Genomic DNA, 57,671 nt, shown 5'->3' with positions numbered 1-57,671 from the left:
AAACGGCTTGGCCCCGGAACCGAAGAGCGGGGCAAACTGCGTCGGATCGATGGTGCTGTCGAGCTTGGCCTTGAACGTCTCCTGTCCGTCGTAGAACAACTCCAGATCGGCCCGCCCCCGGCTCCCCCGCAAGGTCAGCCCGGGCACCATGATCCGCTTGCCATCGAACGACAGCGGCAGGTACAACGACTCAAAATACGCGTCCTTGACGGTGAAGTCCCGCCAGTTGGCCCGCCCGACAATCAGGTAGCGCAATCCCTCGCTCCAATCGAGATCGACCGTGCCCTCCAGACCCGGCAGGGTGCGGAAGCGCACATCCTTCAGCCATTCCCCCACCCCCCCGGGAAAGGCCGGCGCCATCAAGGACACATCGGCGTCGGCATCAAATGAAACCCGCGCCTGTTTCTGCCCCTGCGACCACGCCCCCTCGACACGAACCCCACCACGCAGGAATGCCGTCTCGAATTCAACCTGCGCCAGCCGGTTCTCATACCGGATGTCGGCCAGAATGCGCTCGCAGATCACCCCCCGCCATTCCTGCCGTTTTCCGTCCAGGACGATCCGCGCCGTGCAATCATCCATCCGGGCCAGGTTGATCCGGGCCTCGATGTCCAAATTCATCGGCCGCTCGCCCCCGAATTCGCCCAGAATTTTTTCCACCGACCGCCAGGCCGCGGCCCGGGCCCGGATCTTTTCCGCCGTCAGCGGCGCCCCCGGCTGGAACCCGGCATAATCCAACGTTCCACTGGCGTGGAGATTCAGGTTGAGCAGGCGGGCCCGGAAATCCCGCACCACCAGCTGCCCGGGCTTGAAACGCACGTCCGCATTGACCGCTTCCAACCGCACCGAGGTCTCCCCGTCCAAGGGCACCTCCAGATCCGCGCCGCTCATCGATGCCGCTTCCAGGAACGGCTCTCCCCGCCACCACGAAATCCAGTTGAATGAAAACCTCAGCTTCTCCACCAGCAAGTTCTGCGACATGTCGCGCTCCTGACGCCGGACCTGCAGGTCCTCCGCCACCACCCGCCCGAACGGGTCCAGATAGAGACGCCGGAAATCCACCGCCAGCCCCTTCTTGGCCAGTTCGTCCCGCAACCGCACCCCGATCGCTTCCGGCAGACCGTAGTACCGGAACCCCATCAACACCACCAGGACCAGCAACAACACCGCCAAAAGGCCGTAGGAGAAGAACCGCGGCCACGTCCAATGCCGGCGGCGTCCCCCAGCCTCCGCTTTCGCACCCGTCCCGCGTTTGGAAATTTCTGTGTTCATTCCGCCGAGCGCAGGCTATCGTCCAACCTTTTCAAATCGAGGAAATAGCATGGCCGAGCACCCCATCATGGAGAAAATCACCGCCCTTTGCAAACGGCGCGGCTTCATTTTTCAATCTTCCGAAATCTACGGAGGCCTCAACGGCTTCTTCGACTTCGGCCCCCTCGGCACCGAACTCAAACGCAATCTCCGCAACGCCTGGTGGACCGACATGGTCCAGCGCCGCGACGACGTCGTCGGCCTCGAATCCTCCATCATCATGCACCCCAATGTTTGGAAAGCCTCCGGCCACGTCGACGGCTTCTCCGACCCCATGGTCGATTGCAAGGTCTCCAAACAACGCTTCCGCGCCGACCAGATCTTCTTCGCCCCCGTCATCATCGACGGCACCACCCACGGCTACGTCTCCCTCCTCGAAAACGAACGCGTGCAGGAGGACCTCCAAGCCGCCGCCGAAACCTACAAACGCAAGAAAGCCCTCCAAGGCACCCTCGCCCCCGTCCAAGTCCGTTGCTTCACCGAGGCCACCGCCGACGAAATCCCCCTCATCCCCTCCCCCGCCACCGGTGAGCCCGGTTCCCTCACCCCGCCCAGAGATTTCAATCTCATGTTCGAAACCCAGGTCGGCGCCCTCAAAGACGAATCCTCCACCGCCTACCTCCGCCCCGAAACCGCCCAGGGCATGTTCGTCGACTTCAAACCCGTCGTCGACACCGGCCGCGTCAAACTCCCGTTCGGCATCGCCCAGATCGGCAAAAGCTTCCGCAACGAGATCACCCCCCGCAACTTCATCTTCCGTTCCCGCGAGTTCGAACAAATGGAGATGGAATACTTCATCCATCCCGAAGCCGACTGGAAGAAAATCCACCGCGAGTGGATCGACTGGTGCAAAAACTGGCTCATTTCCATCGGCATCCCCGCCGACTTCCTGAGCGAATACGACCACCCCAAGGAAAAACTCGCCTTCTACTCCCGCGGCACCACCGACATCATGTTCCGTTACCCCTTCGGTATCCAGGAACTCTGGGGCATCGCCGCCCGCGGCGACTACGACCTCGGCCAGCACGCCAAGCACAGCGGCAAACCCCTGGAATACTTCGACGAAGCCACCAAGCAGAAATTCCTCCCCCACGTCATCGAGCCCGCCGTCGGCGTCGACCGCATCCTGCTTGCCGTCCTCGTTGCCGCCTACGCCGAAGAAACCGTCACCGACGATAAAGGCCAGAGCGAAGTCCGCACCGTCCTCCGCTTCCACCCCCGCATCGCGCCGGTCAAGGTTGGCATCTTCCCTCTCCTCAAGAACAAACCGGAACTCGTCGCCCAGGCCCGTGAAATCGAGACCACCCTGCGCCGCCACATGGCCGTCTTCTACGACGAATCCGGAGCCATCGGCCGCCGCTACCGCCGCCAGGACGAGATCGGCACCCCCTTCGGCATCACCGTGGACTTCGAAACCTTGGAAGGCGCCAAGGAAGGTCCCTATGCCGGCCAGACCGGGACCGTGACCCTGCGCCACCGCGACAGCATGAAGCAGGAACGCATCCCCATCGCCGACCTCCCCGGATACCTCCTTCCACAAATAGCCTAACCTAAATAGGGTTCGGTCTTTAACTTCCACCTTGTAGACGGGGAATCCTTTCCCTTTCCCCGTTTGCCCTTGGCTCATGACCGTCGGCTATCAGCTGTCAGCTCTTAGCTCAAAATTCTCCGCTCCCGAAGCCGGAATCCTTCTCGTTTCAGGTTTCAGGTTTATTCCGCCCTCCGCCCTCTGCCTTACACGGCACTCAATGGGAGCATGGCTTGTAAAGCAGGCAAAATCCTTTAACATAGCGATCAGGGCACCGGGCTCCCCTCATCCCAATGAACTTAACGTCTCTAAACCCTCTTTTCTTGGTGGCGATCCTTCTCATTGCCCCGGGCACCACCAGTTGGGGGCAGTTGACCCGCATCCCCAACAACACGCTCAGCATGCCCCTCGCACCCCCCCCTGTCGGATCCTACTACTGCCAGGATGCCTATACCGGCTTCACGCTGCCCATCGCCCTGGCCAGCCCTCCCGGAGAAACCGACCGCCTCTTCGTCGTCGAACGGAACAAGGGCATCCAAGTCCTCGATCTCTCCTCCGACCCGGCCAGCAGACAGCTTTTTCTCGATTGCAATGCCTTGATGGGCCCCGGCGAATCCCTCGCCACCGATGGGGAATGCGGCCTGCTAGGCTTGGCTTTTCATCCCGAGTTCGCCAGCAACCGCACGTTTTTCATCTTCTACAGCTTTTTCCGCGATGGGAAGCGCTACCAGCGCGTCGCACGGCTCCAAGCCTCCGCGTCAAACCCGAATACCGCCGACCCGGCCACGCTCGCCCCCGTCCTGACCCAACTCGACGAGGCCAGCAACCACAACGGCGGGGATCTGCACTTCGGCCCGGATGGATTCCTCTACATCTCCCTGGGTGACGAGGGAGGGCAGAACGACCAGCTCGACAACAGCCGGTGGATCGACCGGGATTTTTTCTGCGGAATCCTCCGCATCGACGTCGACCGCAGGAATGTGGGCCTTATTGGCGGCAGTGTTGAACCCAACGCCCATCCGTCGATCAACCTCGATTCCAACAACAAGGCCCGTTACGCCATCCCTTCCGACAATCCCTTCCTTCCCGGTGCCACCGGAGCCATCTCCAATCCCCTCGGGAACGGCGCCTATCCCAAGAAGGGCGCGATCAGTGCCTCCAAGATCCGGACGGAGTTCTGGGCGGTGGGCTTCCGCAACCCCTGGCGTTTCAGCTTCGATCCTGACACGGGACGACTCCTGGCCGGCGATGTCGGCAGCAACAGCCGGGAGGAAATCGACCTCGTCGCCCGTGGCGGCAATTACGGCTGGCCCTTCCGCGAGGGCCTGATCGCTGGCCCCCGTTCCAATCCGCCCGCAAACCCAGGTAGTCCCCGGATCAACCCGGTCTTCGACTACGACCGCAGCCTAGGATACAGCGTCACCGGTGGAAGGGTCTACCGCGGCACCAACCTCCCGGAACTCTACGGTTCCTACATCTTCGCCGACTTTGGATCCGGCCGTGTCTTTGCCCTGACCGATGCGGGAAACGCCACCTGGACATCACGGCAGTTGATGAATACCGAAACCGGCACGGTGGCTTTTGGCACCGACCCCGGCAACGGCGATCTCCTGCTGGTCAACATCAACGCCGGAAAAATCCGCCGCCTGATGGCCACACAGACCGGGGGCAGTCCCCTGCCCGTCCGGCTCTCGGACACCGGTGCCTTCCGCGACCTCGCCACCCTGGACGTCCAACCGGGCATCGTGGGTTACACCCCGAAAGTTCCATTCTGGTCCGACTACGCTATCAAGACGCGCTGGTTCTCCATCCCTTCGCCATCCCCAACCTTCGGCTTCAATCCGGACAGCGCATGGTCCCTGCCCTCTGGGAGCGTCTGGATCAAACACTTTGAAATCGAAACCACGCGCGGCAACCCCGCCACCCGGCGGCGCTTGGAGACCCGCTTCCTGGTCAAGAATGACTCCGGAGCCTACGGTGTTACCTACCGCTGGCGCCCAGACCAGAGCGACGCAGACCTGGTGCCCGACTCCGGCCAGACGGAATTCCTCGATATTGATGTGGACGGAACGGTCCAAACGCAAAAGTGGCGCTACCCGGCACGGAACGAGTGCATGCAGTGCCACACCCCGCAGGGCGGCTACGCCCTGGGATTCAACACGCGCCAGTTGAACACGCCCCACGCGTATCCAGAGGGAACCGCGAACCAGATCGAGGCCCTCCGCGACGCGGGCTACCTGGCCGGTGCCCCCACATCCGTGGAGGACCTGCCCACACTGGCCCAGCCGGACGATGAGGCCCGGAGCGTTGAATTCCGTGCACGTTCCGCCCTCCAGGTCAATTGCGCCCAGTGCCACCAACCCGGCGGCCCAGCCCCCACCAACTGGGATGCCCGGATCTCCACCCCGCTGGCCGACGCGGGCATCCTCAACGGATCACTCTCCAACAATGGCGGCAATCCCAACGCCCGGGTCCTCGTTCCCGGTTCCACGGCCAACTCCATGCTCCTCACCCGCCTCCGGGCCCCCTCCAGTCCCTCACGCATGCCGCCCTTGGGCAGCCACGAACTGGACCGGAGCACCATCGATTTGGTCACGCGCTGGATCAGCGGCGATGCCCAGGGCCGCCTGATCAATCCGATGGAACTTGATGGGGATTACTATCCCTACAATACCACCTACTGCCTGGCGAACAGCATCCTCGAGCCCTTCTCCGCCGGGGGTTACCAAAAACTGACCTACCGCAGCCCGGGCAACATCCGCATCCACTGGAATAATCCCGACGCCGCCGGCTACGGCTTCCCCCACATCAAATGGGGCAACCAGCCCGGACAGTTGCCGGGTGGCGTGCGGGCCCCGGGCATGGGCTTGCCCGCAAACACCAAAAAGCAACTCACCGTCCATTTCTCATGGGCGCAAAATGCCGCCAACGGATGGTATCATTCACTCATCAATATCTGGTGCTTCCCCACTATCGACGAGGATTGGAACGAAAGATACTGCGAGATCATGATCGTGCCCTGGAGCAACATCCCCGGCGATTTCAACAACAGCCTCTGGAAGCGACAGGGCACCTTCTCCACGGCTTCCACCACGTGGACCGTCCTGAAGAACCAGGAGCAGAACACGGTTTGCTATCGGAACGACGGCCCCCAGAAACAGACCACCCAGTTCGACATCATGCCTTTTGTCCGGGACGCGGTGGCCCGGAAATACCTTCCCAAAAAATACTTCGTCTGCGAGATCAACACCGGCTTCGAGATCCAATCCGGCACCGGCGACTTGACCATCGTGAAATACACCGTCACCGGCCCTTGACCATTGGTCAACCACAGAGGACGCAGGGCACACAGAGCGGGCGGATCGTGACAATCCTCCATGCAAAAGTTCACGGGTCCATGGGGCGGATGACTTCGTGTTCTTCTGCTCGAAGGTATCCCCGGTTTTCAGTTCTCAGTTGGCTGAAATAAAAACTGCTCCCCGCCTTGCTTTGTTAGCTTTGTTACCTTCTGTTCAGCACTTCCTGTTTTCAGTTTGCGGTTTTCGGTTTCCAGTTGGCTGAACCAAACCAAAGGCCTTGCTTCGTTACTTCCGTTACAACCACTCGTTGCCCTCACCGTGCAGCGGGGGTCGCCCCTTCCGCCGCCAGATCGGCGCGGAGGCGGGTGGCCAGGTCTTCGGGCTGGGCGCGCGCGGGCAGGTAGCGGATCTTTGCGATTTTCTACGCGGCGCCGTCGGGCTGGAGGTCGAGGACCACCACATCCGGTTCGACTCCGGGCGGATACAGCAGTTCGACCATCACCCGCGTAGTGCCTTTGGCCGCCTTCCCCTCCCTGGGGTTCGTTTCCCCGGCGACGGTGTAGATCCGGTGGCGCTCGGGGGCATCGGGACCGGCCAGGAGCAAGGGGTAATCGGCAAACGGGGGCTTTTCGTCCGGGGCTTTCTTTTCGTGCGCCTTGCGCACCGCCACGGCCTGGCGGATGAGGGCGGCCAGTTCCGGCACGGCCAGCCGCGCGGCCCGCTCGGAGGGATAATGGGCCTCATCGCGCGGGTTGCGGTAGAGCGCGTCGACCCAGGCGGTCGCGGTCAGCGCCGGTTCGGCGGCCAGGCGGTTGCCGAAGGCACCGAGGGTCAGGGTGAGCAGCAGGAGGAGGAGTGCGGGAAGGTGTTTCATGGGAGGATGAAGGGGATTTTTTCAGAAGGCCCAAGAAAGACCAGCGGCAAGTGGGGTGTTCGGGTCGGGGGGAAGGTTTCTGGGTCATATATGACCCAGACGACCGATTGTACTTATGGACTTCAGGGAGCTTGTCCGGGCTGCCTCCTATAATCCAGCCGAGCGCGGGTCATGCGCTCGCGCAGGCCGCCTTTTTGGAAGAAGTCCCGCTCCAAGCGCTGGATCGAAGGAGCGCGGGCGTCCCGCCTGCTGGAGCGGACGTCCCGTCCGGTCCCGATTCTCAAAGGCAGCGGGTTGCGCGGGACGCACAACCCCACAGGCGGGACGCCTGCGCTCCTCCAATCCAATAGGACTTATGCCTTGGTATAGACCTCGGCACCCCGTTCCACAAATTCCTGGGACTTCTGTTCCATCCCGGCCTTCAGGGCCTCTTCTTCAGTCAGGCCCTGCTCGGCGGCGTACTTCCGGACATCCTCACTGATCTTCATACTACAGAAGTGCGGGCCGCACATGCTGCAGAAGTGGGCGCTCTTGGCGCCTTCCTGGGGAAGGGTCTCATCATGGAATTCCCGGGCGGTTTCGGGATCCAATCCGAGATTAAACTGGTCCTCCCAGCGGAACTCGAAGCGCGCCTTGCTGAGGGCGTTGTCGCGGTATTGGGCGCCGGGGTGGCCTTTGGCCAGATCGGCGGCGTGGGCGGCGATCTTGTAAGTGATGACGCCGTCTTTCACATCTTTCTTGTTCGGCAATCCCAGGTGTTCCTTGGGCGTGACGTAGCAGAGCATGGCACATCCATACCAACCGATCATGGCCGCGCCGATGCCCGACGTGATATGATCGTAGCCCGGGGCGATGTCGGTGGTGAGCGGTCCGAGGGTGTAGAACGGGGCCTCGCCACACCATTCCAACTGCTTGGCCATGTTTTCCTCGATCATGTGCATGGGGACGTGGCCGGGGCCTTCGTTCATGACTTGGACGCCCTTGGCCCAGGCGCGCTTGGTCAGCTCGCCCTGCACTTCCAACTCCCCGAACTGGGCCTGGTCGTTGGCATCCGCGATGGAACCGGGACGGAGTCCGTCGCCGATGGAGAAGCTCACGTCATAGGCGGCCATGATGTCGCAGATGTCGTCCCAATGGGTGTAGAGGAAATTCTCCTTGTGATGGGCCAGGCACCACTTGGCCATGATGCTGCCGCCGCGGCTGACGATCCCGGTCATGCGCCGGGCGGTCAGGGGGACGAAGCGGAGGAGCACTCCGGCGTGGATGGTGAAGTAGTCCACGCCCTGTTCGGCCTGCTCGATGAGGGTGTCGCGGAACAATTCCCAGGTCAGGTCCTCGGCCTTGCCGTTCACTTTCTCCAAGGCCTGGTAAATCGGCACGGTGCCGATGGGGACCGGGCTGTTGCGCAGGATCCACTCGCGGGTGGCGTGGATGTTCTTGCCGGTGGAAAGGTCCATGACGGTGTCGGCCCCCCACTTGGTGGCCCAACGCATTTTTTCGACTTCTTCCTCAATGGACGACGCGACGGCGGAGTTGCCGATGTTGGCGTTGATCTTCACGAGGAAATTGCGCCCGATGATCATGGGCTCGAGTTCGGGGTGGTTGATGTTGGACGGGATGATGGCGCGACCGGCGGCCACCTCGCTGCGGACGAATTCCGGGGTGATTTCCTTCGGGATGCGCTGGGGGAAGCGGTTGAAAATACCCGGCGTGTAGGGGCTCTGCCCCAACTGCGAGGACCCGGCGTGCTGTTTGCTCAGATCGTTGCGGACAATATCCTCCGACATCTCGGCGATCCTGGCCCGGCCGAGGTTCTCACGGATGGCGATGAATTCCATTTCCGGCGTGATGATGCCCTGGCGGGCATAGTGCAACTGCGTGACCACCTTGCCGAGCCGGGCCCGCAGGGTGCGGCGGCGACTGGCGGTCAGGCCGGGGAATTCGACCAGGCGGTTCTTTTCCGCCTGGCTGGCGAACTCGGCGTGCTTGCCGGAGAGATAACCATTGTCCTGCGGTTTGACCTCGCGACCCTCGTATTCCTCGACATCCCCCCTCGCCCGGATCCATTCCGCACGCAGCGCAGGAAGGCCTTCCTCGGATGTGCCGCTGAAACCCGGATCACCCCAGGGGCCGGAGCAATCGTAGACCCGGACGGGTTCGTTGGCCTCGATTTCCCCGTTGAAGGATTTGGTCGGCGAAAGGGCGATCTCGCGCATGGGCACGCGGACGGTGGGGTGGAGCGTGCCCTGGACATAGACGCGGGTGCTGTTGGGGAGTTGGGTGCTGCTGTGGGGTTCGGTGTCGGCGGGCTTGGCGATCATGGTGTTTTCTTTCCAACCGATGCGCACCTGCCTCCGTATGAGCGAACGAGCCTCCGGCTCCCTCCCTACGGCGGCATGATCCGCATCAGGTTCGTCGGGTCATCGGGCGGGCGCCCCGAACTCTCAGCCCGCCGCGGCGGACTCCCCTCGCCTTTGAAACTATCCCGGCAGGGAGGGCGTGCAAGAGGCATTTTGGGGCCCGCGAAATACGCGAAAGGACGCGAAATTTACAATTCGGGAGGCAGGGACCTCAATGAAGTCAGGGCCAGGCGTTCGTACTCCACTTTGGGGTGGTGGCCGAAGTTCACCAAAAGCCCCAAAGGAAAGGGACCGGCATGAAGGTAATTTAAAACCTGGGCACGATGCTCATCGCACAGTGCGGAAACCGCTTTCAACTCCACGACCAACTTCCCATAGCACAGCAGATCTGGCTCATAGGATGACTTGAGTGGCCTGCCTTTATAAGACAGCGGCAGCTTGGGTTTGGCGGTAAAGGGCACACGCCGTTCGTGCAGCTCCATTTCCAAGCATTCCTCTTTGAGAATCAGATCCTTCATTTTTTCGCGTCCTTTCGCGTGTTTCGCGGGCTACAAACCGAATTTGCGTTTCAATTCATCGCGGCTGAGAAGGATCATGGTCGGTCGTCCACCGGGACAGGTGTAGGGCAGGTGGCAGCGGTGGAGATCGGCCAACAAACGCTCGACTTCAATCGGCGACAGCTCGGATCGCAGACGTGCGGTGTGCCGGGCCATGACCTCGGCCAGTCGTTCATCGTGGGCATTGCCGGAGCGCGATGCCCGGCCGGTCTGCATGAGGTCGTGGAGAACATCGCGGAAGAAATCCCCCACGTGCTGGGTTTCGACGCTGGCTGGCACCGCATCAATGAGGAACGTGTTGCCACCGAGCGGGGCCAGTCCGAAACCGACCGATTCCAGCGCCGCGCTCTGTTGGCGGGCGCAGGCGGCCTCGGCGGGGGAAAGCTCGAGGGTCTCCGCCACCAACAAGCGCTGGCTGTGGGGGTCTTGGCGGGAAAGACGGTCGGCAATCTCCTCGAAGAGGATGCGTTCACGTGCGGCCTCCTGATCGATCAGGACGATCCCCTGCGGATTTTCCGCCATGATGTAGCGACCGAGCATGATCCCAACCACCCGGAGATCGTGGTTTTTTTCCTCCGGCCCCACTTCCGCAGGAGCAGAGGGGGAAGGAAAAGCGGTCTCCACCGGCAAGCTGTGGACGGACGGAGGTTCCGGCAGCGGGGAGGCGGCGAAAAGGGCGACTTGACGGGCCCGGGGACTGGCGGGTTGGGGTTGTTCCACGGGTCTGTGCAGACCCTGTTCCATTTCCACCGAGGCCGGGGCCGTTCCCGTGCGGTGCAGTACATCGCGAATCGATGTCGCCACAAAATCCTTCACCCTCAGTTCATCACGGAAACGGACCTCGCGCTTGGCCGGGTGGACATTGACATCCAGGGTGGACGGGGGGACTTCGAGGAACAGGACCAGGACGGGGAACCGGCCCCGGACCAGGGCCTGCTGGTAACCTTCGAGCACGGCGAAGTTGATCCCCGGACTGTGGACCGGGCGTCCGTTGACGAAGAGGTGGTGGTCCTGGCGGTTGCTGCGACTGATCCCGGGCTTGCCGATCCACCCGGTGAGCTTCATGCCCCCCTCCTCTGCCACCAACGACAGCAGGTCGCGCATGAACCCGGCACCGAGCAATTGCCGCACCCGTTCCTCCTTGTCTCCAGCAGGAGGCAAACGCAGAACTTCGCGTGAGTCCTGGCGGAGGGTGAAACCGGTTTTCTCATGGGCCAGAGCGGCCAGGCGGACGACCTGCTCGATGTGGGCCCACTCGGTGGCATCGGATTTGAGGAATTTACGCCGACCGGGGACGTGGTGGAAAAGGGCACGCACCTCGATGGAAGTGCCAACGGCACAACCGGCCTCGCGCACTTCCTTGATTTTGCCGCCGTCCACCAACACCTCCGTACCGGCCACATTGCCCGGTTCGCGGGTGAGGAGGCGGAATTTGCAGACCGAAGCGATGCTGGGCAGGGCCTCGCCGCGGAAGCCGAGGGTGGTGACCCCCTGGAGGTCGTCGGCCGATCGCAATTTGCTGGTGGCATGGCGTTCGAGGCAAAGGAGGGCGTCGTCGCGGCCCATGCCGCAACCATCATCCGTGATGCGGACCAGGCTCTTGCCACCGCCCTCGGCATCGATTTCGATGCGGGTGGCCCCGGCATCCAGGCTGTTTTCCAGCAATTCCTTGACCACGGAAGCCGGGCGCTCCACGACCTCGCCCGCCGCGATGCGGTTGGCGGTGATGTCGTCGAGGACGCGGATACGGGGAGGCATGGGGAGCTTTACCGCAAAGTTCGCGAAGAGCGCGAAGCCGTGCAGGTGGAATTATTCCGGACGAACGCCGAATTGGAGAAGGAGGCGGTCGAGATCGGCTTCATTGAAATACTGGATTTCCAGGTGGCCCTTTTTGCCCGAGCCGACGAGCCGGACCTTGGTGCCAAGGGAACGCTGGAGACGGAGTTCGATGTCGCGCCAATCGGCGGCGGCGGGCTTGGTTTTTTTCCCGGAGGACTTGCCCCCGGACTTGAGGAGGGCTCGGACCAGGGCCTCGGTGGCGCGGACGGAGAGGTCGCCCTGGACGACGGATTTGGCGGCGCTGTCCTGGAGGGCCGCCGTGGGCAGACCGAGGAGGACCTTGGCGTGGCCGGAGGAGAGTTTGCCTTCGCCCACCAGGGTGCGGACGGAAGTGCTGAGGTTGCGCAGGCGGAGGGCGTTGGTGACTGCGGTGCGGCTTTTCCCCACGCGCTCGGCGACTTGCTCCTGGGTGAGGTGGTGCGACTCAATCAACCGGGCGTAGCCGTCGGCTTCTTCCATCGGATTGAGGTCGGCGCGGATGAGGTTTTCAATCAGGGCCTCTTCGGCGGCCTCCTGGTCGGTCTTCTGGCGGACGACGACGGGGACTTCCTTCAGGCCGGCCAGGCGGGCGGCGCGCCAGCGACGTTCCCCGGCGATGAGCTCGTGTTTGTTGCCCACACGCCGGACCACGAGGGGCTGGATGATGCCATGTTGTTGGATGCTGGCCGCAAGTTCGTCGAGGTGCTCGGCGGTGAAGGTGCGGCGGGGTTGGAACGGGCTGGGGACGATGGTGTCCAATCCGACCTGTCGGATGGATTCACCGGGTTCGAGGGCGACCGGAGTGACGGCGGCGGCGTTGCCGCCGATGAGGGCGCCCAATCCCTTGCCCAGTGCGTTGCGTGCCATAGCGGGAAATCGTACGGGGTCGGGCCCGATTAGGCAAGGATGGCCACCTGTTAAATCTCCAAAAACTTGGGGGTGCGGGTCAGATTGCGATGGCCGGTCCGGGTCACCGTGACCAGATCCTCGATGCGCACGCCGCCGGTTTCCGGGTAGTAGAGTCCCGGTTCGACCGTCATGACATGCCCGGCCTTGAATTTGCCGGCGGCGAAGCGTGGAGGCTCATGAATTTCCAAGCCGAGGCTGTGCCCGGTGCCATGGAAGAAACCGACCCAGCGGCCTTCCCGTTGCTCGGTCGGGTAGCCTTCTGATGTGAAGAAATCCTTCACCGACTGGTGCAACTTGGCCCCGTCCACACCGGCCTTGATGGCACGGAGGGCCTTCTTCTGGCCGGCGAGCACCGTGGCGTATTGCCGTCGCAAAGCCTCGGAAGCCCGCCCCTTGACCACAGTGCGGGTGAGGTCGCCGAAATAGCCACTGCTCTGGTCACGGGGAAAAATGTCAAGAATGAGGGCTTCATGGGCTCTCAAAGGCCCGTGACCGCGTTCGTGTGGGTCACAACCCTGCAAGCCGCCAGCCACGATGGTATGGCCGGGGATTCCCCCGGCCCGCACCACGGCAGCATCAATCTCACCCCGCAGGATTTCCGAAGTCAGTGCGCGCCCATTCCAGCGCAACAGGCGACGGTTTCCCTCAGAGCAGGCGCGGAGCACTTCGAAGGCCCGGGCCATACCGGCTTCCGCCTGTCGCTGGCCACGGATGATCGCGCGGACTTCTTCTTCGGTTTTGATTTCTCGCCCGGGAAAAAAAGGGCCATCAACGATCTCCACACGTATCTTCTCGCTGCGGAGAAACTCCACCAATCCCGCCTCCGTCCAATAAGGGACCTCGACCGTCCGGATGCGGCGGGAACGCAACAAGGCCGCAATCGAATGGAGAAATCGCCCAGCCGCGGCAGCGGGCGGACGTTTGAGCAGCGCCTCCACCTGGGACTGCTCCATCACTTCATCCAGCCGGGCTTGGCCGCGGGCGCGATCCACTTCCAATGCACTGAAGACTCCCAGGGTCTTGCGACCCGTCTGCAGCCAGACAAAAGGATCGGGAACAAACATGCGGGTGGCGTATAACAAGTCGGCAGAGTGTTCACTGGCACCGATCATCAGTCGGGCGGGGAAGGATTGCGGCATTCCACAAAAATAGACTCGCCCTCCTGCTTGGCAACGACTTCTCAGTGCTTCGGCTTCCTGTTGGGGTTCGTGGCTGCGCTGAGAAAGGTCTTGGACTGGCCGTCCGGCTCCGGTTCAATGATGGCCCATGAGCGCCCAATTGATTGACGGAAAAAAAATAGCCGCCGAGATCCATGCTGAAACCGCCGGGCGCGTGGCGCGTTTGAAGGAACGGGGCATCCAGCCGCACATCCAATTCATGCGCGTGGGCGATGATCCCGCCTCCAAGGCCTATGTGGGCATGAAGGACAAGAAAGCGGCCGAGTTGGGCATCAGGGCCTCGACCCGGCTTTTCCCCGAGGGCACGGGCGAGGACGAATTACTGGCCGCCATCCGCGAAGCCAACGCCAACCCGGCCATTCACGGCATTCTGGTCCAGGCTCCCATTCCGGGGATTTCACAAACGGTCGTCTTTTCCACCCTTTCCCCGGACAAGGACGTCGACGGCTTCCATCCGGTGAATTTTGGCAAGTTGCTCCTGGGTGATCCGGACGGCTTCCGCCCCTGCACGCCAGCGGGGGTACAGGAATTGCTCATCCGCAGCGGCATTAAGACCGCCGGCGCCCATGTCGTCGTGCTCGGACGGGGCAACATCGTCGGCAAACCCATGGCCGCCATCCTTTGCCAAAAGGACAAACACGCCGACGCCACCGTGACCCTGGCCCATTCGCGCACCCGCGACATCGCCAGCCTGGTCAGACAGGCCGATATCATCGTCGCCGCCATGGGTCAGGCGGAATTCGTCAAGGCCTCGATGGTCAAGCCCGGTGCCGTCGTCATGGACGTGGGGGTCAACCGGGTCGAGGACCCATCATCGGCCAAGGGATACAAACTGGTCGGCGACATCGATTTCGCCGGAGTGTGCGAAGTGGCCGGCCATGTCACCCCGAATCCGGGCGGCGTCGGTCCGATGACCATTGCGCTCCTGATGGCCAACACAGTAACGGCGGCCGAGCGCGCCACGCGCTGAGTCTCCCCAGCCCCCTACGGCCCAGGCCAAATGCAGCGGCCGCGCAGGTCAGGGTACCGTTGCTGCCTTTCGGCCCTGGCGGGGTTCGTCCGCCTCCGCGCCGCCACATCTGGTTGCCCCAAATCTAGCCGCCGCTTCCCGCGGAACAAGGTCAAACCGGCTGATAAACCGTGTCGCGCTGCACCGGGACAAAACCGGCCTCGCGGATGGCCTGCTCCAGACTGTGACGGGTCTGGGCGGCGGGAGTCTTGGCCCCGGCCATGTGGAAGATCTTTTCCTCCGCGATGGTTCCGTGCAGGTCGTCCACCCCGTAGCTCAACGCCACCTGGGCCAGTCCCAACCCGGTGCTGATCCAGTAAGCGGTGAGATGGTCGAAGTTGTCCAAGAAGAGGCGGCACATGGCGAGCATGCGCAATTCCTCCAAACCCGAGATACGGCGAAGGTGGGCAAGCTCATTGTTCTCCGGTTCGAATGCGTAGGGCACCAGGGCGGTGAAGCCACCGGTTTCGTCCTGCAAATCGCGCAACAGTGCCAAATGCTGGAAGCGTTGCTCGACGGTTTCCACATGGCCATAGAGCATGGTGCAGGTGCTGCGCTGTCCGAGTTGGTGCCAGGTGCGGTGGACTTCGAGCCATTCCTCCGCCGACTCCTTGCCGCGGCAGATCCGGTCGCGCACACCGGCATCGAAGATCTCCGCCCCTCCACCGGTCAGGGCATCCAAACCGGCCTCGCGCAGAGCTTCCAGGGTTTCACGGATGGATTTTTTGTACACCCGTTCGGCCAGGTGGCGGATTTCAATGGCGGTGAAGGCCTTGAGACTGAGGGCCGGGTCGAGGGCCTTGAGGGCATGCAGCATGCCGGTGTAGTAACTGAACGGGAGGCTGGGATGGAGGCCACCCACGATGTGGATCTCTGTGATGCAGTCAGCCAGCGACTCCCGGGCTTTTTCCACCATTTCCGGGATGGCGAATTCGAAGGCATCCGGGTCGCGCTTGCGGCGGTAAAAGGAACAGAATTGGCAACTGAGGATGCAGACATTGGAATAATTGAGGTAACGGTTGAGCACGTAGCTGGCCCGGTTGCCGTTCTTCTGTTGGCGCACCCGGCTGGCCAGACGTCCCAGTTCCTCGAGCGGGGCGGACTGGTAAAGATGCACGGCCTCGGCAACGGACAGACGTTCCCCCGATTCTGATTTCCGGATGATGTCGTTCAGTTCCATGGTCTGTGGGGTGTCGCGAGGGTCAGAAGAATACATCTAAGGCCGTGCCGGACAAAAGCAAAAGGCCCACCACGGCATTGACGGCGAAAAAGGCACGGTTGATCGAAGTGGGGTCGCCTTGGCGGCTCAGCCGGTGTTCGTAAACCAAGGCAACCACGCAGGCCAGCCAGGCAACAAGGTAGATCCAACCGAAACCCGCCCACCAGCCGAAGACCAAAAAGAGGACTGCCGCCATCCCGTGCAACCCGACCGCCAGCCGGAGGGCAGCGGTCAAGCCGTAGCGCGCCGGGAAGCTGTGCAGGCCCGCCTTGCGGTCGAACTCCATGTCGAGGGTGGCATAGATGAGATCGAAGCCGAAGACCCAGCAGAGCACCCCCATCGCCAGAAGATAGGGCGCCGGGGACCATAACTCACCGCTCACCGCCGCCCAGGCCCCCATGGGGGCGACCGCCAGGGCCAGGCCCAGGAACAGATGAGCGTAGGCAGTGAATCGTTTGCAGAGGGAATAAAAAGAAATGATGCCAATCGCGACCGGTGCCAGCACCAGGCAAAGGAGGTTGAGTTGCCAGGCGCCGAGAACAAATACAGCCACCGAAACCACCCAGGCCGCACGGGCCAGGGGTTTGGGCACGAGGCGGTGACGGTCCTGGGTTCGCGGGTTCAACTGGTCGATGTCCCAATCGGCCAGGCGATTGAACAACATGGCCGCGGTGCGGGCGGATACCATGCAGAGCAGAATCCAACCCACCACGGGCCATGGGGGAAGTCCGCGGGCGGCCACCAGCATCGAGACGAGCGCAAACGGAAGGGCAAACACCGTGTGGGAAAGGCGGATGAAACGTCCGAAGCGCAGCCAAACAGGCTCGGATGGGGCCGCTTCGGCCTCCGCTTGGGCCTGGTTTGACGCATGCATGGGCCAACCAACATACGCGGGAATCGCATCGAGCAAAGCGGATTGTCGTCAGTCCTCCACCCGGGGTTCTTTCCAGCGGGCCACCAAGTCATGTGTTATCCCCAAATGGTCAAGGATGCGTGCCACCACGGTGTCCACCACTTCCTCCACGCTGGAGGGCCGGCCGTAGAAGGAAGGGATGGCGGGCAGAACCAGCGCTCCGGCCTCGAGCACCGTGACAATGTTGCGCGCCTGGATGAGGTTCCACGGCGTCTCGCGCGGAACGAGGATGAGTTTGCGCTTTTCCTTGAGAAACACATCGGCCGCACGGGTGATCGTGCTGTCGGAATAGCCATGGGCGATCCGTCCAACCGTGCCCATCGAACAGGGAACCACCACCATGGCATCGAATCGGGCCGAGCCGCTGACGAAGGGCACCTGCATCGTCCGGTCGGAGTGGACCGTGAATCCTTCCGGAATGGCCAGCCCGCCGGTTTCCGCCTCGGCCACCTCGCGGGCATGGCTGCTCAAACAAACATGGATTTCATGGCCGGCCCCGTCCAACAACGCCAGAAGGCGCTGGGCGTAGAGCGAGCCGCTGGCCCCGGTGATGGCGACGACAATTTTCACAAAGCCAGAATAAGGGCAATCCGCTGCTTGGCCAACCGGCTTTCCAAATGATCAGAACTGCGTCGTGACCAGGAAAGAAATCATGTGTTCCACGAGGGACTCATCCCGGCCGCTTCTGCCATATTGGCTCTCGTCCGCCATGGCGTATTCCGCCGTGAAACGGGTGGAAGGATCGATCTGCACATCCTGTCCCGCGCCAACGAAAACCTTCTCCTGGCCGGAAACCTCGGTTCCATCGGGATCCGTGCGCTCCCACTGCTCCCAGCGCGCGTGAAGGAAGGTGGAGAGATCGGCATCGTGCTTGAGATCGCCCCGCAAGAAAACGCGGCTGTGCCCGCTGTCCCCTCCGGCCTGTTGTTGGCTGTCAAGCGATAGACCCCCGGTGAGCTGGAAGATGGGGTCCGGGGTCCACTTGCCCCGTAATTCGTAGAGCAACCGCTCCTCCTGCCGTATCCATTGCGGGCGATCTTCCTCCTCCCATGCCGTTCCCCCGTAGAGGCTGAAGAGCGGCGTCAACCGCCAGTCCAGCCCCGCCTCCCGCCGGAGGATCTCACGGTCGTCCCATGATCGCTCCTGGTGATCCTGTTGGAGGATCTTCCCTCCGAGCCGCAGTTTGAGATTCGGGGTCCCCAACTGCTGCGAAACCGAAAAGGAAGCGGCATCGGTGCTGATGGCCCGCCGGGGACCCGCAGGCTCCGTGTTGTCGTGCCAGGCCTCCAGGCGCATCTCGGTCATGCGGGTGATCTGCTGGCGGAAAGCCATATGGGCCCGCCAGAACTCGGTCGTCCCCTGGGTGTCGGAGCGTTGTTCCAGCGAGGTGCTTTGGCTCACCACCCATTCCGACTTTTCATTCGGACGGATGATGAAGCGGTTGAGGTATTCCGGCTTCCAAAACGCGTTGACATTCTCGCGTCCCGTGTTGTCCCAGAGACTGGTCCGGGAGACAGCCAGATCCAGACCGCTCTCCCAGACCAACCCGTCCCCGAACCTGCTACGGAGCAGGGTGCGGTACTTCTGATTGACGGAGGGGCGCTTGAAGTTCTTGCCGGAAAAAGACGACTCGCGGGAGGAGAAATCATCCACCTTGAACTCAAGGTCGACCACATCCGCATTGAGCAGACTGCGGGCCTGGACAGCGGGAACATCGTTGACCCTCTGGCGGATGATGTCGTTGGAATAGTTGAGCTCTCCGGCGGCCCGGAGCGGGGCGACCGCCATGAACCACAAGCCCAGCAGCCGTACATGGCTGTTCATCCCCATTTCATAGCCGGTCCGGCGTGCCATGGAAAGCACGATCGGTGCCGCCCACGCATTTAGAGGGGCAATCGGGCGATTTTATCCAACAATTCTCCCGGGTGGGTGCAACGCTTGGGCCAACCCCGGGTGTATCCTTCGCCCGGCAGCTTGGTCGTGGCATCGATACCCATGTGGGTGCCGATGTTCGGCACCGTCGGCGCATGGTCGAGGCTGTCACAAACCCCCTTGGTGAAGATCGTGTCCCGCTCGGGATCGATGTTGGAGCAAAGATGGAAGAGCACGTCGCTGGTGTTGTGCACATCGACATCGGCGTCGACGCAGACAATGATCTTGGAAAACATCATCTGCCCCATGCCCCACAGCCCGTTGATGATCTTGAAAGCTTGATAGGGGTATTGCTTCTTGATGCTGACAAAGACCAGGTTGTGGAAGACCCCCTCGGCCGGAAGGGCGATGTCCACGATCTCGGGAAAATTCATTTTGAACACCGGGAGGAAGATGCGCACGCTTGCGCCGCCGATGTAGAAATCCTCCATCGGGGGTTTTCCCACGACGGTGGCCGGATAGATGGCATCGCTGCGGTGGGTGATGCAGGTGACGTGGAATGCGGGATACTTGTCCACCGGGGTGTAGAAACCGGTGTGGTCGCCGAAGGGACCCTCATCGCGCAGCGGCTCGGTCGGATCGACATATCCCTCGATGACAAAATCACTGTTCGCGGGAACCATCAGATCCGAGGTCTCGCATTTGACCAACGGTACCGCCTTCTTGCGCAGAAAACCCGCCAACAGGAGTTCATCCAGCCCGTCCGGCAGGGGGGCGGTGGCGGAAAAGGTGTACACTGGATCGCCGCCCAGACAGACGGCCACGGGCATGCGTCGGCCGGTTTCGACATAACGGCGACCATGACGCGCGGCCACCTTGTGCACCTGCCAGTGCATCCCGGTGGTCCACCCATCAAACACCTGCATGCGGTACATGCCCACATTCCGCTCGCCGGTGTCGGGATCCTGGGTGTGGACATTGGGCAGGGTGACGAACGGCCCCCCGTCCTCCGGCCAGCATTTCAACACGGGCAGGGCGGCCAGGCCCGGGCCATCGCGGAGGATGACATCCTTGCAGGGGCCGGTGCGGACGGTCCAGGGCTTGGCGTGGACGACATCGATGCCGTTGCGCACCAACTCAAAGGCATCGCCCAACGACTTGGGCGGCTTGGCCTTCATGAGGAATCCAAGTTGGGCGGCGACCTCGTCCACATCGCCCACATTCAGGGCCATGGCCATGCGGCGATGGCTGCCCATGCTGTTGACCAGGAGGGGAAAGCGGGAAAGAGAGCCGTCGGACAACAGCGGCTTTTCCACCAGCAGGGCCTTTCCCCCGCCGGGTTTTTTCATCTCCCGGTCGGCCAGGGCGGCAATCTCCAAATCCACCGAAAGGGGTTCCCGCACCCGCACCAATTCCCCCGCCGCTTCCAGCACAGCGGCAAATTCCTGCATCGAGTCGTAGGCCATGTCCTGAAAATAGTGGACTTTTCCGGCTTCGCCAGAAGACAATCACCACTGCACCAAGCCGATGAATCCCTGGAACGATCTCCTCGAAGGCCGCTTGGCCATTCCCCTTTCACCCCGAGCGGTGTGGAAATTCACCGGCCGCGACCGCGTCCGCTACCTCAACGGCCAGGTGACCAACGACGTGGCCAAGCTCGTCCCGGGCCGCGCCCTCCATGCCGCCGTATGCAATGCCAAAGGGAAAATGGAGGGGGAAGTCTGGATCACCCCCGGCGAGGATTGTCTTTGGGTCGACGCCCCGATGGAACTGCGGGAGTCCCTCGGCGCCCGTTTGGAACGCTACATCATCGCCGACGACGTCACCATGGAGGATGTCTCTGATACCATGACCGGTTTCCATTTTCTCAGAACACCGGAGGGCTCGACTTCTCCAGCAATCGCCTCCTCAAGGTTCGGCTTTGCCGGGAAGGATGTTTGGAACACGGAACCTGGGACCGCACCCTGGCCATTGGCACCGGACCGTTGGGTCGAAGCCTGCCGCATCCACCAGGGGATCCCCGCTTGGGGCCGGGAAATGACCCCCCATACGCTGCCTCCCGAAGCGGCCTTGGATCGTGATGCGATCAGTTACAGCAAAGGCTGCTACATCGGCCAGGAAGTCATCGCCCGGATCAAAAGCAAAGGACACGTGAACAAAAAACTGGCCCGGCTCACAGGAACAGGAAACACCCCGGATTCCCTGCCCCTTCCATTGATCGCCGACGGGAAAGAGGCGGGTACCCTCACCAGTGCCTGCGCCCACCCTCAGGTTGCCGGCTGGATCGGCCTCGGCCTGGTGAAACGGGAACTGGCCGAGGGTGGCGGCCCGGTGGAAATCCGCGGAATCCCCGCTTCTGTCCTGCCGGTCTGATCAATTGTAACGCAGCCACCAACGCCGGAAGCTGTCGTGGATCAAACGGGAATCCACGGAAACACCCAGTGCGGCCGCGGCCAGATCTTCCCTTCCCCCATGCACTGCGGCCAAGGCCCGCATCAGGCTGGCCCGGGGCGCCCGGGACCAGTTCGGCAACACTTCCCGATAACGCAGGCCGTCCCGCACCCGGAGCAGGAATGAACGCAAGCCGCTCCCGCCCGGCACGAGATCGCCCTTCCATTGTGCGTATGCGGCGAGGTCATCCCAACCGTGCCCCAGGCGGACACTTTCCAACCACAGCCAAGTGGAAGCCCACACCCGCTGCAAATCCGCTTGGCTTTGTTCCAACGCTTGCCTTCCAGCGGCTCGGTGCACCGGATGCAACTTGAATTCCACCCCCTCCGCATGCCACGCCAGCATCTGCGGCCAATCGGGTGGCAGATCACCTGTCAGCTCGGCCGCACGTTCACGGCGGACCAGACATGAACGATCATAGCCCCCCCGTGCCGCCAGGACGGCATCGGCCAGGGCCAGCTTCAGCTTGGATTGTACCCGCTCCACGTAGGGCCCCTGCGACCGCTCGGTTTGAAAACGAAGCGCGTGGCCGGCGAAGTACAAGCTGCTGCCACGGTTGAACAACAGACGCGTGGCCTCCAGCAGCGGGATGCGGCCGGGATCAAGGATTTCCGGCGCCAGCTCGGCCAGAATGGCTTCATCGCCCGAAACCAGCACATGGCCCACCGCCAAATCATACGTGAACATGCCCGGAGTGGACTTCCGCCATGCGGACCGCGGCATCACCTTGAATTCCACTTCAATGCCGGTCGCCTCCTCCCCAAGGTGGCTTTCCTGCGCACACCAGGCCCGCGCCCGGTTCACGGCCGGCGCAGGCACCACAAGGTAAAACTCCAGGTCGTTGTAAAGGGAGGGAGGCGACCCCTCAACCCGATGAATCCCGCCTTCCCCGCGACCATACCCTCCGCCGAGCAGGAGAAGGTGATCCGCTCCCGCCCATTCCTGGGCGCGTAGACGGTTTCCCAGAGCCTCAAGATAACCGTCCAACCTGTCCGACAATTCAGGGCAGGTCTCCGGGAAATAACGGTTCTGGGAAATCGTAGTCCTTCCCTCCCGGCTCACCGGATCTCGAAAATCCGGTGCAGGCGCAGCAACTCGATCACCGTGCGCACCTGGGGTCGGACGTTGGTCAGCACCACGCCGCCGGTGGGCAATTTTTTGTAAATACCCAGGATCGCACCTATCCCGGAACTATCCACAAAAGCCACGGCCGCCAGATCGATCACCACCTGGGCCGCCCCGGGCGGCCAGGCCGACTCGACTTCCTGCTTGAAGATGCGCGCTGAGGCGGCGTCCAACCGTTCCGCTTTCACAGAAAGCCGGAGCGACGTGCCCTCGGTTTCCACTGCAACGATGGTTCCCATATCCGGGATATTAGCTTGTCGCGTGGACCGGTAAATATAGAATTGCGTACAAGTTCATGAAACTTCTCTACGTTCATGAAACCTTGGGCAGCCTGGGTGGGGCCGAGGCCAATGTCCACATCACCGCCACCGAATTGAAAAAGGCCGGTTGGGATATCGGGTTGCTGCACCGCCGCCGCAGCGGCAAGTCCGAGGCCGCCTGGGATTCCCTCTTCGCCCCAAACCTCTTTTGCGGGGATCCCGCCGCGGCCCTGGCCTCCTTCCAACCCGATGTCCTCTATGTCCACAAATGGGACGATCTTTCCAGTCTGGAAACCCTGCTCTCTTCCGGCATTCCCGCCGCCCGCATGGTCCACGACCATGACATTTACTGTCTGCGCAGCTACAAATACAACGTCTTCAACCGGAAGATCTGCCGCCGCCCCGCCTCGCCCTGGTGTGTCGTCCCCTGCCTGGCGCCCTTGAAGCGGCAACGCGGAGGGGCACTCCCCTTTTCCTGGCAAAGTTATTCCGCCAAGCTGCGCGAAATCGAAACCAACCGACGTTTTTCCGCCCACTTTGTCGTCACCCAATACATGCGCCACGAGTTGGAAATCAACCGCTTTGATCCCGCGCGCATTGAGATTTTCCCGCCGGTTCCCCGCCCGGCCCCGCCCCTCACCAGCAGCTTCTCCGAGCGCAACCTCCTCGTCTACGCCGGCCAGATCATCCGCGGCAAGGGCGTCGACGTCATGCTCGAATCCCTGGCCCGATTGAAACACCCCTTCGAACTCATCGTCCTCGGCGATGGCCACCACAAGCCCGCCTGCGAAAAACTCACCCGCAAACTGGGCCTCCAGGACCGCGTTCGTTTCGCGGGTTTCATTCCACAGGACGAACTCCGGCAATACTATGCCGAAGCTTCCGCCGTCCTCATTCCCTCGGTCTGGCCCGAGCCCATCGCCACCGTCGGACTGGAGGTCATGCGCTTCGGCCTGCCGGTCGTCGCCTTCGATGCCGGCGGGATTTCCGACTGGTTGACCGATGGGGAAAACGGCCACCTCGTCCCCTGGATGGACCGGGATGCCTTCGCCGCCGCCGTGGACGGAATCCTTGGTGATAAAAACCGGGCCCGCTCCATGGGCGAAAATGGCAGGATCCGGGTCAACCGCGATTACGATTTTGACGACTACATCACCCGACTGGGAAGACGTCTGGCCGAACTGGCCCACAGCGGCAAAGGAGCCCGGACTTGAACTCCGCCCCGCAATCACCCGGCCCGGAAGACCTGGAATCCATGCTGTACTGGGCCCGTGCCTCCGATCCGGCCACGCGTTGGCAGATGCGGTTGCAACTGGCGATCAAAAAAAGGCTCTGGCGCACCGTGGTCGACGGCTCCGGCGCCCTCAAGCGCCTCCTCGATCTCTTCGCCTCCGGTTGTGGACTCCTCGCGCTTTCCCCCCTCTTTCTGGTGGTGGCCCTGATCATCCGCCGCGATGGAGGGCCGGTCTTTTTCTGCCAGCAACGGGTCGGCCGCTTCGGGCGGGCCTTTGGCATGTGGAAATTCCGTTCCATGGTGCCCAACGCCGACGCCCTCAAGGACCAACTCCTGCAACAGAACGAAGTGGCCGGAGGGGTCATTTTCAAGATGAAAGACGATCCCCGCATCACCCCGATCGGACGTTTCATCCGCAAGTACTCCATCGATGAATTGCCGCAATTGTGGAACGTCTTCCGGGGCGACATGTCCCTGGTCGGTCCGCGCCCGCCGGTGCCCCGCGAGGTCGCCCTCTATTCGGTCGAAGAACGCCGCCGCCTGATGGTCCGGCCCGGCCTCACCTGCTTCTGGCAGGTTGGCGGACGGAGCGACATCGACTTCGCCGGACAGGTCCGCCTCGATCTGGAATACATCCGCTCCGAAAGCATCTGGGTGGACTTGAAGCTGCTCTTCCTGACCATCCCGGCCGTCTTGCTGGGCAAGGGGGCCTACTGAAATGAAAGCACCGGTCTGGATCTGTCCCGATTGGGGACACCTCGACACCATCTGGCGCAACCCGTTGCCGTTCATTCTTTGGCCGGTCGGCGATGAACCCCTCTTGTCCCACTGGATGGACCATGCCGTACGCACCGGTGCCGAAAGAATCACCCTGGTCGTGGCCGACCGGCCCTCGGAAATCCGCGCCCACTTCGAGCGCCACCAACGCTGGTCCCGCCCGGTCGAGATCCGGGTGCCAACCGCCAACGAAAAACTGCCGGATCAGGGAATACGCCTGGCCGGGCTTCCCGGTGGTTCGCAGATTGCCGAACCTCGGGACGCCGCCGGCTTGCTGGCCCTGTGGTCCCAATTGAATTTCGAGTGGCTGGCCGGCCGCCAAGCGGGCGAACAACACATCGATGTCTCCCACGGCCATGGCGCATGGATCGGGCCCCGTGTCCGCATCCATCCCGCCGCCCAACTCAGGCCTCCCTACCGTATCGGTGCCGGGTGCGAAATTGACGCCGGGGCGGTCATCGGGCCGGAGGCCCTCATCGGCGACCGCTGCTTCATCGGCCCTCACTCTGAAATCACCCGGAGCATCATCTTGGCCGACACCTGCCTGGGTGAGCGCACCCTTTGGCACCATCGTGCCGCCGATGGCGGGGTCGTGCTCGATCTGGAACGTCACCTCCGCCTGGATCTGCATGACGACCTGGTTTCCGGACGCAACTCGGCCGAGCCGGGAAAAACCGGCCTTCTTGGCCGCGCCTCCGCCGCCCTCCTCTGGCTGCTGCTTTGGCTTCCGGCCCGCCTGTTCTGCCGGGGCACTTCGGTCTGGGACGTGCACCTTCCGGGTTCCAAGAGTACCCGCATTGAGACCGGTTTGTGCGGACCTCTCATCCTTCGCCGCCACGACTGGCTGAGGGAGATCGCCCAAGGACATTTCACCTGGATCGGCACCCTCCCCCGCCGTGCTTCCGATCTGGCGGACGTTCCTGCGGAGACCGCGGAACGCCTGCGCCAGGCCCGGCCCGGGCTGCTCGCCCTGTCCGATCTCCATGGAAGCCACAGCGCCGGGGATCAGCTCGAATGGCCGCACGCCGCCATGCAGCTCTTCGCCGACACCCCCGGCATGCGGGCCATGATCCGCCGCCGCGCGTCCCTGTTATTCTCCACCGGAGACCAGGGATGAAACCGGATTTCGTCCACCATGAAGGCGGTGGCTGCGCTTTCCCCGCACGCTTGGAGGACGTCCGCAAGGCCGTTGCCCTGCTTGTCCGCTTTTGCCGCACCCACGGCATGTCCCCGGACCCTCTCCAAGCCATCGAGCTTGCCGCCACCGAGGCGGCCAACAACGCAGCCGAACACGGGGCCCAACTCGATCCGGCGAAACAAATTTCCCTCTTCTGGGAGTGGCAGGATGAAACCTTCCGCATCCGCGTGCAGGACCCCGGAAACTTCCAACCGGAAAAAACCGCGTCACAACCCGAGGACCCCTTCTCCGAACGCGGTCGCGGCCTCTTCCTCATGGAGCAATTGGTGGACCGGGTCCAGCACCTCTCCGTGCCCGGCGGACACCAGATCCTGCTGGAGAAAATCACCGGACCCGCCTCCTTCCACCAGGAATCCCCGGCCGAAATCGAATCCACCCTCGGCTCGATGACGGAAGAACTCAGCATCAGTTATGAGAATCTCTCGACCCTCTTCCGGTTGGGTGATGCGCTCGCCACCAGCAGGGACTTCCAGGGCTTTCTTCAGCAATCGCTCTTACAACTCAAAATACTACTCGACTGCCATTGGGTCTACCTGGCGGAACTCAAGCCGGAATCGGCAAAGATCGTCACCCGGCTGGAAGTCGGCACCCCACCCCCGGGCTTTCCCCAGGAACGCGAGACCCGGCCTTCCTGGTTGGAAGGCGGGGTTTTCACCAGCCACCAGGATGCCACCGTCGAGCGGTCGGCGGCCCTCGATCCCTCCGATCCACTCCATGCCATCGGGCAGTGCTACGCCTGCCCGGTTTCTTTCAGCGAGACGATCCTCAGTGTCCTGGTTCTGGGCCGCGAAACTTCCCAGCCGTATTTCAACGCCGGTCAGCTCCACATCGCCCGGACATTCGCCGACTTTCTTGGCATCGCCATCGCCCTCGACCAACTCCAACGCCAGCGTTCGCAGGAACAACGCGCCCTGCGCGAACTGGAAATCGCCGCACAGATCCAACAACAGCTCCTGCCCAAGCAATTCCCCTCCCCGCCGGGTTACCGCACCCACGGTATCTGCCGTAGTGCCCGCCAAGTCGGGGGGGACTACCTCGACGTTCTGCCGGTGGGACAGGAGGGGCTTTTTCTGCTCATTGCCGATGTCATGGGCAAAGGGGTTTCGGCCGCCCTTCTGGCCACCATCCTCCGCACGGCCGTCCACGCCCGCTCTTCCATGGCCCCGAAAACGGAGCAATTGATGGCGGAAATCGCCGCCCAACTCTTCCAAGATCTGGGTCATCTCGACATGTTCATCACCTGTCAGTGTGCCTACGCCGATTTGGAAAACGGAAACGTCAACCTTTGCAGCGCCGGTCACGGGCCCGCCCTGCTCGTCCCTGCCAGCGGTGAACCCAGAATCATCATGGGCGATGGAGGGTTCCCGCTGGGCATCGTGGATGACCAGAACTACAGCGCGTCGACGGTCCAGATTCTCCCCGGAGACCGGTTGCTCCTCCAGACCGACGGCCTCTTTGAAGCCGAATCCCCCAGTGGCGAACTACTGGGCATGCAGCGTCTGCTGGCCATCGCCGACCGCCTGCGCGACCTGCCGTTGCCACAGTATTGTGAGCGGATACTCTCGGAGATCGACGAATTCTGCGGCAACCGTGCGGCGGGCGACGACCGCAGTCTCCTGGTCTTGGAAAGACTCCCCCTCCCATGAACAACAAAACCATCCTACTGTGCGACGACGAAAAGCACATGCTGCGCCTGCTCACCTTCACCCTGGGCAAGATCGGCTGCAAAGTGGAATCGGTCTCCGACGGCGAACAAGCCCTGGCCCGTGTCGCCCAAGGAGGGGTCGATTTGTTGGTCATTGATGTGATGATGCCGGGTAAGGATGGATTCGAAACCGTGCGTGAACTCCGTCGGTTGAAGGAGGGGGCCACCATGCCCGTGATCATCCTGACCGCACGGGGAGCCGCAACGATGCGCGACGAAGCCGGACAGCTGGGCGTATCCCATTTTGTCACCAAACCCTTCAGTCCGATCCAAATGCAAGAACAGGTGAAGCAACTGCTGGTCAGTAGTTAGACTTCCCCCTGAAAAACTGCCGCCCTTGATCAAAGGCTAGGCCCATCCCCTTGTTGTCCCTTGTGGATTAGAGCATTTTGCATTTGATCAGCTGCTCGTTCCCATACTCTTTCTCTTTCTCCTGCTCTCTGAATGGGAGAGAACGCGCACGAGAGCGAGTAAGAGAAACGTGTTGAAACCACTGCTAATCAAATGCAAACCGCTCTAAGAGGATAGACTTGGTGCCCGCAAAAAGGCGTCTTAGCACCGATTCGGCAGTTATTGGCATTGGGGATTCACTCAACCCTTGGGGATATCAACGCGAAGCCTGCTGCGCACTTCCCCGGCCTCGGCAACAGAACGGGCCCAGAGTTCTCCCGCCTTTGCCGTGCTTCCGCCCGGTGGCAACCGGCCTTCCTTGGCCTCGGACTCCAGCGAGGCCATCATTCCGGCAAAGGCCTTGAAGCCGAAACTGGAGGCGCTTCCTTTCAACTGATGGGCCAGATTGCGGGCTTCCCCCGCTTCGGCGCGGAACAACCGCTCCAACATGCCGGGCACTTCCCTGACAAAGCCCTGGTAAATCTCTTCAAATTCCGGGGGCCATCCCTGGGCCATGGCCTCAAGCGCCCCGGCATCCAACGCGGGCCCCATCGACCGTGCAAGCTGCGCCCGTTCGATCACTTCCTGCAGTTTCGTCCGAGTCACCGGCTTGCTGAGGTAATCATCCATCCCCCCGGCGATCAATTTCTCGCGGTCCCCCATCAGGGCATTGGCGGTCAGGGCGGCGATGTAAGGACGTCTCCTACCGGTCATCCGGCTGCGGATTTCCGCCGCCGCCTCCGGTCCGCCCATGACCGGCATCTGGACGTCCATGAAAACAAGATCGAACGCGTGCGACTCCACCGCCAAAACGGCGGCTCGGCCATCGGATACGCTCTCGACCCGGTGTCCCAGGCGACGGAGCATCTCCACCGCGATCCGTTGATTGATCTGGTTGTCCTCCGCCACCAGAATATCCAGGGGGTTCGCGCTGACTGCCACGGATTTCGGGCTGGTCTTGTCCTCGTCGACAGCGGAGGAGGACGCCGACCAGTTTTTCAGGAGATGCCGCAACCTGCCCGGACGCAACGGCCAGGCGAGCACCGGTACGGACAGCGCCGGGCTCTGCAGGCCCGAGGCCACCACGGCCACCGGAACTGGCACGTGCGCGGGCACCGACCTCTGCCCGTCCAGGACCCTTCCCGCCAATTCTTCGCCCAGGAGCCATGCCGACACCCCGGGTCTGGACGGATCCCAGGTCTCGATCGATTCAATGCGCACATACACGCCCCAGACCGCCGCCGCCGATTTGATACACCGGGCTGTCAGGGGTTCGATGCCACAAAGGCCGATCGTCCTGCCCTTCCAATCGCGGGGAAGCGGTCCATCCTTGACCCGGTTGAGCACGGGCAGCGGCAACCGCACCTTGAAGCAGGCGCCTTCTCCGGCCCTGCTTTCCAAACCCACCCCTCCCCCCATCTGTTCGACCAGCCTCTTGATGATGGCCAGGCCCAATCCGGTGCCACCAAATCGGCGCGTCGTCGAGGCATCTGCCTGGGCAAAGGGCTGGAAAAGATGCGCCTGTTGTTCCGGACTCAATCCCACGCCGGTATCGCTCACTTCCAGTTCCCAGCCCGACGGGCCGGCTGGACCCACCATCAGGCGCACCTCGCCCTCCGAGGTGAACTTGACCGCGTTGCTGAGTAGATTGAGCAGGATCTGCCGCAGACGAACCGGATCTCCCCGGACCTCCCTCGGGGAGTCCGACTCCCAGAAATGGGCCATGGCCAGTTTCTTTTTTCCCGCGGGCCCGCGTACCAGATCGAACACCTCCTCGACCAGGAGGGGAAGATCCACCGTCACCTCCTCCAGTTCCACTTTGCCCGATTCGATCTTGGAAAAATCCAGGATGTCGTTGATCAACGAGAGCAGGTGGTCGGCGCTGGCGCGGAGTGTGTCCCGGTACTCGTTCATATCGTCCGATTGCAGACGACTTTCCATCAGTTCAATCGAGCCAATGATGCCGTTGAGCGGGGTGCGGATCTCATGGCTCATGTTGGCCAGGAAATGGGACTTGGCTCGGTTGGCCTGCTCCGCGGCATCTTTGGCCACTTTCAATGCCTCTTGGAAAAGAACCCGTTCACCGACATCGTTCTGGATGCCAACGTAATAGGCCAACATCCCTACGGATGAGAAAATCGGGTAAAGCGTGAGTTCGTTCCAGAACGAGGACCCATCTTTCCGGTAATTGAGCAGGGTCACGGTGCAGGCTTGGTGGAGGCGGACGGCCTCGCGGATTCTCCTGATTTCCGCGCCCGAGGTCTCCGGCCCCTGGAGGAAACGGCAATTCCGGTCCAGGCATTCCTCCTTTCCATATCCGGTCATGCGGGTGAAGGCTGGATTGACGTAAATCAATGGATGATCCGGCAGCGACATGTCGGCGATGACCACGCCGGTATTGATCTGGCCGATGGCCCGGTCGAGCAAGCGGGCCTGCAACTCAATGGATTCGAGACGGCGGGACTGGTGCCGACTCCAGACCAGGCTGAGGGAAAACCCGAGCACAATCAAAGCCATCGATCCGGTGCCCAAAACGGCCACCATCCGGTACTTGGCCACTTCCGCCATGACTTCGTGGGCATCCAGATCGATGCCAAAAACCGCCCGCACTCCCCGGTTTTCATCGGGCAAGGGAACCAGCGCTGAGACCCAGATTCCCCAGGCATCAGGCAAGGGACCCTCGACGAATGCTTTTCCATTGGTGAAGGACGCCACCAATTCCGGGCTGGCATCTTCATAGGCCTCCCCGGGAACCGCATTGTCCGGCCCTTCTGCCTCGGCCAAAAACGCCACCCGGCCCTGCTTCTGCCCCATGAGATAGACATAACGCATCCGCGCGTCAGCCCGGTGCATGCGCCCGAGAATTTCCCGGATGGCCCCATAAGAAGGAGCCTGGGTCGGGTTGGGTGCTTTCACCAATTGGTCCACTTGGTTCGGATCCAGTGAAGCGGCCGCCACTGCTGTGCGGTCGAGCAATGAAGCGGTGATTCCCTGCCAGGCCCAATGTCCGGCCAGGTGGGTCAGCGGCCATCCCAACGCCAGGATCAGGGCCAGAATCAGCAAGGGCACCCAATCGGTGCGTGTTTTCCCGGAGTGGACCGAACGGGAGATAAAACTCCCCTCCATCGGAGTGGCCAGCAAATCACGCCAAACCAGCACCGCAACCCCGCTTACCAGCAGAAGGGCCGGAAGCCACATCCATTGGGACGCGGACAAGCTCCAGAATTGCAGCAGAAACTCTGCGGAAAAACAAAGGAACCAGCATGACAAGAGAATCCACCACAGTCTGGCGCCCGGCTCCGTTTCCGACTGGCGAGTCCGAAAAGAAGCCCAAAGTCCTGCCACTGGGAAAAGAAGGACGGAAAAGAGAACCTCGCCATCATTCAGCATCGCGGCGGGCAAAAGGAAGCAGAGCGCGCCCGCCAAAAACGGGACGATCAAGAAAGGGGTGTGGAAAGAACGCCGGGCACCGGCACAAACCAGCACCACCGTGCCCACCACCATCACCGCCAAATTGAGATGGGGCCACCGCGCCAGCACCCCGAACCAAATCTCCATCAATTCCACCGTCTCATGCCCGGCAATGGACGCGAAAACCACCACCCACCAGTATTGTCCCGGAGCAGCCGGCCGCATCAACTGACGGAAAAAAAACACCGCGGCCAGGAAAATGAAAACCGTAGCTCCAACAAACCGCAAGTAATCCATGGCCTGCAGATTCATAGCCGGGCCCGTTCTTTCAGAACCAGAAGTCCCCGGTCAAAAAGCAGGGCGATCGACTGGCCCCATTCCGCCAGCGTGGCGGGCGGCGGGGCTTCCTCGAAACGGCCCACCGCCTCCAGAAATTCCACCAAACGGCGCAGACCGAACGGTTGGATTTCACCGGCCAATTCGATCGCGGTCGCCCGAGCCTCCGCCCATTGACCGGTTGCGGCCAGGGATTGGAAGGTTCTGATGCGTTCGGCAAATGCTCGCTCGAGTTCACCCAGCACAACCGGAAATTGCGGTCCCAATCCATCAACCAAAGAATCGACCTGCGTGACATCGACCTCCAGTTCCTCCCCGGTCGCCGCCTCCTCCCGACCTTGCCCCGCCAAAGCCGGATCAGCAGGAACAACAGCACGCAACAAGGCCTCCTCCAGGTCCTCCAACCGCACCGGCTTGCTCAGGTAATCGTCCATCCCGGCGGCCAGGTAGCGTTCCCTGTCCCCTTTCATGGCATTGGCCGTCAAGGCGACGATGCGCGGCTGGCGGATTCCGGGAAGGCGCCGGATTTCTGCGGTGGCCTCCGGGCCGTCCATTTCCGGCATTTGCACGTCCATGAAGATAAGATCGTATCCCCCCCGTCCCGCCATTTCCACCGCCATGCGCCCGTTTTCGGCCAGATCCGCGGTGTAGCCCAGGCGCTTGAGCAGATGGAGCGCAACCTTCTGGTTGGTGGGATTGTCCTCGGCCAGAAGGAGCCGCAGGGGATACTCCCGCCCGAGATTCACCTGCTTGAGGGAAACCGTCTGGGTGATTCGCCGCAGCCGCTTAGAACCGGCCATCACCTGGACCACCAACCGGCGCAAGATCGGCGCATGCACCGGCTTGTGGCCGACCGCTTGGAAAGGCTGCACGGGGTCGTCCGCGATCAAACCGGGATCACTCACCGAGGAAATGAGGATCATCGGAAGGCGGTCCTTGTCGAGGATCTTCCGCACCTGGTGCGCGAAACCCAGCCCGTCCATGCCCGGCATCTGGTAATCGACCAAGCCCAGATCGTAGGAAACTCCGGAACGAATCCGGGCAAGCGCTTCCTCCGGTTCAAGGAAGATGTCGCATTCCATGCCCCAGTTGCGCAGGTGCATTTCAAGGATCTTTCCGTTCACCTGCTGGTCATCAAGAATGAACACCCTCCTGCCCTCGAGGCGGGCATGCACCACCTTGGTGCGATCCTCCACGGCCGAACGACCCGCCCCCAGGGGCAACTCAAACCAGAACATGCTCCCCCGGCCCAATTCGCTTTCCACCCCGATCTTGCCCTGCATGAGCTCACACAATCTCCGGCAGATGGCCAGACCCAGTCCAGTGCCGCCAAATTTCCTGGTGGTCGATGCGTCCACCTGGCTGAAGGTCTTGAACAACCGCGCTTGTTCCTCGCGGGAAATACCGATGCCGCTGTCACGCACCTCGAAGCGAACCCATCCGGGCCCTGGCGCGGTGACTTTCAGGCTGACCTCGCCTTTTTGGGTGAACTTCACCGCGTTGGCGATGAGGTTGGTGAGGATCTGGCCCAGACGGGTCGGATCACCCATGAGACTCAGGGGGACCGCCGGGTCGATGTTGTATCCCATCTCCACGCCCTTCTCCGCCGCCCGGGTGATGACATGGTCCACCGAGTTCCCCACCACTTCCTCCAAACTGAATTCGATCCGTTCCAGATCCATGTGCCCGGATTCGATCTTGGAAAAATCCAGGATGTCATTGAGCAACTGCAGGAGGGTTTCCCCGCTCTTGCGGATCGAACGGGTGAATTCATGCTGTTGGCTGTCCTGTGGGGTCGAAGCCAGAAGTTCCGCCATGCCTATGATTCCATTGAGCGGGGTCCGGATTTCATGGCTCATGTTGGCCAGGAAAAGGGACTTGGCCATGCTCGCCGCCTCGGCCTGGCGCACGGCTTCGTTCTGCTTTTCCTGCGCCAGCAACAACTCGCGGTTTTCTCTTTCCAGTTGCCGCGTCATCGGGCGGATGCCGAACCAACCAGCGGACAGGATGGCCAGCAGGCTGAGAAAAAAGAGGGCAATCTGCAACCCAACCAGCTGTTTCCAGTGACTTTCCGCCGCTTGCTGGTGCAGAAGCACCGCCTGATCCAGGCGGGTCAGCAGCGATCCCGCAGCCTCCGCCTTGAGTTGCTCGATCAAGGGCTGCGCGGCCGCCCGTTCGGAATATGGAAAGGAGCCGATCTGGCCGGCCAGGGAAAGGTAATTCTCCACTTGATCGTGAAGCGAACCCGGCCCGGGCTGGTAGACTTCTTTGAGCCTCCCGGAACCCCAGATACCCTGACTGACACCGCTCAACCGGCCGTTGGCCGAACGCATCTCATCCGAGGCTTCACGGATCTTGCCCAGTAATTGCCCATAAGCGGAGGGATCGGGCGCTGAAGAAAGTTGCAGGGCAAAAAAAGCAGTCCGTTGCGAGAGCATCCTTTGGCGCCCCCCCATGTTGATGTGTGCCGCATCGTGGCGCGATAGCCAGACCGCCCCCAGAACCAGGAGCAGTTCCAAAAAGGAGACGACCACGATGAACCCCAATGCCCGGGTACTCCGGCGCGATAGTTCGGACCCCGCCCCGGCCACGGCTCCGCTCCCCTGTTGTCGTCCCAGTTCGCCGGGTTTGCTTGCGCCCACGCGAGCATTCTGCCTTCCGCCAATTACGACTCAAGTCGAAACCCTCACCCACCCGGCCCAGTCCTTGAATTTTCCGCTTTTTTCTCGTCACCATCCAGCAAGGGCCTACCGTAAATCTTGTGGCCTCTTTGGATGAGCCCTCTGTGGTGCTTCTTGGTGTCCCCTTCCACCGCCTAACGATGGAGCAGACACTGGACTGGATCGCCGCCGCCGTCAGGGAACGGACCCCCCGTTTCATCGCCACGGCCAATGTCGATTTCGCCGCTCAGGCCTCGCGCGATGTCGAGCTCCAGCGACTCCTCCTGTCCGCCGATCTCGTTCTCTGTGACGGCACCCCGCTGGTCTGGGCCTCTCGCTGGATGAATGCCCCCTTGCCCGAACGCGTCCCCGGTTCAGATCTCGTGCCCCGAATCTGTGAAAAAGCCGAAGAACTCGGCTGGCGCCTGTATTTTCTGGGGGCCAGCGATGAAGTCTTGGGCGAAGCCCGCCGCCGCCTGCTGGAAAAACACCCCCGGCTACAAATCGCCGGCATGGAATCCCCTCCCTACAAACCGCTCAATGAATTCGACCACGCAGGCATCAACCGGCGCATCCGCGAAGCCCGCGCCGACATCCTCCTGGTCGCCTTCGGTTGTCCCAAACAGGAAAAGTGGATCGGCATGAACCTCCAGGAACACGGGGCGGCCGTCTCCATCGGCATCGGGGCCACCTTCGATTTCCTGGCGGGCAAGTTCTCCCGCGCTCCGGGTTGGGCCGGCGCCCTAGGCATCGAATGGCTCTACCGCATGGCCCAGGAACCCCGCCGCCTCGGTGGACGCTACCTCTTCGACCTCTTCTTTTTCGCCAACGACGTCCGCAACCAACGCCGCCATCTTTCACCCAAACCGCGGGCCCCGGCCACTCCCGTATCCTCCCGGCCCGACGGCTGGGCCAGCCTGGTCTGGAACGGGCGCGCCGATGCCGTCTCCGCCGGCCAACTCCCCGTCCGGCTTCCCCACGGGCGCAGCCGTGTCGTCCTCGACCTCTCGGGCGTGCCCTTCATGGACAGCACCGGCATGGGGCGCGTGGTCTCCCTCTTCAAAGCCGCCACGGAAACGGGGGTCACCCTGGCTGTCCTCGCCCCCGGACAACCGGGCGACCTCCTCCGCTCCATGCGCTTCGACCGCATGTTCCCCATCGTCTCCTCGCCGGCCGAACTGCCGGCCGCCCCTTCTGAATCGTCGGTTCGAAATGGGAATATCCTCACACTCAGCTGGCAGGAAGAACTCCGGGCTCTGAACTCCGAAGCCTTCTACGGCTGGGTCCTCGAACAATGGGCCCTGGCTCCGGAGGCGCGGGGGCTCTCCCTCGATCTCTCCCAATGCCCCTTCATGGACAGCACCGGACTCGGCGCCCTCCTGCGTTGTCTCAAAATGGTTTCCCGCCGCCCGGGCGCCGCTTTTCGAATCGCGTCCGCTCATGCCAGTGTCCGCAATGTCATCCATCTTGCCCGGTTGGAGCGGGTCCTGGATCTGCCCGCCGGATGAAAGTCGCCCTCTCCACCAGTGTCATCCAGCGCGGCCGCTCGGGCATCGCCACCTATGTTTTCGGCCTCTTGGACGGCTTCCGCTCGATTTCCGCCGATATCGAGCTTTGCCTCATCGGCCTCGACGAGGACCGTGCGCTTTTCGCCCGTTGGCTTGACCATTTCCGTTGGATCGGACTCCCCGAATCGTTGCGGCCCGCACTCCGCAATGTCTTCTGGCACCAGACCGGTCTCCGTGCGCTCCTGCGCCGGGAAAAAATCGACGTGCTCCACATTCCCAGTTACCGACGCGCCGTCTGGCATCCGCCCTGCGCCTCGGTCGTGACTGTCCACGACCTCGCCGCATTCAAGCTTGCGGGCAAATACGATGCCGCGCGCATGGCTTACGGCCGTCATGTGGTGCCCCGCCTTCTCCGACATGCCGACGTGCTCACCGCCGTGAGCCATGCCACCGCGGCCGATTTGGAATCCTTCTGCCATCTGCCGCGCACCGGCACCCGCGTCATTTGGAACGGACTGGATCACGCCCAATTTCATCCCCCTGAACCCGCCCTCCTCCGCCAACGCCTGGCCACCCTCTGGCCCTCGGGCGACCCCTACCTCATTTACATCGCCCGTTTGGAACACCCGGCCAAAAATCACATCCGCCTTTTTGAAGCCTTCGAAACCGTGGCCGCTTCGCAGCCCCGGCTGCACCTCGTCATCGGCGGCGCAGACTGGCATGGGGCGGAGGAAATCCACCGCCGCCTGGCCGCCTCCCACTGCCGCGAGCGCATCCATCACCTGGGCTTTGTTGACCGCGCCGATCTGCCCTTCTGGTATGCGGGCGCAACCGCGCTGGTTTTTCCCTCGCTCTTCGAAGGCTTCGGCTTCCCGCCGCTCGAAGCCATGGCCTGCGGTTGCCCGGTCGTCTCCTCCACCGAGGGCTCGCTCGACGAAATCCTCGGTCCCGACGCCCTTCGCTTCCGGGCAACGGATACCCGGGACATCGCCCAATCCATCCAGGATCTCATCGCCCTCCCCCCTGCCGAACGCGCCCGGCGCGTCAACGCCGGTCTCGCCCATGCCGCCCGGTTCACCTGGGAATCCAACGCGCGCGACACCCTGCAATGCTATTTGCTCGCGCAGGCCCGGCATGATAAAAAAGCCCTGCTCCCATGACGAACCCGTTCCTCACCCATTGGCAGATCCAGGAACGTCCGTTCGAACCGGTCACCGACAGCCGGTTCTACTTCCAGAGCCGTGCCCACGCCGAGGCCCTTGCCCGGCTCGGTTACCTGGTGGCCGAGGAAACCATGTACCTGGGCATGCTCACGGGTGAAATCGGTTGCGGCAAAACCATGACCCGCCACCTTTTCGCCTCCCAGGCCGATCCCGACCGCATCTGCGTCATTCAATTCGAGAACTCCTTCTTCCGGCTGGAAGACCACCTCAAGCGCATCCTGGTCGCCTTCGGCCTGGAACGTGAGGCGGCCGGGGCTTCCAACCTCTACGATTGCTATGCCCTCTTCCGCGACATGCTCGACCAACTCCACCGCCTCCACCAACGGCACCTGCTGCTCCTCTTCGACGAGGCCCAGGACATGGACGATGAAACCCTGTCGCAAATCAACCGCCTGACCAACCTCAACGACCAAGGCCGTGGTTTATTGACGATTGTCTTGATAGGTCAACCGGAGCTCAGGAGGCGGGTGGCCGTCCTGCCCTCCCTCGACCAGCGGATCGGACTCCGCTTCCATCTCGGCAGCCTTTCCCCCGAGGATACCGGACCCTACCTTGCCCACCGCCTGCGCGTGGCCGGACATCCCACCGGCGAGGTCTTCGATGCGGATGCCGTGCGTGTCTTGGGCGCATCGGGCCGCTCTGTTCCCCGGGAACTCAACCGCCTGGCCAAACTCTCCATGGAACATGCCCGCGCGCAGGGTCGCCGACATGTCTCGGGCTTGGACATCGAAACCGTGCTCCGCGACCTCCGTCGCCACCAATTGAATACACCGGCAACACTGATTCCGTCTCCCACCTAACATTCATCATGGCACCCTCGGAAGAAGAAATGAATGTCAGCCAGTGGAAGCCGGTTCCGGTTGTCCGGCCACAGGCTCCCGCTGTTCAGCCGCCCCGCTCTCCCGCTCTCCCGCCGTCCTCCCTTGCCGCGCCCACAAACCCGCCACCGGCCGGCCCGGTTCAAGCCGCTGCTCCCACCCCACCGGAACCTGCCATCCTCACCTTGCTCAAACAACGCGGACTCGATCCCATCCGCTGCTTCTCCGGCGCCCTTCGTCGCTACCCTTGGTGGCTCGGTGCCGCCGGACTCGGCTTGGTCCTCGGTCTGGCTTTTGGACTGGCCACCACGGTCACGGTCTACTCCGTCAAAGTCCGCCTGGTCAAAAAACAGGCCACCTCCGTTTTCCGCTCCGCCCGGCTCGGTGAGGCCTACAGCCCGCCCGCCCTCAAACCCGCCACCCTCATCTCCGCCGCTTTTTCCTACGATGCCCTGCAGCGCGTCGCTGCCCGCGCCAATCCACCCAGGACGGTCGCGCAAATCCGGAATGCCTTCTCCCTGACCGAAGAAAAAAAGACCGACCTCCTCATTCTCGAGGTCTGGGGCACTGACAGCCCGGAAGATACCACCGCCCTGGCCAACACCTGGGCCGAGGAATTGGTCGCCTACACCCGCGACCTCCAAGCCGCCGAAAGCCATGACATCCGTACCTACCTCCAAAAGCAAATCGAGTCGATGGACGCGGAAACCACCCGCCTCGACCGGGAGATGGTCGAATTGGTGCAGCGCGAGGGGATGGTCGATGCCCAGAAGGAAATCGAGTCCTATCTCCGCTCCCTCAGCGGCATCGAACTCGAATACCACAACGCCCGTATCTCCCTCGAAAGCCTCGACACCCAGATCAACGCCCTCCGCGGCGCCATCCGCAGCCAGAACCCCGCCGGTGAACGCCTGCGCACCCTCCGGGCCCAATACGAGGAACTCCGCAGCACCTACACCGAAACCAATCCGATTGTCTTGGAGGCCGGGGCCGCCATCTCCCAATTGGAGGATGAAATCCGCCAACAGAACGCCGACCCCAACCGTCGCGATGATTCCTTCACCGGCACCGGCGTCGGCGACGCCCTTTACATCGAATTGATCAAACTGGAGAACGAAAAGAAATCCCTCACCAACCGGTCATCTCAGTTGGAGAAGCTGCTCCAGGACGGACGCAGGGAAATGCAGGCCATCCCGGAAAAAGCCATGGCCTATCAAAAACTTGCCGATCGGAAGGCCTCCCTCATCAGCGCCCGGGAACTCATCGCCGGGCGCTTCCAGGAAGCCAAGATCTTCGAGGAACGTTCCCCCGGTTATCTCGGCATCCTCGCCCCGGCCACCGCGGACGAGGTCTCCACGCGCGGAAGAACCTTCAAGACTGGAGCCTTGGGATTGTTTGGCGCCGCCGTTTGCGGGGGGTTCGCTTTCGCCCTGGTCCTTCTCCTGGAAATCGCTTCCAACCGGATCGAAACCAGGCGTGAACTGGAGCTGATCCTCGGCATGGATACGCTCGCCTCCTTTTCGTCCGGTGCAAAACCAGACGGCCACGACTCCATCTGGAACGCCTGGATCGTCCCCAGAATCCACGAAAGGTCCCCCATCTGCGGCTGGGCTCCCTTCCCCTTTCCCGAGGAGGACGCCCTCTGGGTCGACCTGGCCGGACGGGCCGCCCGCCTTTTTCCTTCTTCCATTCTGGTCGATCTCTCGCCCCGTCCCCTCCAACCCACCCAGTCCTGTTTCCGCCTCAACAACCTCGGCGAAACCCCTCCCCCCGGCGTCTCTCTTTTTACCATGAATCTCGCCGACTGCCCGCTCTCCCAGGCCCAATCCGTGGCCAGTTCCCTGAAGCACTGGAGCAGCTCGGGCTTTCTGGTCCTCGTCCGGTTCGGCGGACCGGCCCAGGAACCCCAGCTGACCGCCGCCTCCCTGTTGGCTCCGGTTGTGTTCCTCGCCAGCCTGTCTCTCCCCCAAGGCACACGGGCTTCTTGGATGTCGGTCGCCGCCACCCTTCGGCAAACGTTCCCCGGAAAACACCGGCTCATCACCCATTCATGAAGCACGGAATTCTGCTTCTCTTCCTGCTCCTGGCAATGGAGCCATGGATTCCAGCCCAGGACGTTCCCGATGCTCCGGCAACGGTTCCACCACCCGCGGAATCCCCGCTTTCCCAATCTCCATCTCCATCCCCTTCCTCTTCCTCTTCCCCATCCTGGCGGGACAAATACACCCTGGGCCCCGGGGACATCCTTCTGGTTCACTTCTACGGCAAACCCACCCTCACTCGGGAAAACATCACCGTCACCCCCGACGGCCGCATCACCTACCTCGACGCCGTCAACATCCCCGCTGCCGGTCTCACCATCGATGAACTGCGCGTCTCCCTCGAGCAGAACCTATCCCGTTCCTTCCGCCAACCCAAACTTGTCATCACCCCCGTCGCCCTGAAGAGCAAAAGCTACGCCATCCTTGGCAAAGTCAAACGTCCCGGCGTCTACACCCTCGACCGCCCCATGACCTTGATCGAGGCCATCGGCCGCAGCGAAGGCATCGAGATCGGCCTCTTCGAACACCGCAGCATCGAATTGGCCGATTACGCCCGCTCCTACATCATCCGGGAAGGCAAACGCCTGCCCGTCAGCTTCGAGGACATTTTCCTGCGTGGAAATCTGGAGCAGAACCCCCAGCTTGAACCCGGCGACTACATCTTCGTCGCCTCCTCCATCGCCAACGACTACTACGTGCTCGGGGCTGTCACTTCCCCCGGATTCCAGGGATTCTCCAACGACGCCACCGTCATCACCGCCATCGCCAACCGGGGCGGCTTCACCCGCACCGCCTTCCGCGAACGCGTGCTGGTGGTACGTGGCAGCCTCGACAAGCCCCAAACCTTCGTCCTCAACGTTGACGACATGCTCCGCGGAAAAGCCCCCGCCTTCCGGCTGGAACCGAAGGACATCGTTTTCGTCAACAACCGCCCGTGGTACAAGGTCGAGGACCTGCTCGACCGGGCCCTGCTCACCTTCATGGAGAGCGCCGCCTCCACTTGGACCAGCGCCAACATCCCCAACATCATCAACCGCCGCCTCCTTCCAAGAACCGATTGGAACAATGAAACGCCGTAATCTCCCTATCCGGTGGCTAATCGCGCTGCTACCCGTCGTCTTGGCCTCCTGCCTGACCACCGGCACACACTTCGACCCGCGGGCTGCGGAAAATGCCGGATTCCGCGAAGTCACCCCCTCCGCCAAACTGGACCCCGCCTGGCTCGAGGCACCCACCAACCCCTATCTCCTCGGGCCGGGTGACATCCTCCGGATCGAACTGGCCGGGCTGCCAGATTCCGTCGCCACCACTTTCGTCACCCCCGATGGCATGGTGTACTACGACCTAGCCGGCGGACTCAAGGCGGAAGGTCTGACCATCCCCGAACTTTCGGGGGCGCTCCGCAAAAAACTCACCCCCTACTACCGGAATCCCGCGGTCTCCGTCACCCTCTCCGAAGTCAAAAGCAAGCGCTACTGGCTCCTGGGCAATGTCGCCGAACCCGGCATCTATCCTCTGGGGCAACCCACCACCCTCATCGATGCCATATCGGCCGGCAAAGGCATCCTCACCTCCCGTGCCACCGGCACCACCATCGAAATGGCCGATCTGGCCCGCTCCCTCCTCATCCGTGACGGCGTGCCCCTTCCCGTCAACTTCGAGTCCCTCGTCCACCAGGGCGACATGACCCAGAATGTCTACATACGCTCGGGTGACTTCATCTACCTTCCCTCGGTCAGCAACCAGGAAGTCTTCGTCCTCGGCGCCGTTAAAAACCCCCGGGCAGTCGGCCTCAGCGGACGCATGGGTGTGATCGCCGCCATGTCCGATGCCGGTGGGCCGATCCCCGGAGCCTTTTACCAACAAATGCTCCTGATCCGGGGCAGCCTCACCCAACCCAAGGTCGCCGTCTTCAACTTCAACGACCTGGCCACCGGCAAGTTGCCCGACTTCCCGCTCCAGCCCGGTGATGTCATCTGGGTGCCGAACAGCCCATGGCAGCGTCTGGAGAAATACCTCGACAGTGTCATCGGCACGGTCAGCCGCACCATCGCAGCCAATGAAGGCCGCAACGCCGTCGAGGGCAAAGGCGCGGGCAAGGTCGACACCTCCATCTCCGTCGGCAACTGACGCCATGGAGCTGAAATACATCCTTTTCTGGCTCGTCGCCCTGGCCGGCATCCCCGCCGCCACCGCCCTTTGCCACTTCGTCCCCCGGTTCCGCCACGTCCTCTTCATTGCCATGGTCTGGTGCACGGCCGAACCCGACACCGTCGGCATCAACTTCCTTTCCCGCGAGTTCTACCGCGCCATGACCCGCGGCATCGAGATCAGCCTGGCTGACATCTGCGCCGTTTCCCTCGCCTTCTGTTTCCTCCTCGACCCCAAGATCCGCCTCCGCTGGTTCCCACCCCTCACCTTCTGTTTCCTGGCCTACCTGGCCGTGGCCGTCATTTCCTGGATGCTTGCCGTGCCTTCCCTATCCGTTCCCTCGGAGGCGGTCCTCGTGCCTTACCCGGAATTCGAAACCACGCTCTACCCCTTGTTCGAAATCACCAAGATCCTTCGCGGCATGTTGCTCTTCTGGGTTGTCTACCAGTACGGTCGCGAGGAGAAAAACATCCCCGTCGTCGTCGCCGCCCTCGGACTGACCGCGGCCTACCTGACGTTCATCGTGCTTTACGACCGCTACCTGCTCGGCATCAACCGCGTCAAGGCCACCCTCGGCCACCCCAACACGCTGGCCACCTACATGGCCATGATGGCCACTTTCCTCTTCGCTTTCGCCGTCGCCGCCCGTGGCTGGTGGCGCAGCTTCCTCATCCTCATCCCCTGCGGATTGGCCGCCCTCTGCGTGCTCATGACCATTTCCCGCGGCGGCCTCATGGCCATGGCCGCGGGCATGGCCCTGGCCTTCTGCCTCCTCATCCTGCGCAACGTATCACTCAAAAACGCCGCCCTCATTTTCTGCGGCGCCCTCGCCGGCACGGTCATGATCGCCATGGCCGCCGACACCCTCATGAACCGATTCTTTGGCGAACAGGACGCCGAGGCCGATTTGGAGTACCGCGGAAAATACAACGACGAAGCCAAACTCATGGCCCGTGACCACTTCTTCGGCGTCGGCCCCGGTAATTTCTCCGCCTGGTCCTGGAACGGCTATGCCGAAACCGTCGACCCCGAACTCCCCCCCGGCACCCCGCCGCACAACCTCTGGTTCCTCACCCTGGGTGAACTCGGATGGCCCGGCCTCATCTTCTTCGCCCTGATCTGGCTGCGCTTTTACGCCACCGTCGCCTGGCCCTGTCTGGTCGCCCCGAGTGGATGGCTGCACACCGCCATCGTCGCCGCCACCTGTGCCACCCTGGCCGGACACCTCCAGAACGCCCTCCAACTCGGCTTCCGCCAGAGCCCGCTTTTCTTCCTCAACCACCTTTTCCTCGGTCTGGCCCTCGCCGGATGCGCCGCTTTGGGCAAAAACGCTTCCCGTTCATGACAACCCCACCCGGCCGGCTTCCCGAGCCTTACCAATCTCTCGCGGATCGAATCGGCACCGACCGTCTCCGCCACCGCCTCTGGCTCCAGGCCAGCCACTGGGCCCGGCTCCAGCACCAGGGCGAGGGCCTTTTCCAATTGGAGAAGTTCCTGCCCGTTGACTCACTCGTGCGATGGGGGCTGCGCATGACCGGTTTGGCCGCCTCCGCACGCAATAACTTCCTCGCCGTACACTGCGTCGAACAATCCTGGCACCTGCCACGCCTCCCGCAACACCTCGACGGCCTGCGAATCCTCCAACTCTCCGATCTGCATCTCGACCTCGATCCCGCCCTGACCCCGGTGCTCATGGAAATCCTGCGAAAAACTCCCCACGACATCGCGGTCGTCACCGGCGACTACCGCAATTCCACCGACCAGGATCCCTCCGCGTGTATGGAGGAAATGAAACAAATCATCCCCCTCCTCGCACCCCGCCGTTACGGCATCCTCGGCAACCACGACTTCATCGAAATGGTTCCCGTCTTGGAGGATGCCGGACTGCCCATCCTCCTCAATGCCGGCACGGTCATCCCCGGCACCCATGGCGACCTGGCCGTGGCGGGGGTCGATGATCCGCACTTTTACCAAACCCACGATTTCAACAAGTCCCGCTCGAACATACCCGACGGGGTCTGCACCCTCCTCCTCTGCCACAGCCCGGAGGAGGCCGAAGAAGCCTCCCTCCACCCCTTCGACCTCATGCTCTGCGGCCACACCCACGGCGGCCAACTCTGCCTTCCCGGAGGACGCCCGCTCGTCTGTCCGGTGCGACGCGATATGCCCCTCAGTCGCATCCATGGCCGCTGGCAATGCGGCAACCTTCCGGGCTACACCTCGGCCGGCACCGGCAGTTGCGGCGTCGCCGCCCGCCTCAACTGCCCCCCGGAAATCACCCTCCATGTCCTCCACCACGGTTGAAATAGTTCTTTTGGAATCCCCATCCCTCTCTTAACATCTTTTCATGGCCTTGGGTTCCGCGGAAGTCGACGGATCGATCTACACCCGGTTCGTCACCGGACGGAACAGCACCAGGGTTTATCAGGACAAGCCCGTTTCCCGCCAACTGGTGGAAAAAATCATCGGCGACGCCATCGAGGCTCCCACTTCCTGCAACCGCCAACTCTGGCACTTCATCGTCGTTGACGATCCCGCCGTCAAGGCCCGCCTCAACAAGGAAAGCGACGCCCAGCAATCCTATCTCCACGACGCCCCGGTCATCATCGCCCTTTTCTACGACACCAGCCTCGAACCCCGGAATCCCTGCAACACCGCCCAGGTCACCGTCGGCATGGCCACCTACGGCCTGCTGCTCGCCGCCGAGGCCGAGGGACTCGGAGCCATCTACCTCGGCGGCATCCGCAACCCCAAAGGCGCCTGCAAGGCCCTCGGCGTGCCTTCCTTTTGGGCCAACTACGGATTTGTCTGCCTCGGCTACCGCGCCGACCAACCCCCCGCTCCCATCCCCAGGCCGGTCGCATCCGTCATTTCCTACAACCGCTACGACCTCCCGGAAAAACGCTACCACATGGACATCCGGCCCCACTTGTGGTCGCTCTCCCAACTGGCCGACTTCCGCGACAAGCTCCTTTGGTACAAGGGCATCGCCATCGACGGCAAAACCCTTCACGTCGACCCCGACGCCCGCTTTTCCCGGAAGTTCCACCACCTTGCCGTCCGGGCCGCCCAACTCGCCGCCACACGTCACAACCCGGTGGTGCTCGATTTCTTTTCCCTCAACGGTGACGTCCTCCTCCAACTCGTCAACGCCATCGGCCCCGGGAACGCCCGCTTCCTCGCCTACGACCTCACCCCCGGCATCGGCGACTTCATCGCCGAACGCTTCCGCCGCATCTTCCCTTCGCTTCCCTACGAATACCTCCTCAACCCGGACCCGGCGCGGGTGCACATTCCGGTCGGCGACCACGCCGTGCATGTCCTCACTTGCTACGAACGGCTCGACCAATTCGAAGACCCGTTGCCGCTGCTGCGGGAAATGCGACGTGCCCTCCACCCCGATGGTACCGCCCTCGTCATGGTCTCCGGACGTTTCTACCCCCACCTCTACCGCTACCGCCGGATGCGCCAAAAGAACTACGCACTTGGGCGCAACTGGAACCGCGGGCCCGAGCGCAAATTCAACCCCTCGGAGATCGAGGCCGCCTTCCAAGAGGCCGGATTCAAGGTGGTTGACATGGCAGGCTATCAACCCGTTACCCTAAAACTCCTTCAATGGACCGAACAACTGGCCCGCAAGGCCGGGCTGACTGCCTGGGCCGACCGCTTCGCCTCGGAACGCACCGACCACCTCCTCACCCGCTCCTTCGACCGCTTCTTCAGCAGTTCCCTCCTCTATGAAATCCGACCGGAAACCCGTTGATGCCGCCCAGGCCGTGGCCGCGCTCGAGGCTTGGTTCGCCACCGTCACCTCCGACGCGGGCGTGACGGGGCCCGCCCTCGGCATCCGCGCCAACTGCCTCGGTTGGTGCGGCCCGGCCCACGATTGGCGGCTCGAAGGCTTGATCGAGGGACGCATCCTCCGCCATCAGGCCACCGGCGACCCCACACATCTCGATTTTCTGGAGATCACCCTCCGCCACCTCATCGCCGCCCAACTCGGTGACGGCTCCTTCCGCAATTCCTACTTCGAATACAATCCCTTCGAGGGCGGCATGCCCCACGAACCCGCCGTGCTCGCCTCCGCCCTCCGCGCCCGCACCGTGCTCGCTTCGGCCAACCGTGCGGTCCCCGGACTCGCCGAAGCCGTCACCCGGGCCCTCGACGGACGCCACCTCCGCCTCCTCTGGAATAAAACGCTCCACACCGTCCGCGATTGGGAAATTTCCGACTACCAATTCGGTCCCTCCATCTCCGCCGCCGCCGTGCTCGACCTCATCCTGGAATGGACCGCCTGGCAGGGGGAATGGGAACGCTACCAGGAACGCGCCTCCCAACTGGCCGCCTGGATCCGAGGCTTGCAGGAAACCTCCGGCTCCATGGCCGGAGGCATCCACACTTCCAACCGCCGGGGAGGAGGCATCTCCCCCTTCTACAGCGCGCGCTGCCTCGGTCCCCTCCACCGCTACGCCCAACGCACCGGCTGCACGGAAACGAAAACCAGCATCACGAATCTGGTCGCCTTCCTCCACCGCCAACAACTTCCGGAGGGGGGCTTCCGCCGCCTGCTCTGGAACTGGCGTCCCGCTTCCGCCAACCCCCTCCACCTCGGCACCTCCGCCGCCATCCTTCACGCACTCCACCCCTTCCAGTCCCTCAGTGCGGAAGATCTGGCCCGCCAACAGGCATGGCTGCTCTCCCATGCCACCCCCTCTGGCGCCTTCCGCGCCGCGCTCGGTCATGGGCGCCTCCACCACGGCTCTGGCACCGGAACATCCGACTGGCGCGACTGGATGCCCTCCCCCGGCTGGCAGGACAAGATCTACCTCTTCTTCTGCCAACTGGCCCCCGCCAGCAAGGAACGCTTCGATCCCCAACCCTGGTCCACTCCCACCACCGTTCGCCACGCCTCCGGTTTCTATACGGAAACACCCGATGACATCACCGTCCAGCGCGGACGGGATACCGTCTACCACTGGAAAAAGAAAACCCAGGTGCCCGACCTTTGTCGCCTGACATGACCCCAGGCTCCGCCAACGGTGAACCCAAAAAGGCCCGGACCGCCGCGCCCGAAGGCAGCTTTTCCGAGGAAGCCGTGGCCGGCGCGCCCTGGATGATCGGATCGAAGCTCATCCTCTTTTTCCTCTACCTCGCCATCTCCATCCTCACCGTCCGCGGTCTCGGCAAGGAAGCCTACGGTGTCCTCTCCATCGGCAAGAGTATCGTCGAATACCTCTTCGTTTTCGCCGCTCTCGGTCTCAACGCCGCCCTGCTCCGCTTCATCCCCGAACTGACCCACCACCGCAACAAGGCCGGGCTCGTGCGCTTCCTCACCCGCTCCGCCCTCATCCAAGCGCTGGCCGCTCTTCTCATCGGTCTGGCCCTTTGCTTCGCCGCCCCGTTCACCACCCATGTCCTCGACCCGCGCGTGTCCGCCATTCTCCCCTGGTTCGCCCTGCTTCTGCCCGCGCTCCTGGCCAAGGATTATTTCAACGACTCCCTCACCGCCCTCTTTCTCTCCAAAAAAGTCGCCCTACTTTCCCTCGGCCAAACCCTCGTCTGGCTCGCCCTCACCCTGGCCGTCCTGCATCTTGGCTTCGGTGTCCCGGGCATCCTCGCTGCCCAGGCCCTCTCGATCTTCGCCGCTTCCCTTCTCGCCGCCCGCTGGCTCATTCGCCACGTCTCATCCCTCGACTGGCGCTCCCCACCCCAGGGTATCGGGCGCGAACGCACATTTCGTCTGGCCATCCCCGTCCTGCTCAACCAGGCCTTCCGCACCCTCATGCTCAAGTACACGGAAGTCTTCTTCCTCGGACTTTTCGTCGGCACCACCGCCGCCGGGGTCTACGATCTGGGTTACTCCGTCCCGATGTTGGTCATCACCTTCATCCCTCTGGCCGTACAGACCCTTCTCGCCGCCGGCTTCAACCAGGCCTTTACCCGCGATCCGGCCTCGCTCCCCTCGCTCATCGACACCTCGTACAAGCTGCTAATGGTCCTGAGTGTACCCTTGGCCGCGTTCGGGGTTTTCTTCGCCCCCCGTGGCATCGAACTGGTTTACGGCGCGGACATGGCCGCCTCCGGCCCCGTGGCCTCGGCCTTCTGCGTGCTCCACCTCCTGCCCCTCATCTCCATGCCGCTGGCCATGGCCATCACCGCACGGGAAAAAACCAGCCAGACCCTCCACCTCATGATCCTCCAGGTGCTGCTCAACGTGGGCCTCGATCTCCTCCTCATCCCGCGCTTCGGCATCCCCGGGGCTATCGGCGCGGTCGCCCTGACGTTCTTCCTCACCATCCCGCTCCGCATCGCCAATGTCCGCCGCATCATCGGACCCTTCCCCTTCCCAGCCGGGTTCCTCCTCCGCCTCGCCCTCCCCTGCAGCCTGCTCGCCGGCTTGATCTACCTCGCCCAACCCAAGCCCTCCCTGCCCACGCTGCTCATCCAGGCCGCCCTCTATATCGGCCTCTTCCTCGCCTCCCTGCGCTTCCTGCGCTTGGTTTCCCTGCCCGACCTGCTCCAACTCCGGACCCTCCTCCCGGGCAAAGCCGCTCGCCTCTTCGACCGCGCCCTCCACCTTCCCCACCCCGCATGAACGCAAACCCACCCTCCATCCTCCTCGGCGGCGTCCCCTTCGGACGCAACAACGTCGGCGACGAAGCCATCCTCGAATGCGTCGTTAGCGCCGTCCGCAAGCTGCGGCCCCACGCGCGGATTTCCGCCAGCACCGACGACCCCGAAACCGCGCAACGACTGGGCATTCGAACCGTCGAACTCTTCGGCTTCGAACCCCCGTTTTCCCGCGCCACCATGCGGCGCGAAGTCGAATCCCACGACGCCTTCATCTGGGCCGGGGCCACCGGCCTATCGGACTATCCGGAAATCCCTCCGGAAATGCTCCGCATCGCCCAGGCCGCGGGCAAGACCAACGTGGTTTGGAATGTCGGCATGAACACCGAACTCAACCCGGCCAAATACCGGCTCCGCCCGGGACGGAAAAAACAACTCCTCTCCCTCGCCTCCCGCCTCACCCTCGGAGCCTGGAACGGCCCCGCTTGGTGGGAACAACAGGCCGAAGCCCGCGCCCGCAGCGTCATCCGGGACTCCCTCTCCCGCTGCGACCTCGTGGTCGTCCGCGACCCCGAGAGCAAAATCGAACTCGAACGCAGCGGAGTGGCACGCGAAATCGTCGTCGGTGCCGACACCGCCCTGCTCCAACAGGCCCAGCCGGATGACCAGCTCGTGCTGACGGAAGAAAACCGCCGGCTCCTCTTCGGCCCTGCTCCCCGCTTTGGCTTCTGTGTTTCCGCCCAGCGCGAGATCCGCGGACGCGACCGGCTCATCGCCCTGCTCGACCGGCTGACCGCCGAACTCGGCATGTCGCTCATCTTCATTCCCATGAATCCCCTAACGGATGCGGCATTGATGGCCGGACTCAAAAAAGAACTGCGCCAACCGGAACGCGCCACCGTCATCGAAGGTCGGCGCGACCCCGATGAAATCCTCGCCATCGCCCGCCACCTGGACGTCGTCGCCGCCAGTCGACTCCACCTGCTCATCCTTTCCTCGATTTATCACATCCCGCTTATCGGCATCTCACGTGGCTCGAAGGTCGACAATTTCCTCGCCCCTTTCGGCCTGAAGGCCGTCGGGACAGTCGAGGAATGCGACTTTGACGCCTTCTTCGTCGAGGTCCGCCGCCTGCTCGAACAAAAGGCGACTTTCAGCGCCCATTCCCAATCCGTGCGCAGCCAACTCCTGGCCCGCCTGGACCTGGCCCTGACCCGGCTCGACGCCGTCCTTCCCCGTTGAGCCAACCATGAAACCCCTCCCGCCCAGCTTGAAGTCGGTCGCCCACGTCCTGCGCCGCATGACCACGGCCAAGTGGGGTGGCACTGAAACCGTGGTCCACCAACTGGCCCGGGCCTACGAAGCCCGCGGCATCCACAGCCCGGTCCATTGCACGTCCATGCTTTCCCAACCCGGCGTGGAGATCCGCGACACCGTCCAGATCCACCGCCACCGCTACCTCTTCCCCTGGCTCGGGCTTTCCGCCGACGACAAACAACGGCTCCAGCTCAAGGGCGGCAGCCCCCTGGCTCCAGGGATCCTGACCGATCTCTTGCGCCAACCTGGGCTTTCCCTCATTCACACCCACGTCCAACTCCGCCTCGGTGGCATCGCCCGCACCGCTGCCCGCCTGCGCCGCATCCCCTACGTCGTCTCCATCCACGGCGGACTCCTCACCACCCCGGCCGAACAAGTGGAGAAGATGAGGGAACCCTTCGCCGGCAAGCCTGAATGGGGCAAGGCCTTCGGCCTTCTCCTCGGTTCACGGCATGTACTGCGCGACGCCGCTGCCGTCATCTGCGTGGGCAGCGACGAAGCCGCGCTCATGCGCGCCAAATGGCCTAATTTACGGATCGAATACATCCCCAACGGCGTCGATACCGCGACCTTTTCCTCCGCCACCCCCGACGTCTTCCTCCGCGACCATCCCCAACTGGCTGGCAAACCGTTTCTCCTCTGCGTCTCCCGCATCGATTTCCAAAAAAACCAACTCCTGCTCGTGCGTGCCTTCGCCGAATTCTCCCGCAACCATCCCCACCACCACCTCGTCCTAATCGGTCCGGTCACGGTCGAGGACTACCAACACCAGATCCGCCAGACTGCGGCGGAACTGGGCATCGCCGACCGCCTCCTCATCATCCCCGGATTCAGTCCGGGCGACCCCCGCCTGGCATCGGCCTTCGCCGCCGCCGAAACCTTCGTCCTTCCCACTGACCACGAACCTTTCGGCATCGTCATCCTTGAAGCCTGGGCCGCCGGAAAGCCCGTCATCGCCACCCGCGTCGGTGGCATCCCCGGCTTCACCACCGACGGCGAAAACATCCGCCTCGTGCCCAAGGGCGATGCCACCGCCCTTGCCACCGCATTGGGAGAACTGGCGGCCTCCACGGCCCTGCGCGAACAACTGGCCAACGCCGGGCGCAAACTCGCCTTGGAAACTTACGATTGGTCGAAGGTCGCCGACCGCCATCTGGAACTCTACCAAGACATCCTCTCGCGCAGAGGCGCAGGGACGCAGAGGTTTTGATTCTTCTCGTATGAACCCCAACCTTCCTTCTCCCTCTCCGCGACTCAGTGCCTCCGCGCTAGTCCTTTCCGAAAATGGACCCAGCTACGCACCAACGGGAACCTTTTCTCGCGCAGTGACGCAGGGACGCAGAGGTTTGATTTTCTTCCCATGAACCCCAATCTTCCTCCCCCACCTCCGCGCCTCAGCGCCTCCGCGCGAGATCTTTCTGAAAATGAGATCGGCACCCTCATTTTGGAGTCCGCCATCGAGATGCACCGCCAACTGGGCCCTGGATTACTGGAAACCGTCTATGAAGCGGTCCTCGCCCATGAACTAACCCGAAGAGGCTTGGACGTGCAACGTCAGGTTCCCATTCCGATAAGCTATCAAGACCAAAGCTTCGACGAAGGTTTTCGTGCGGACCTGATTGTAAATCAGAAAGTCATACTAGAACTGAAATCAGTCGAGAAGCTATCCGCAGCGCACCGCAAACAGATTCAAACCTATCTCAAATTGTCAGGTTTGAAGCTTGGCTATTTGCTCAACTTCGGTGCTGCCCTGCTGAAGGAAGGCATTGTGCGCGCCGTAAATAATCTAACTGAAGACGAACCTCGCACAGAGTCGCTGAGTTTATGATTCTTTCCTTATGATCGCCCCCCCTCCTCCGCGCCTCAGCGCCTCCGCGCGAGTCCTTTCCGAAATGGACCCAGCTACACACGAACGGAAACCAACTACGCACGAACAAGAAACATTTCTCGCGCAGAGGCGCAGAGACGCAGAGGTTTAATTCTTTTCGTATGAACCCAAACCTTCCCTCTCCCCCTGCGCGCCTCCGCGCCTCCGCGCGAGACTCACTGCCTGCCGTCTCCATCCTCATGCGCTCGATGAACGAGATGCCCCACCCGCCGCGCGTCCTGGATGCCCTCGCCCGCCAAACGCTGCAGGGCTTCACTCTTTACAACGTCGATTCGGGCTCCACCGACGGCACGGTCGAAGTCTTCGAGAAAGCCAACCCGGCACGCCTGCGTAAAATCGCCCCGGCCGACTACATCCCCGGTCGTGTGCTCAACGAGATGGTCGCCGCCGCCCCCGAATCCATCACCGTCTTCCTCAACGCCGATGCCGTCCCCACCGACGAGCACTGGTTGGAGAATCTCCTGCGTCCCATTCTCGAGGACCGAGCCGACGCCACCATGAGCAAACAAATCGCCCGCCCGGACGCCCTTTGGGTCGTGGGCGACGACTACCTCCGCGCCTACGACCCCCGCAACATCAAGGAAGAGAATGAGGATTTCTTTTCTGCCGTTTCCTGCGCCTTCAAGCGGAGCCTTTGGGAGGAAACGAAGTTCTATGAAGACGGCTACGCCGAGGATCTCGTCTGGGCCGCCGCCTGCCGGAGGAAGGGTGCCCGTTTCCGACTGGTCCTGGATTCCGTGGTGGAACACTCGCACAATTATTCCCTCCCCTCTCTTCACAAAAAGAAATACCGCCACGGCATTGTCTTCGCCCGCCTCTACGGCCAGCAACCACGGTTGCTTTCCCGCCTGGCTGGTTGCACCAAGGAAATGATCCGCGACACCCTCCGTGCGATCGCCAACGGACGGATCGGCACACTACCTTACAACCTGCGCTATCGCGCCACCATCCACAGCGCCTTCCACCAGGGTTTGATAGACGGACAAGGCCAGCCTTCCCTGCCATGAAACGCCTCCCGCTTTTCATCTTCATCGACGCGTTCGGTTGGGAAATCCTCCGCCGCCACCCGGATTTTCTCACCGACCTCGCCCCGTATCGCAAACCCCTGCGCACCATCCTCGGCTACTCCTCCGCCTGCGATCCCTCGATCATCTCCGGGAAAATGCCCGGCGAACACCGTCTGTGGTCGTCGTTTTATTTCGCCCCGGCGACTTCCCCCTTCCGTTGGCTGCGCGCCCTGCGTTTCCTGCCCGCCGCCCTGATGAACCGGGCCCGCGTGCGCCACCTCCTCAGCCGCCTGATCAAAAAACTCCATGGCTTCACCGGTTACTTCCAGATCTACAACGTCCCCTTCGACAAACTCGGCCTCTTCGACTACGCCGAAAAAAAACGCATCTGGGAACCCGGCGGCCTGCCCGTGGGAGAAAACATCTTCGACCAACTCAAGCAGACCGGGAAACGCTGGTATGTCCATGACTCCTCGTTGCCCGACGAAGAAAAGATCCGGCGACTGGAGGCCCGCCTCGAAGCCCGCGACATCGACTTCGCCTACATCTCCCTGGGCAAGCTCGACGCCTGGATGCACGCCCACGGCCCCTTGGACGCGGGTGTTTCGGATCTGGTCCGTTGGTACGACGGACAAATCCGCGCCTTGGTGGCAAAGGCCCGCCGCTCCTACGACGAAGTCCCCTTCTGGGTCTTCACCGACCACGGGATGCACGACGTCACCGACACCGTGGACCTGCAAAAGGAAATCGTCGCCACCGGATTGGTCTACGGGAAAGACTTCACCGCCTTCTACGATTCCACCATGGCCCGGTTCTGGTTCCACCGCCCGGAGGCCCGCGCGCGGCTGACCGCCTTGCTCGATGCGCACCCCAAGGGACGCCTCCTGCAGGATGACGAACTCCAACAATTGGGTGTCTTCTTCCCCGACCACCAGTACGGCGAAATGGTTTTTCTGGTGAATGGAGGCGTGCTCATCGTCCCCAGCTTCATGGGCGCCAAGCGCATCGCCGGAATGCACGGCTACCACCCTGACGAACCCGATGCCTCGGCCATGATCTGCTCCAACCAAGCCCTGCCGGAATCCCTGGGCTCGATCGAGCAGATCCACCGGCTCATGCTTCCCTTCGCCTCATCTCCATGACCGACGCGCCCAAGCCCCGCATATTGGTCGTCGACGACGAGCCCGCCATCCGCGAACTCCTGCAGCGGCTCTTGCAGGATTACTTCACCGTCCACACCTGCGCCGACGCCCGCGAGGCCGAGGACCTGCTTTCCCGGGCGGATTACTGCGTACTGCTGTGCGACGACCGGATGCCGGGAGAAAGCGGATTGGATTTCATGGCCCGCATCCGAGGGCGGCATCCGCATTTGCAGCGGTTGCTCCTGAGCGGCATGGCCGACCATGAGCGCCTGACCCTAGCCATCAACCGGGCGCAAGTGGACCATTACGTGTCGAAAACCACCGATTTCTCCGTAATCCGCCGTATCTGCTTGGAGTCCGCCCAGCGATCGCTCAGCGCCCGTCGAGCCCACGCCGAAGCCCTCGAACAGGAACTTCTCCAGCGTCACACCAAGGGGTGGGAACGCTGGCGCCTGGAAACCCAACGGGCCGTCCACCATCTCACCCACAGCCTTCCTGTGCTATTGGCCGGAGTGGTCATCGTGGGCTTCGCAACCGCCCTGGTTGGCGTGCTCGTCCTGACCGCCCTTTACTTCCTCAAGTCAGCCCTCGGAATCGACGTCATCCACAGCCACCATCTCATCGACTTTTTCCGCTGATTTCTTGGTGACCCAAAGCTGCGGGAACGAGGCTCTGGCTCTTGGTGTCTTTCCAGATGCCTTTCAAGCGCTTGTTCTTCAGGGTGTCATTGGCCCAGAGATGCACCACCAGATCCATCGCCGTCCCCACCAGGGCCGCTGGTAACAAGGCCCAACGCCTGCCGCCCCGGGCCCAGCGCCTCAGGCGGGCGGTCAGACACCCCTCGTGCATCACCCACCAGTTGTCGCTCGATACACGCCGGTCGATCACGTTCAGAAACCACCCGGGATCTTCCGCGGATAAACGGCGGATGACCGCGTCCCCCGACCCCTCCCCGCGACGGCGTTGCAATTCATCGCGCAGGTAAGTGTAGATGGTATGCCCCACCGCCTGCCGTCGCTGGTTGGGCAGGATGTCGCCGATACGCGTATACGATTCAAAGACATGCGCCGCGCCCGGAGCCCGGCGGATACGTGAGGCATCAGCCGGTTGGGTGAAACAATCGGTCACCACCATTTGCTTGAGGAAGCCGTCCTCGACCAGAATGCCTTCAGGAATGACCAAGCGACGCAGGAACGACGCCCGCGCCGCGTAAAGCTGCCCGGTCAACTGGCCCGGGGCCTCACCGGTCATGCGGGATATGGCCAATGAAATCCGGTCGAAGCAGCTCTTGTGGGTCTTGAGGGCCACGTGTTTGATGGGTTGGTCGGTCGCCACCACCACAGAAGGCTCCGTTTCCAACAGATCCACCATGTTGCGAAGGGTGTCCCGGCCATGGAAGAGGATGTCGGCATCGGCCAGGATCATCACTTCTGCCGCGGGGTCGGCGAAACGATGGACGTACTCGTTCCAGGCGTTGGCCTTGCCGGGTCGTTCCAGCGACTGGATTTCCATCCGGACCGAGGGCAGACGAAGTGCGGCACGTTCATAAGCCCGGGAAATGGCACCCACTGTGTCGTCCGTGCAGGCGTTGGGTACGCACACCACTTGCACCTGCCTACCAATCTCATCAAACAGGCTTTGTCCGAAAAGGGAATCCAGCGTGGCGCCAATGGAGGCTTCCTCGTTCCACGCCAGAATGCCGATGGAAACAACCTTCAACACTCGGTCCAGCATGACAGGGCCCCCGCCCGCGACGAGTGAAATTCCCGGGCATCCCGCATCAAAACCCGGCACGGATGGCGGCCGGATCTTCCTCCTCGACCGGCCAACCCGGACGGTAACGGCGGCAGCAGCGGACCTCGCGGTCCCGGTCCAAGACCAACACCGAGGCCGTCTGGCCACGCAACAAGCGGTCGGCCTCGCCCAACAGTCTACCCAGGGGGCCCACCGGTTTCCGTCCGCCGCCGGACGAATCCTCCAAAATGAAGACCCCTCTTTCGTAGCTTTCCATGATCCGGATGAGGCGCATCCCCCCAGATTGCGACCCCGGGTCGGACAAACAAAGGGGCAACCCCGGCGGTTGGTGAACAACTTTGGAAATTGTGGAACTTTCCCGCCACCCCCACCGAACCATCACCCGGAGAGCTTAGAGCCTATCCGGATAACCCGCGTGATCCGCGCTGGGGGTCAAAAAGCCGTCCGGCGAGGCGCGAGGAGGGAGCAGGTATGAAATATACCCGTGACCGACGAGCAACGAAGCGGGGCGACTTTTTGGCCCCAGCCCGGAGGGTGATGGCGGCACCTGCCCGCCCCCTTCGTCGTCTCTCCCTTGCGTATCTCTTCCCGATATGCGCGGTCGCTCCTCCTCGGGTTCGGGCAGGTGGCACTCATCACGCGGGCCACGGGGGTTATCCGGATAGGCTCTTAGCCATAATTATGCAGTTCACCGCAAAGGTCGCGAAGATCGCGAAGTATAATCTTATGGCATTGAAGGCCTTAGGAAGTATTCCAACCCCCAATGACTTCGTGTCCTTCGCGCTCTTCGCGGTGAGCAACTGCATCGTTCCGGCTGGACTCACATCGTTTGACGGTCGGGGACGGGCAGGCTAAGCATGAGTCATGCAGCGCGCCCTTTGCCTTCTGGTCCTCGTGGGAGCCCTTGGCTCGCCTGTCCGGGCTGCCGACAACGAGTGGGTTCCCGGTTTGGGCGAAGCCTTCCCCCTCGCGGTCAAGGATGGGCGCGTGGTGCTGACCGAGAGCGTTCTGGTGACCCCGATCCAGATCCTGCCCGCAGGCACACTGGCCCGGAATATCTTTCCGATCCCGGAAGAGAAGGTCATCGCATCCACGGACAAGAACCGCCGGCGGGAACAATTCAAGGAACGCTACGGCAGCAAAGAATCCCAGATCACCGCCGTCGACCCGGAGAACGACCCCCGCCTGTTTTACGAACGGGCCGTGCAAACGCTGGCCGGCCAGGAAGCCTGGACCGGGGTGGACAAATTTGCCGCCTTCCTCCAAGCCGCCCCGGCCGATTCCTTCCTCTTCGCCTTCCAGGAATCGGCCTCGTCGCCGCCGGGTGTGTCGAAGTTCCAATTCCCGGAAAAGCTGCTGCTGAGCGAATCCGCCGGCGCCATCCGGGTCAGGGCCGTGGTGGCCGGGTCAGCGCCCGGCCAGGCCGGCCTCCGGGCCGGCGACCGCCTGGTGCGCGTGGGTTCTACAGAGTTGCAAGGTTCCTTGAAGACCTGGATGCGCGCCTTTCCCCTGGAAAAAGAAAAAGCCCAGATCGAAGGCCGTCCCCTGTCGGTGGCCTACCTGCCGGCCGATGGCGGGGAGCTCCGCACGGCCGAGATCCGTGTGCCGATCTCCCTGAAGAGCAATGCCGGTCTTTTCAATGACATCCCGCTCGACAGCAAGCCCGCGCCCAAGCCGGATAAGCCCCAGGTGGAAACCCTCCCACCGGACGGACCTTAGAGCAATTCCGGATTAGATAGGCACAATAGACTGTACAATCCCTGTCCGATGCCGTACCAAACTGGGGATGAACCCATTGAGTGCAGATTTAAGGAAGCGGATCATTGCAGCGCGTAAAAAAGGCCACCGTATCGTCG

The 57,671-nt window shown here is 62.5% G+C and carries 45 protein-coding genes, 1 other RNA gene and 1 riboswitch (1 of these 47 running past the window's edge); of the genes, 27 read left to right on the top strand and 19 right to left on the bottom strand.

Going from position 1 to position 57,671, the window contains the following annotated elements; genetic code table 11:
• A protein-coding gene (locus SFU85_02650) for an AsmA-like C-terminal region-containing protein (GenBank protein ID MDX6765668.1) crosses the window boundary here: on the bottom strand, nt 1-1,272 show its 5' portion. The gene continues 1,104 nt to the left of window position 1, outside the view; the window shows 1,272 of its 2,376 coding nt (coding positions 1-1,272); the start codon lies at nt 1,270-1,272; the stop codon falls past the left edge of the window.
• A 49-nt stretch (nt 1,273-1,321) separates the two neighbouring features.
• Here SFU85_02650 and SFU85_02645 point away from each other — a divergent pair, with 49 nt between their 5' ends.
• Both SFU85_02645 and SFU85_02640 read left to right on the top strand, forming a co-directional pair.
• Entirely contained in the window at nt 1,322-2,860 is a 1,539-nt protein-coding gene (locus SFU85_02645; protein MDX6765667.1) for a glycine--tRNA ligase, read from the top strand.
• Nucleotides 2,861-3,165: 305 nt separating this feature from the next.
• Nucleotides 3,166-6,156: a PQQ-dependent sugar dehydrogenase gene (locus tag SFU85_02640; protein ID MDX6765666.1), complete on the top strand. Its 2,991-nt coding sequence runs from the start codon at nt 3,166-3,168 to the stop codon at nt 6,154-6,156.
• A 403-nt stretch (nt 6,157-6,559) separates the two neighbouring features.
• Here the strand turns inward: SFU85_02640 and SFU85_02635 are convergent, their stop codons facing one another.
• The 6 genes from SFU85_02635 to SFU85_02610 form a co-directional block, all read right to left on the bottom strand.
• The gene (locus SFU85_02635; protein ID MDX6765665.1) at nt 6,560-7,012 is read right to left on the bottom strand and encodes a hypothetical protein; all 453 of its coding nucleotides are present in this window, start codon (nt 7,010-7,012) and stop codon (nt 6,560-6,562) included.
• Nucleotides 7,013-7,365: 353 nt separating this feature from the next.
• Nucleotides 7,366-9,333 carry a phosphomethylpyrimidine synthase ThiC gene (thiC, locus tag SFU85_02630; protein MDX6765664.1) on the bottom strand — a complete coding sequence of 656 codons (1,968 nt, stop codon included), beginning with the start codon at nt 9,331-9,333 and terminating at the stop codon, nt 7,366-7,368.
• A gap of 42 nt (nt 9,334-9,375) precedes the next feature.
• Nucleotides 9,376-9,491, bottom strand: a riboswitch (TPP riboswitch).
• Between the two features lie 69 nt (nt 9,492-9,560).
• On the bottom strand, nt 9,561-9,890 hold the full coding sequence (locus tag SFU85_02625) for a GxxExxY protein (protein ID MDX6765663.1): 330 nt from the start codon (nt 9,888-9,890) through the stop codon (nt 9,561-9,563).
• Between the two features lie 30 nt (nt 9,891-9,920).
• The gene (mutL, locus tag SFU85_02620; GenBank protein MDX6765662.1) at nt 9,921-11,687 is read right to left on the bottom strand and encodes a DNA mismatch repair endonuclease MutL; all 1,767 of its coding nucleotides are present in this window, start codon (nt 11,685-11,687) and stop codon (nt 9,921-9,923) included.
• 51 nt (nt 11,688-11,738) lie between these two features.
• Nucleotides 11,739-12,614, bottom strand: a complete 876-nt coding sequence (locus tag SFU85_02615) for a ParB/RepB/Spo0J family partition protein (protein ID MDX6765661.1) — start codon at nt 12,612-12,614, stop codon at nt 11,739-11,741.
• Between the two features lie 50 nt (nt 12,615-12,664).
• Nucleotides 12,665-13,795 (bottom strand): Xaa-Pro peptidase family protein, encoded by a 1,131-nt coding sequence (locus SFU85_02610; protein ID MDX6765660.1) that lies wholly within the window; start codon nt 13,793-13,795, stop codon nt 12,665-12,667.
• A gap of 127 nt (nt 13,796-13,922) precedes the next feature.
• On the opposite strand from SFU85_02610, the gene SFU85_02605 reads away from it, so the two are divergent.
• Nucleotides 13,923-14,804, top strand: a complete 882-nt coding sequence (locus SFU85_02605) for a tetrahydrofolate dehydrogenase/cyclohydrolase catalytic domain-containing protein (protein ID MDX6765659.1) — start codon at nt 13,923-13,925, stop codon at nt 14,802-14,804.
• A gap of 26 nt (nt 14,805-14,830) precedes the next feature.
• Here the strand turns inward: SFU85_02605 and ffs are convergent.
• The 6 genes from ffs to SFU85_02575 form a co-directional block, all read right to left on the bottom strand.
• An RNA gene (ffs, locus tag SFU85_02600) (signal recognition particle sRNA small type) lies at nt 14,831-14,914 on the bottom strand.
• 41 nt (nt 14,915-14,955) lie between these two features.
• Nucleotides 14,956-16,023, bottom strand: a complete 1,068-nt coding sequence (mqnE, locus tag SFU85_02595; protein ID MDX6765658.1) for an aminofutalosine synthase MqnE — start codon at nt 16,021-16,023, stop codon at nt 14,956-14,958.
• A 22-nt stretch (nt 16,024-16,045) separates the two neighbouring features.
• Nucleotides 16,046-16,936 (bottom strand): UbiA-like polyprenyltransferase, encoded by an 891-nt coding sequence (locus SFU85_02590; protein MDX6765657.1) that lies wholly within the window; start codon nt 16,934-16,936, stop codon nt 16,046-16,048.
• A gap of 48 nt (nt 16,937-16,984) precedes the next feature.
• Nucleotides 16,985-17,545 carry a UbiX family flavin prenyltransferase gene (locus SFU85_02585; protein ID MDX6765656.1) on the bottom strand — a complete coding sequence of 187 codons (561 nt, stop codon included), beginning with the start codon at nt 17,543-17,545 and terminating at the stop codon, nt 16,985-16,987.
• 51 nt (nt 17,546-17,596) lie between these two features.
• On the bottom strand, nt 17,597-18,799 hold the full coding sequence (locus tag SFU85_02580) for a hypothetical protein (GenBank protein ID MDX6765655.1): 1,203 nt from the start codon (nt 18,797-18,799) through the stop codon (nt 17,597-17,599).
• A 59-nt stretch (nt 18,800-18,858) separates the two neighbouring features.
• Nucleotides 18,859-20,313: a menaquinone biosynthesis decarboxylase gene (locus SFU85_02575; GenBank protein MDX6765654.1), complete on the bottom strand. Its 1,455-nt coding sequence runs from the start codon at nt 20,311-20,313 to the stop codon at nt 18,859-18,861.
• A gap of 61 nt (nt 20,314-20,374) precedes the next feature.
• Between SFU85_02575 and SFU85_02570 the strand changes: the two genes are divergently transcribed.
• Nucleotides 20,375-21,220: a glycine cleavage T C-terminal barrel domain-containing protein gene (locus tag SFU85_02570; GenBank protein ID MDX6765653.1), complete on the top strand. Its 846-nt coding sequence runs from the start codon at nt 20,375-20,377 to the stop codon at nt 21,218-21,220.
• Here SFU85_02570 and SFU85_02565 read toward each other — a convergent pair whose 3' ends face one another.
• Entirely contained in the window at nt 21,221-22,285 is a 1,065-nt protein-coding gene (locus SFU85_02565) for a hypothetical protein (protein MDX6765652.1), read from the bottom strand. It abuts the gene before it with no gap.
• Between the two features lie 71 nt (nt 22,286-22,356).
• The gene (locus SFU85_02560) at nt 22,357-22,662 is read right to left on the bottom strand and encodes an STAS domain-containing protein (GenBank protein ID MDX6765651.1); all 306 of its coding nucleotides are present in this window, start codon (nt 22,660-22,662) and stop codon (nt 22,357-22,359) included.
• 56 nt (nt 22,663-22,718) lie between these two features.
• Here SFU85_02560 and SFU85_02555 point away from each other — a divergent pair, with 56 nt between their 5' ends.
• The 5 genes from SFU85_02555 to SFU85_02535 are packed head-to-tail and all read left to right on the top strand — an operon-like array spanning nt 22,719 to nt 27,909.
• Nucleotides 22,719-23,897, top strand: a complete 1,179-nt coding sequence (locus SFU85_02555; protein MDX6765650.1) for a glycosyltransferase family 4 protein — start codon at nt 22,719-22,721, stop codon at nt 23,895-23,897.
• Entirely contained in the window at nt 23,894-24,634 is a 741-nt protein-coding gene (locus tag SFU85_02550; GenBank protein MDX6765649.1) for a sugar transferase, read from the top strand. The genes SFU85_02555 and SFU85_02550 overlap by 4 nt, the downstream gene beginning before the upstream one ends.
• A 1-nt stretch (nt 24,635) precedes the next feature.
• On the top strand, nt 24,636-25,811 hold the full coding sequence (locus tag SFU85_02545; protein ID MDX6765648.1) for a hypothetical protein: 1,176 nt from the start codon (nt 24,636-24,638) through the stop codon (nt 25,809-25,811).
• Nucleotides 25,808-27,538, top strand: coding sequence for a SpoIIE family protein phosphatase (locus SFU85_02540; GenBank protein MDX6765647.1), 1,731 nt, complete (start codon nt 25,808-25,810; stop codon nt 27,536-27,538). The genes SFU85_02545 and SFU85_02540 overlap by 4 nt, the downstream gene beginning before the upstream one ends.
• The gene (locus tag SFU85_02535) at nt 27,535-27,909 is read left to right on the top strand and encodes a response regulator (protein ID MDX6765646.1); all 375 of its coding nucleotides are present in this window, start codon (nt 27,535-27,537) and stop codon (nt 27,907-27,909) included. Before SFU85_02540 ends, SFU85_02535 begins: the two co-directional genes overlap by 4 nt.
• Nucleotides 27,910-28,188: 279 nt before the next feature.
• Here SFU85_02535 and SFU85_02530 read toward each other — a convergent pair whose 3' ends face one another.
• Together SFU85_02530 and SFU85_02525 are read right to left on the bottom strand one after the other, a co-directional pair.
• Complete coding sequence (locus tag SFU85_02530) at nt 28,189-31,710, bottom strand: ATP-binding protein (GenBank protein ID MDX6765645.1); 3,522 nt, start codon at nt 31,708-31,710, stop codon at nt 28,189-28,191.
• Nucleotides 31,707-34,376, bottom strand: a complete 2,670-nt coding sequence (locus tag SFU85_02525; GenBank protein MDX6765644.1) for a response regulator — start codon at nt 34,374-34,376, stop codon at nt 31,707-31,709. Before SFU85_02525 ends, SFU85_02530 begins: the two co-directional genes overlap by 4 nt.
• 179 nt (nt 34,377-34,555) lie before the next feature.
• Between SFU85_02525 and SFU85_02520 the strand changes: the two genes are divergently transcribed.
• The 17 genes from SFU85_02520 to SFU85_02440 all read left to right on the top strand — a co-directional run bounded on the left by SFU85_02520 (nt 34,556) and on the right by SFU85_02440 (nt 54,698).
• Complete coding sequence (locus SFU85_02520; GenBank protein MDX6765643.1) at nt 34,556-35,902, top strand: WecB/TagA/CpsF family glycosyltransferase; 1,347 nt, start codon at nt 34,556-34,558, stop codon at nt 35,900-35,902.
• The gene (locus tag SFU85_02515) at nt 35,899-37,062 is read left to right on the top strand and encodes a glycosyltransferase family 1 protein (protein ID MDX6765642.1); all 1,164 of its coding nucleotides are present in this window, start codon (nt 35,899-35,901) and stop codon (nt 37,060-37,062) included. The genes SFU85_02520 and SFU85_02515 overlap by 4 nt, the downstream gene beginning before the upstream one ends.
• Nucleotides 37,059-37,925, top strand: a complete 867-nt coding sequence (locus SFU85_02510; protein MDX6765641.1) for an AAA family ATPase — start codon at nt 37,059-37,061, stop codon at nt 37,923-37,925. Before SFU85_02515 ends, SFU85_02510 begins: the two co-directional genes overlap by 4 nt.
• Before the next feature lie 8 nt (nt 37,926-37,933).
• The gene (locus SFU85_02505) at nt 37,934-39,997 is read left to right on the top strand and encodes a hypothetical protein (GenBank protein ID MDX6765640.1); all 2,064 of its coding nucleotides are present in this window, start codon (nt 37,934-37,936) and stop codon (nt 39,995-39,997) included.
• Nucleotides 39,994-41,064: a polysaccharide biosynthesis/export family protein gene (locus SFU85_02500; GenBank protein MDX6765639.1), complete on the top strand. Its 1,071-nt coding sequence runs from the start codon at nt 39,994-39,996 to the stop codon at nt 41,062-41,064. The genes SFU85_02505 and SFU85_02500 overlap by 4 nt, the downstream gene beginning before the upstream one ends.
• A complete protein-coding gene (locus tag SFU85_02495) occupies nt 41,051-42,115 on the top strand; it encodes a polysaccharide biosynthesis/export family protein (protein MDX6765638.1) in 1,065 nt (354 codons plus the stop codon). The genes SFU85_02500 and SFU85_02495 overlap by 14 nt, the downstream gene beginning before the upstream one ends.
• 4 nt (nt 42,116-42,119) lie before the next feature.
• Entirely contained in the window at nt 42,120-43,481 is a 1,362-nt protein-coding gene (locus tag SFU85_02490) for an O-antigen ligase family protein (protein MDX6765637.1), read from the top strand.
• On the top strand, nt 43,478-44,440 hold the full coding sequence (locus tag SFU85_02485; GenBank protein ID MDX6765636.1) for a metallophosphoesterase: 963 nt from the start codon (nt 43,478-43,480) through the stop codon (nt 44,438-44,440). The genes SFU85_02490 and SFU85_02485 overlap by 4 nt, the downstream gene beginning before the upstream one ends.
• Before the next feature lie 43 nt (nt 44,441-44,483).
• Nucleotides 44,484-45,899, top strand: coding sequence for a nitroreductase family protein (locus SFU85_02480; protein MDX6765635.1), 1,416 nt, complete (start codon nt 44,484-44,486; stop codon nt 45,897-45,899).
• Entirely contained in the window at nt 45,874-47,157 is a 1,284-nt protein-coding gene (locus SFU85_02475) for a hypothetical protein (GenBank protein ID MDX6765634.1), read from the top strand. The genes SFU85_02480 and SFU85_02475 overlap by 26 nt, the downstream gene beginning before the upstream one ends.
• Nucleotides 47,154-48,731 carry an oligosaccharide flippase family protein gene (locus SFU85_02470; protein MDX6765633.1) on the top strand — a complete coding sequence of 526 codons (1,578 nt, stop codon included), beginning with the start codon at nt 47,154-47,156 and terminating at the stop codon, nt 48,729-48,731. The genes SFU85_02475 and SFU85_02470 overlap by 4 nt, the downstream gene beginning before the upstream one ends.
• Nucleotides 48,728-49,948 carry a polysaccharide pyruvyl transferase family protein gene (locus SFU85_02465; protein ID MDX6765632.1) on the top strand — a complete coding sequence of 407 codons (1,221 nt, stop codon included), beginning with the start codon at nt 48,728-48,730 and terminating at the stop codon, nt 49,946-49,948. Before SFU85_02470 ends, SFU85_02465 begins: the two co-directional genes overlap by 4 nt.
• 7 nt (nt 49,949-49,955) lie before the next feature.
• Nucleotides 49,956-51,233, top strand: a complete 1,278-nt coding sequence (locus SFU85_02460; protein MDX6765631.1) for a glycosyltransferase family 4 protein — start codon at nt 49,956-49,958, stop codon at nt 51,231-51,233.
• Nucleotides 51,234-51,383: 150 nt separating this feature from the next.
• On the top strand, nt 51,384-51,851 hold the full coding sequence (locus SFU85_02455) for a GxxExxY protein (protein MDX6765630.1): 468 nt from the start codon (nt 51,384-51,386) through the stop codon (nt 51,849-51,851).
• 161 nt (nt 51,852-52,012) lie between these two features.
• Nucleotides 52,013-52,918: a glycosyltransferase gene (locus tag SFU85_02450; GenBank protein ID MDX6765629.1), complete on the top strand. Its 906-nt coding sequence runs from the start codon at nt 52,013-52,015 to the stop codon at nt 52,916-52,918.
• Complete coding sequence (locus tag SFU85_02445) at nt 52,915-54,060, top strand: alkaline phosphatase family protein (GenBank protein ID MDX6765628.1); 1,146 nt, start codon at nt 52,915-52,917, stop codon at nt 54,058-54,060. The genes SFU85_02450 and SFU85_02445 overlap by 4 nt, the downstream gene beginning before the upstream one ends.
• A complete protein-coding gene (locus tag SFU85_02440) occupies nt 54,057-54,698 on the top strand; it encodes a response regulator (protein ID MDX6765627.1) in 642 nt (213 codons plus the stop codon). The genes SFU85_02445 and SFU85_02440 overlap by 4 nt, the downstream gene beginning before the upstream one ends.
• On the opposite strand, the gene SFU85_02435 is transcribed toward SFU85_02440, so the two are convergent.
• On the bottom strand, nt 54,679-55,782 hold the full coding sequence (locus SFU85_02435) for a glycosyltransferase (protein MDX6765626.1): 1,104 nt from the start codon (nt 55,780-55,782) through the stop codon (nt 54,679-54,681). The two genes, SFU85_02440 and SFU85_02435, sit on opposite strands and share 20 nt — an antisense overlap.
• Nucleotides 55,783-55,840: 58 nt before the next feature.
• Nucleotides 55,841-56,089 (bottom strand): hypothetical protein, encoded by a 249-nt coding sequence (locus SFU85_02430; GenBank protein MDX6765625.1) that lies wholly within the window; start codon nt 56,087-56,089, stop codon nt 55,841-55,843.
• 590 nt (nt 56,090-56,679) lie between these two features.
• Between SFU85_02430 and SFU85_02425 the strand changes: the two genes are divergently transcribed.
• Nucleotides 56,680-57,534: a hypothetical protein gene (locus tag SFU85_02425; protein MDX6765624.1), complete on the top strand. Its 855-nt coding sequence runs from the start codon at nt 56,680-56,682 to the stop codon at nt 57,532-57,534.
• The last annotated feature ends 137 nt before the right edge of the window (nt 57,535-57,671 follow it).

The sequence above is a fragment of the Candidatus Methylacidiphilales bacterium genome (genome assembly GCA_033875315.1).
Lineage (GTDB): Bacteria > Verrucomicrobiota > Verrucomicrobiia > Methylacidiphilales > CAZTYG01 > JANRJG01.
The sequence above is the reverse complement of the archived record's forward strand: the minus strand, read 5'-3'. Positions and strand labels throughout refer to the sequence as shown.

Bases quoted from the DNA above. Each gene is read 5' to 3' on its own strand.
- SFU85_02450 (MDX6765629.1), top strand. From the start codon at position 52,013: ATGAACCCAAACCTTCCCTCTCCCCCTGCGCGCCTCCGCGCCTCCGCG.
- SFU85_02485 (MDX6765636.1), top strand. From the start codon at position 43,478: ATGACAACCCCACCCGGCCGGCTTCCCGAGCCTTACCAATCTCTCGCG.
- SFU85_02545 (MDX6765648.1), top strand. From the start codon at position 24,636: ATGAAAGCACCGGTCTGGATCTGTCCCGATTGGGGACACCTCGACACC.
- SFU85_02605 (MDX6765659.1), top strand. From the start codon at position 13,923: ATGAGCGCCCAATTGATTGACGGAAAAAAAATAGCCGCCGAGATCCAT.
- SFU85_02445 (MDX6765628.1), top strand. From the start codon at position 52,915: ATGAAACGCCTCCCGCTTTTCATCTTCATCGACGCGTTCGGTTGGGAA.
- SFU85_02510 (MDX6765641.1), top strand. From the start codon at position 37,059: ATGACGAACCCGTTCCTCACCCATTGGCAGATCCAGGAACGTCCGTTC.
- SFU85_02615 (MDX6765661.1), bottom strand. From the start codon at position 12,614: ATGGCACGCAACGCACTGGGCAAGGGATTGGGCGCCCTCATCGGCGGC.
- SFU85_02625 (MDX6765663.1), bottom strand. From the start codon at position 9,890: ATGAAGGATCTGATTCTCAAAGAGGAATGCTTGGAAATGGAGCTGCAC.
- SFU85_02440 (MDX6765627.1), top strand. From the start codon at position 54,057: ATGACCGACGCGCCCAAGCCCCGCATATTGGTCGTCGACGACGAGCCC.
- SFU85_02500 (MDX6765639.1), top strand. From the start codon at position 39,994: ATGAAGCACGGAATTCTGCTTCTCTTCCTGCTCCTGGCAATGGAGCCA.
- SFU85_02475 (MDX6765634.1), top strand. From the start codon at position 45,874: ATGAAATCCGACCGGAAACCCGTTGATGCCGCCCAGGCCGTGGCCGCG.
- SFU85_02505 (MDX6765640.1), top strand. From the start codon at position 37,934: ATGGCACCCTCGGAAGAAGAAATGAATGTCAGCCAGTGGAAGCCGGTT.
- SFU85_02455 (MDX6765630.1), top strand. From the start codon at position 51,384: ATGAACCCCAATCTTCCTCCCCCACCTCCGCGCCTCAGCGCCTCCGCG.
- SFU85_02515 (MDX6765642.1), top strand. From the start codon at position 35,899: ATGAAAGTCGCCCTCTCCACCAGTGTCATCCAGCGCGGCCGCTCGGGC.
- mqnE (MDX6765658.1), bottom strand. From the start codon at position 16,023: ATGGAACTGAACGACATCATCCGGAAATCAGAATCGGGGGAACGTCTG.
- SFU85_02480 (MDX6765635.1), top strand. From the start codon at position 44,484: ATGGCCTTGGGTTCCGCGGAAGTCGACGGATCGATCTACACCCGGTTC.
- SFU85_02610 (MDX6765660.1), bottom strand. From the start codon at position 13,795: ATGCCGCAATCCTTCCCCGCCCGACTGATGATCGGTGCCAGTGAACAC.
- SFU85_02520 (MDX6765643.1), top strand. From the start codon at position 34,556: ATGGAGCAGACACTGGACTGGATCGCCGCCGCCGTCAGGGAACGGACC.
- thiC (MDX6765664.1), bottom strand. From the start codon at position 9,333: ATGATCGCCAAGCCCGCCGACACCGAACCCCACAGCAGCACCCAACTC.
- mutL (MDX6765662.1), bottom strand. From the start codon at position 11,687: ATGCCTCCCCGTATCCGCGTCCTCGACGACATCACCGCCAACCGCATC.
- SFU85_02580 (MDX6765655.1), bottom strand. From the start codon at position 18,799: ATGAACAGCCATGTACGGCTGCTGGGCTTGTGGTTCATGGCGGTCGCC.
- SFU85_02555 (MDX6765650.1), top strand. From the start codon at position 22,719: ATGAAACTTCTCTACGTTCATGAAACCTTGGGCAGCCTGGGTGGGGCC.
- SFU85_02590 (MDX6765657.1), bottom strand. From the start codon at position 16,936: ATGCATGCGTCAAACCAGGCCCAAGCGGAGGCCGAAGCGGCCCCATCC.
- SFU85_02645 (MDX6765667.1), top strand. From the start codon at position 1,322: ATGGCCGAGCACCCCATCATGGAGAAAATCACCGCCCTTTGCAAACGG.
- SFU85_02465 (MDX6765632.1), top strand. From the start codon at position 48,728: ATGAACGCAAACCCACCCTCCATCCTCCTCGGCGGCGTCCCCTTCGGA.
- SFU85_02535 (MDX6765646.1), top strand. From the start codon at position 27,535: ATGAACAACAAAACCATCCTACTGTGCGACGACGAAAAGCACATGCTG.
- SFU85_02430 (MDX6765625.1), bottom strand. From the start codon at position 56,089: ATGCGCCTCATCCGGATCATGGAAAGCTACGAAAGAGGGGTCTTCATT.
- SFU85_02470 (MDX6765633.1), top strand. From the start codon at position 47,154: ATGACCCCAGGCTCCGCCAACGGTGAACCCAAAAAGGCCCGGACCGCC.
- SFU85_02460 (MDX6765631.1), top strand. From the start codon at position 49,956: ATGAAACCCCTCCCGCCCAGCTTGAAGTCGGTCGCCCACGTCCTGCGC.
- SFU85_02530 (MDX6765645.1), bottom strand. From the start codon at position 31,710: ATGAATCTGCAGGCCATGGATTACTTGCGGTTTGTTGGAGCTACGGTT.
- SFU85_02575 (MDX6765654.1), bottom strand. From the start codon at position 20,313: ATGGCCTACGACTCGATGCAGGAATTTGCCGCTGTGCTGGAAGCGGCG.
- SFU85_02490 (MDX6765637.1), top strand. From the start codon at position 42,120: ATGGAGCTGAAATACATCCTTTTCTGGCTCGTCGCCCTGGCCGGCATC.
- SFU85_02570 (MDX6765653.1), top strand. From the start codon at position 20,375: ATGAATCCCTGGAACGATCTCCTCGAAGGCCGCTTGGCCATTCCCCTT.
- SFU85_02495 (MDX6765638.1), top strand. From the start codon at position 41,051: ATGAAACGCCGTAATCTCCCTATCCGGTGGCTAATCGCGCTGCTACCC.
- SFU85_02425 (MDX6765624.1), top strand. From the start codon at position 56,680: ATGCAGCGCGCCCTTTGCCTTCTGGTCCTCGTGGGAGCCCTTGGCTCG.
- SFU85_02635 (MDX6765665.1), bottom strand. From the start codon at position 7,012: ATGAAACACCTTCCCGCACTCCTCCTCCTGCTGCTCACCCTGACCCTC.
- SFU85_02540 (MDX6765647.1), top strand. From the start codon at position 25,808: ATGAAACCGGATTTCGTCCACCATGAAGGCGGTGGCTGCGCTTTCCCC.
- SFU85_02560 (MDX6765651.1), bottom strand. From the start codon at position 22,662: ATGGGAACCATCGTTGCAGTGGAAACCGAGGGCACGTCGCTCCGGCTT.